Below are 57,671 nucleotides of genomic sequence, written 5' to 3' on the forward strand. Positions count from 1 at the left end.
CGGCGCGGTTGGCGGAATACGTTCGTGCGCACGGTGATCTGGATGTCGCGGACATCGGGTGGTCGCTGGCGGGCCGGGCGACGTTCGAGCACCGGGCCGTCGTCGTCGGTGGCGACCGCGACGGGCTGCTGGCCGGGCTGGACGAGCTCGCCGGCCACGACCTGGGCGGCTCGGTCGTTCGCGGCACCGCGGCGCCCGCGGGCAAGACCGTGTTCGTCTTCCCCGGCCAGGGATCCCAGATCCTGGGCATGGGAATGGGATTGCACGCCGGCTATCCCGTCTTCGCCGAGGCGTTCAACACCGTGGTGGCCGAACTCGATCGGCACCTGCTGCGGCCTCTGCGCGAGGTGATGTGGGGGCACGACGAAAACCTGTTGAACAGCACCGAATTCGCGCAACCCGCGCTGTTCGCGGTGGAAGTAGCGCTGTTCCGGCTTCTCGAGTCCTGGGGCGTGCGGCCCGATTTCGTGATGGGCCACTCGATCGGGGAGCTGACGGCCGCGCACGTCGCCGGCGTGCTGTCGCTGGAGAACGCCGCGGTGCTGGTGGCGGCGCGGGGCCGATTCATGCAGGCGCTGCCGGAGGGCGGCGCGATGGTCGCGGTGGCGGCCGCGGAGGACGAGGTGCGGTCGCTGCTGGTGGCCCGCGAACGGGCCGACGTGGACATCGCCGCGGTCAACGGGCCCACCTCGGTGGTGATTTCGGGCGCCCGGGACGCCGTGGCCGCGCTGGCCGATCAGCTTCGCGCCGACGGCCACCGGGTGCATCAGCTCACCGTGTCGCACGCCTTCCACTCCCCGTTGATGGATCCGATGATCGACGAATTCGGCACCGTGGCAGCCGGATTGGCCGTCGGCAAACCCACCGTTCCCATCGTGTCCAACCTGACCGGGCAGGTGGCTGGAGACGACTTCGGGACCGCGGCTTACTGGAAGCGGCACGTCCGCGAAGCGGTGCGATTCGCCGACAGCGTGCGCTTCGCGCACGCGGCGGGTGGCAGCCGATTCCTCGAGGTCGGGCCCAGCGGTGGCCTGACGGCGCCGATCGAAGAAGTACTGGCCGACGCGCCCGTGGTGACGATGTCCGCGTTGCGCAAGGACCGCCCGGAGCCGGTCACCCTGACCGACGCCGTCGCACGAGGGTTCGTCGCCGGGATGGACGCGGACTGGCGCGGTGTGCTGGGAGCGGCGAACTTCGTCGAGCTGCCGACGTATGCCTTCGACCGGCGCCGCTTTTGGCTCGCTCCCGACGGCGCCCCGGCGGACGCGGTGGGCCTGGGCCTGGCGGCCGGCGAGCACGCCCTGCTGGGCGCGGTGGTGGACCTGCCGGCCTCGGGCGGCGTGGTGCTGACCGGCCGGCTGTCGCCCGGCACGCAGGGCTGGCTGGCCGACCATGCCGTCGGCGGTGTGGTGCTGTTCCCCGGCGCGGGATTTGTCGAGCTGGCGATCCGCGCCGGCGACGAGGTGGGCTGCGGAGTGGTCGACGAGCTGAATCTGGCCGCGCCACTGGTGTTGCCGGCCGGTGGGTCGGTCGCCGTTCAGGTGGTGGTCGGCGGACCGGATGATTCGGGTGCCCGCGCGGTGTCGGTGTTTTCGCGGGCCGAAGCCGGTTCCGGCTGGGCGCTGCATGCCGAGGGTCTGCTGCGGTCCGGGTCGGTGCAGCCGGGCGCGGACCTGTCGGCGTGGCCGCCGGTGGGGGCGGTCCCGGTGGATGTCGGCGACGGGTACGAGCGACTGGCCGAGCGCGGTTACGGCTACGGCCCCGCGTTCCGCGGCCTGACGTCGATGTGGCGCCGCGGCGACGAAGTCTTCGCCGAGGTGACGCTGCCCACCGACGCCGGGGTGTCGCCGGCCGGGTTCGGCGTGCATCCGGCGATGCTCGATGCGGCACTGCACGCGGTCATGCTGGCCTCCGACAGCGACGAAGTGCCCGAAGGTTCGATGCTGGTCCCGTTCTTCTGGCAGCGGGTGTCGCTGCACGCCGCGGGGGCGGGCGCGGTGCGCGCACGGATCGTGCCGATCAGCGCATCGGCGGTGTCGATCGAATTGGCCGACGGGCTGGGGCTGCCGGTGCTGTCGGTGGCGTCGATGGTCGCGCGCCCGGTCACCGACAAGCAACTGCTGGCCGCGGTGTCGCATTCGGGACCGGACCGGCTCTTCGAGGTCATCTGGTCGGCGCAGCCGTCGGCGGCGGTACAGCCGGTATCGCTATCCGGCTGGGGTGCACCGCAATTGGACGCCGGTGAGGGCGAGCGCGCGGCGGTGCTGTTCGAATCGCAGCCGGTGTCCGGCGACGTCATCGCCGAGGTGTACGCGGCGACACGGGTGGTGCTGTCCGTGCTGCAGTCGTGGTTGTCCCGCGACGGCGCCGGCACCCTGGTGGTCGGGACCCGCGGCGCGATGACGCTGCCGGGGGAGGACGTCACCGATCTGGCCGGCGCCGCGGTGTGGGGGCTGGTGCGATCCGCGCAGACCGAGCATCCCGGACGCATCGTGCTCGTCGACACCGACGCGCCCCTGAATTCCGAGGCGGTGGCGGCAGTGCTGGCGCTGAGCGAGCCGCAGGCGATACTGCGCCACGGCACCGTCTACACCGCGCGGGTGCTCGGCAGCCGCGCCGTCGGCGGCCTCCTGCTGCCACCCGGCGAGGGACCGTGGCGACTCGGAATGAGCAGCTACGGCACGATCGAGAATCTGCGCATAGAGCGCATTCCCGACGCCGACGCCCCGTTGGGGCCCGGTCAGGTGCGGGTCGCGCTGTCGGCCATCGCGGCCAACTTCCGTGACGTGATGATCGCGCTGGGCCTCTATCCCGACCCCGACGCCACCATGGGCATCGAGGCCTCCGGCGTGGTCGTGCAGACCGGGCCGGAAACCGCTCGTTTCGCCGTCGGCGACCCCGTGATGGGACTGTTCCCGGACGGCACCGGAACCGTTGCCAAGACCGACCAGCGCCTGCTCGTCAAAGTGCCGGCCGGATGGTCACACACCGCCGCCGCGACGGGCTCGGTGGTATTCGCCACCGCGAACTACGCTCTGGCGGACCTGGCCGGCGCCAAGGCCGGTCAGCGGGTGCTGGTGCACGCCGCGGCCGGTGGGGTCGGGATGGCCGCGGTCCAGCTGGCCCGCCACCTGGGCCTGGAGGTGTTCGCGACCGCCAGCCGGGGCAAGTGGGACACCCTGCGGGACTTGGGTTTTGACGACGATCACATCGCCGATTCGCGCAGCCTGGAGTTCGAGGACAAGTTCCGCGCGGTCACCGGCAGGGCTGGCATGGATATCGTGCTGGACTCCCTGTCCGGTGAATTCGTCGATGCGTCCCTGCGTCTTACGGCCCCCGGCGGTGTCTTCCTGGAGATGGGCAAGACCGACATCCGCGACCCCGAGGTGGTCGCCCGGGAGCACCAGGGCGTGCGCTACCGCGCCTTCGACTTGTTCGAAGCCGGGCCGGACCGCATCGCGCAGATGCTCGACGAGCTGGCCGTCATGTTCGGTGAGGACGTGTTGCGGCCGTTGCCGGTCACCAGGTTCGACGTGCGACGCGCACCCGCCGCGCTGCGTTATCTGAGTCAGGCGCGCCACGTCGGCAAGGTCGTGATGACCATGCCCGACGCGTGGACGGCCGGGACGGTGCTGATCACCGGCGCTACCGGCATGGCCGGATCGGCGGTCGCGCGCCACGTCGTATCCCGGCACGGCGCAAGGCATCTGGTGCTGCTCAGCCGCCGGGGCCTGGATGCGCCGGGTGCCGCGGAGCTGGTTGCCGAACTGACCGCGGCCGGCGCGCACGTGGAGGCGGTGGCCTGTGACGCCGCCGATCGCGAGGCCCTGGCCAAGGTGATCGCCGAAATCCCGATGCAGACGCCGCTCACCGGGGTGATCCACGCCGCCGGGGTCTTGCAGGACGCGGTGGTGACGTCGCTGACACCCGACCGCATCGAATCCGTGTTGCGGTCCAAGGTCGACGCGGCCTGGAACCTGCACGAACTGACCCGTGAACTGGATGTGGCGGCGTTCGTGATGTTTTCGTCGATCGCCGGGCTCGCGGGCGCGTCCGGTCAGGCGAACTACGCGGCCGGCAACTCGTTCCTGGACGGGCTGGCGGCGCATCGACGGGCGCACGGGCTGCCGGCGATCTCGCTGGGCTGGGGGTTGTGGGATCAGGCCAGCGCCATGACCGGCGGGCTGGGCGCCGCCGACCGGGCCCGGTTCGGCCGGGACGGGATCGTCGCCATGTCGTCGCAGCAGGCGCTGGAGCTGATGGACACCGCGCTGATCGTCGACGAGCCGTTCATGCTGCCCGCGCACATCGACCTCGCGGCGTTGCGGGTCAAGTTCGACGGGGGCACGCTGCCGCCGATGTTCGTCGACCTGATCAACGCGCCGACGCGGCGCCAGGTCGACGACTCGCTGGCCGCCGCAAAGTCGAAATCGGCTCTGCTGCAACGCCTCGAGGGGCTGCCCGAGGACGAGCAGCGGGCGGTCCTGCTCGACTTGGTGCGGGCCAACATCGCCACAGTGCTGGGCAATTCCAGCCCCGAGTCCATCGATCCGGATAGGGCGTTCCAGGAGCTGGGCTTCGACTCGCTGACCGCCGTCGAGATGCGCAACCGGCTCAAAGCCGCGACCGGGCTGGCGCTGTCGCCGACGCTCATCTTCGACTACCCGAACTCCGCCGCGCTGGCCGGCTACATGTATTCCGAGCTCGTCGGAGCGTCGGAGCAGCACGCCCCGGCCGTCGCGCCGGGCGAAGCCGAGATCCAGCGGGTCGTCGGGTCGATCCCGGTCAAGCGGCTGCGCCAGGCCGGTGTGTTGGAGCTGTTGCTCGCGCTGGCCAGCGAGGCCGAGGGCGCCGCGCAGCCGGGAGCCGCCGCGACGACCACCGAAAAGGACATCGCCGACATGGACCTCGACGCGCTGCTCAACGCGGCGTCGATGAACGACGACGACGAGTAGGCATGAAGTGAGAATCGCGGTCACCGGGGCCAGCGGCGTGCTCGGCCGCGGCCTCGCCGCCCGGCTGCTCAGCCAGGGCCACGATGTCGCGGGCATCGCGCGCCACAGGCCCGAAAGTTGGCCGAGTGCAGCCGATTTCGTCGCGGCGGACATTCGCGATGCCGCCGCGGTCACCCGCGTCGTGGCCGGCGCCGACGTCGTCGCGCACTGTGCGTGGGCGAGAAGTCCCGGTCCGGACGACCGCATCAGCGCGCAGGTCAACATCGGCGGTACCCGCAACGTCCTCGACGCGATGACCAAGACCGGTGCCAGGCGAGTCGTTTTCGCGTCGTCGGCCCATGTTTACGGCGGGGGTGGCGTCGCAAGAGACGAGTGTGACGCGTTGGCGCCGGTCAGCCCCGACGGTCAATACAAGGCCGAGGTCGAAGGGCTGCTGGAGGAGTCGGGGCTGCAATGGGTCGCGATCCGTTCCGCGCTCATCCTCGGCCGGGGCGTGGACAACTGGGTGCGCCGGCTGTTCGCTTTGCCGGCGTTGCCCACTCGGTCGGCCGAGGCCCGCATCCAGGTCGTCCACCTCGACGACGCGCTGCGGCTCTTCAACCGGGCGATCGTCGATACCGAATTGGGTAGCGGCCCAGTCAATCTCGCCGCCGCGGGCGACCCGACGTTCGCGCAGATCGCCAGGGCGGTCAAGCGCCCGGTGGTGCCGTTGGGCGTTGCGCCCGCCGAGCTGCGGTTCCTGCAGAGCGCTCCTCTGATCGACACCACGCGGTTGCGCGACGAATGGGGATTCCGGCCGGCGTGGGAGTCCGACGATTGCGTCGAAGATTTCGCGCTGGCGGTCCGCGGTCGGGTCACCCTGGGCACGCGGGTGGTAGCGCTGCCGTGGCGACTGGCCAACATACAGGACCTGCCTTCGGTCGACGCCCCGAGTGACGACGGGGTAAAGCCGAATTGGGCTGGCACGGCAGGGGATAACGGCGAGTTCGACACGCCGATAGACCCGCGCTTTCCCACGTTTTTGGCCACGAATTTGTCCGAGGCGCTGCCCGGCCCGTTTTCGCCGTCGTCGGCGTCGGCGACGGTTCGCGGACTGCGGGCCAGCGCCGTGTGCGTCGCCGAGCGGCTGCGTCCCGGCGGGATGATCCAGCGCGAGATCGCGATGCGCATGGTTGCGGTGTTCGCCCACCGGCTGTACGGCGCCATCACGACCGCGCATTTCATGGCCGAAACGGTGCCCTTCGTGAAGCCGTCCACGGTGGTGAGCAACAGCGGGTTCTTCGGCCCGAGCATGGCGTCGCTGCCGGTCTTCGGTGAGGAGCGGCCACGCCCCGATACCGGGCGCATCCGAACGCAGGCGCGGACCGTGCGCAATATCGGGGTCTTCGGCGTCAACCTGATCGGCCTGTCCGCCGGTGCGCCGCGGGACACCCGCGAATTCGTGGCCGACGTCGACCGCCTCGAGCGCCTGGCCGGCGGCGATCTCACCCGCCTGGATGATCACCGGCTGCTGAGCCTGATCTCGCTGGCGCGAGACGAGGTGGTGCACGGCTGGGTGCTGGCGGCGGGCTCATTCCTGTTGTGTGCGGCGTTCAACGTGTTGCTGCGCGGGTTGTGCGGGCGAGACACCGCCGCGCCGGCCGGGCCGGAACTGGTCAGCGCCCGTTCGGTCGAGGCGATGCAGCGGTTGGTGGTTGCCGCACAGCGTGATTCGAGGGTGACGGCGCTGCTGGCGGAGCCCGGGGACCGGCTGGACAAGCTGGCCGTCGAGGCACCGGAGTTCCACGCCGCACTGCTGGCCGAGCTGGCGCTGATCGGACACCGCGGTCCGGCCGAGCTGGAGATGCTGTCGACCAGCTACGCCGACGATCCCGAGTTGCTGGTCCGAATGGTGACCCGGGCCATGAGCGCGCCGCCCGTGCCGCAACCGCAACCTCCCCGGATCCCGTTGCGGGCCAAGCCTATTGCGGCGCTGGCCACTCAGCAGCTGCGTGACCGTGAGGTCCGTCGCGACAAGGTGGTGCGGGCCAACTGGGTGCTGCGCACGTTGCTGCGCGAGTGCGGCCGCAGGTTGGTCGATGCCGGGACCTTCGGCGCCGCCGACGACGTCTTCTACCTGCTCGTCGACGAGCTTGATGCCCTCCCCGCGGATGTCGCCGGGCTGGTGGCGCGGCGCCGGGCCGAACAATGCCGGCTGGTCGCGGTGGCTCCGCCGACGGTGTTCAGCGGCACCTGGCAGCCGACCGTGACCTCGTCGCCGGCTCTGACCAGTGGCGACACCCTGCGCGGTGTCGGCGTGTGCGGGGGCCGGGTGCGTGGCCGGGTGCGGATCGTGCGGCCCGAAACCATCGACGACCTGCAACCCGGCGAGATCCTCGTCGCGGAGGTCACCGACGTCGGGTACACCACGGCGTTCTGTTACGCCGCCGCCGTCGTGACCGAACTCGGCGGCCCGATGTCGCACGCCGCGGTGGTGGCCCGTGAATTCGGCTTCCCCTGTGTGGTGGACGTGCAGGGCGCCACGCGGGTGTTGCCGCCTGGCGCCCTCGTCGAGGTCGACGGCACGAGCGGCGAGATTCAGGTGCTGGAACTGGCTTCCGGGGACCGGCCGTCGTCTCCGGCCGACGGTCGCAGCGCTTAGGGCTGTGCGACCGCCGCAGTATCGAACTCGAGAATGAGACTGGTGGGCCCACTCATGCCGAGCCGTGGTGCCGGATGCGAACCGGTTCGTCGACGTCGGCGAACATCGTGTCGTAGACCAGGCGGTCGTGCTGGCGGAAGCGGGCGCCACGGTGGTCGGTACGGCGCGCACCGAGGCGGATATTGTTGGCACGATTGAGAATATCGAGGCGGCGGTTCTTGGACGTCACCGACGAGGATTTCCGGCACACCTTCGACTGGTGCGTGACGTCGGCTTTCATCATGAGCCAACTCTCGGCCCCGCACATGCTCAGCGCGGGACACGGCTCCATCATCAACATCTCGTCCGGTTCGGCCAGGTTCGGCATCCGGGCGTTGACGGCGTACTGCGTGGCCAAGGGCGGCCTGGAGTCGCTCACCCGCGCCATGGCGCAGGAACTCGCGCCCAAGATCCGCGTCAACGCCATCGCCCTGGGATCACTCGCCACCGACGGGCTCAAGGGCAGCCTGGATTTGATGCGGGGTCGCTGGAAAAGATGCAGGAGGCCACGCCCCTGCACCGGCTGGGCGACGTCGAGGACCTTGGCCGGCTCGCGGTGTATCTCAGCACACGCGATTGCTATGCGACCAACGCGATCTTCCATGTCGACGGTGGCATCGACTCGAACGACTCGCCGCTGCCGATACCGGATTACTGACCCTGCGCCGCGCCCGAACGCGTCATGATGGGTCGTCACCCACCGCCGGAAGGACGGGTTAGCCGTGCGCAGAGTCATCCAATTCTCCACCGGCAATGTCGGCCGCCATGCGTTGCGCGCGATCATCGGAAGACCGGATCTCGAACTGGTCGGCGTGCACGCCTCCGCCGGCGACAAGGTCGGTCGCGACGCGGCCCAGCTGTGCGGGCTGGACGATCCGACGGGCATCGTCGCCACCGACGACATCGACGCTCTGGTGGCCCTCGGGGCCGACTGCGTCGTCTACACATCGCAGGGTGAGACGCGGCCGATGGAAGCTATCGAGCAGATGTCGCGGTTTCTCTCCGCGGGCACCAACGTGGTCGGCACGTCGATGGTCTGGCTGGTCACGCCCCGCCATGCGGACGCCTGGCTGCGGGAGCCTCTACAGCGTGCGTGCGAGGCGGGCAACGCCTCGCTCTACGTCAACGGCATCGACCCGGGGTTCTCCGGCGATACGCTGGTGCACGCGGCGGTCAGCCTGACCACCCGCGTCTCGTCGATCACCGTGCAGGAGATCTTCGACTACGGGAACTACGATGACGCCGAGTTCACCGGTGCCGCAATGGGGTTCGGGACCGCACCGGACGACGACTCGCCGATGATGTTCCTTCCCGGCGTCATCGTGGCGATGTGGGGCGGTCAGGTCCGCAGCCTGGCGGACAATCTGGGCATCGAACTCGACGACGTGCGCCAGCGCATCGAACGCTGGTTCACGCCGGAGCGCATCGACTGCACCATGATGACGGTGGAGCCGGGGCGGATGGCCGCGGTCCGGTTCGCCACCGAGGGTGTCCGCGACGGGCAACCGGTGATCACCCTCGAGCACGTCACCAGGCTCACGCAGGCTGCGGCGCCGGACTGGGAATTCCCACCCGCGGGCCATATCGGGGTGCACCGCGTCGTCGTGCAGGGTGAACCGGGGGTGGAAATCAATACCCACGTCTCCCACCCCGTGTTCGATTCGACTGATGCGGGCTGTATTTCGACGGCCGGCCGTGTCGTCAACGCGATCGACTGGGTGTGCCGCGCGCCCCGGGGGCTCATCGGTGTCGAGGACATTGCGCTCTCGGCGACCATGCGCGGCGTGATGTGGAAAGAGCGCTAGCGACCCTTACCGAGATCGCATCAAGCCCATAGGCTGGTCCGGGATGAACCTTCGTTCGGCTGACTCCAGGAGATTCTCGATGAATACGGTGCGGACGTCCGCGCTCGGTGTGACGGCTGCCGCGGTGTTGATCGCCACGACCGTGGCGGGCTGTGGCCGGGGAGAGAACTCCACCGCACCCTCGGGCCCGGCCCCGTCGTCGGCGACCGCGTCGGGCCCGCAAACCAGCGCGACGCCGGCGGGCTACAGCAATCTCTTGATCAAGCCCGGCGACGTCGGCCCCAATGCCACCGCGGACGGGCCACCGACCCAGAATCCCAGCGGCATCACCGGCGTGGGACAGGTGTTCAAGAACCCCGACGGCAAGCGCACCATCATCGACACGATCGCGGTGTTTCCCGACGCGGCCACGGCCACCCGGACCGCGGCCAACATGCGCGACGCCGTCGGCAAGAAGGTCAACGGGCCGCAGCAGCCCATCGACGTCGGGGCCGACGGCTTCCTGGTGATCGGCCAGGGGACCGACCCGGCCAATCCGATGGAGATCTCCGAGGCGGTGTTCGTCGAGGGCAGGGCCATGGTCGACCTGGAATCCGACTGTGTCATAGGCAATCCCACGCCGGCCGACGTCATGCTCGATCTCGCCCGTAAGCAGCACGCCGCCGTCAAAGCGGGGTTACCGGCCGGCTGAGTGGCGGCCTGTCACAGGGGCCAGCTGTCCGGCACCTCATAGCGCAGGGCGGCGGCCGGAGGCAGCGGCCGGCGGTCCCCGACCGAGATCGCGTCGACGATCAGGGCGACGTAGCGCCGCCAGCCGTCGCTGCCGGCATCCATGGTGGACAGCACACCGAAGAGCATCGCGATCAGGCGCGGCAGGTCGTCGGCGACCAGGTCGGCGCGGACGCGGCCGGCCCGCTGGCCCGCGCGGACGAGCTCGCCCAGCGCGGCGTTGAGCGACGCCGAGATGTCGGACGTCAGCGACCCGGCCCGGCGCGCGGCGGCAAGCAGGCTGTGCTCCCGCGCACCCAGCCCTATCGCCGCTTCGATGAGCCGGGTCAGACCGCGCAGCGGATCCTTGGCGCGGCGGGCGCTGTCGATCACCGGGGTGAGGTCCTCGGCGATGCTCTGATCCAGGGCGGCGCGCACCAGGTCGCCTTTCGCCGGAAACCTGCGGTAGAGGGTCCGCTCGCCGACGCCCGCCCGGCGCGCGACGGCCTCGAGCGGGGCGTCGGGCCCCAGCTCGCTGTAGACCTCGCGCGCCGCGCGCAGGATGCGCTCGACGTTGCGCGCGGCGTCGGCCCGCAACGGCCGGTCCTCCACCGCGGTCATCGTGACAGCGTAACTGACCGTTGACTGCCGACGCCGGCCGCTTTACGCTCTGTAACTGGCAGGCATATGACAGTTAGTGGGAAACTCGGTTTATGGCAACAGCTTCCACATCTTTCGGAACCTCTGACTCGTGCCCGGATGCCGACCTTCCGGTATTGCCCGTGCCGCGACCCGCCCGCTGCCCACTCGTGCCCCCGCCCGAGTTCGAGGACTGGCGCGATCAGCCCGGGCTCCGCAAGGCGACGTTCCAGGGCAACCAGGTCTGGGTGGTCAGCCGCTACCGGGACATCAGGGCGGCGCTGGTCGATCCTCGCCTGTCCGCGAAGACCATTCCGGACTCGATCATGCCGAAGGACGACGACGACAAGGTCCCGGTGATGTTCGCGCGGACCGATGATCCCGAACATCACCGATTGCGGCGCATGATGACCAGCAACTTCACCTTCAGGCGCTGCGAGTCGATGCGGCCGCAGATCCAGGACATGGTCGACCACTATCTCGCCCAGATGATCGAGCACGGCGCGCCGGCCGACCTGGTGCGCGAATTCGCCCTGCCGGTGCCGTCGATGGTGATCGCCCTGCTGCTGGGCGTGCCGCCCGAAGACCTGCCACTCTTCCAGCGCAACACCAGCAAGGGGCTCGACCAGAAATCCAGCGACGAGGAAAAGGGGCAGGCGTTCGGGGCGATGTACGCCTACATCGAGGAGCTGGTGGAACGCAAGGCGCGCGAACCCGGCGACGACCTGATCAGCCGCCTGGTCACCGAATACGTGGCCACGGGCCAACTCACCCATGCCACCACGGCCATGAACGGCGTGATCATGATGCAGGCCGGGCACGAGACCACGGCCAACATGATCTCGCTGGGAACGGTTGCGCTGCTGGAACATCCCGACGTGTTCGAGCGACTCGGACGAACCGACGACCCCGCCGTCGTCGCGAACATCGTCGAAGAGCTGATGCGCTACCTCACCATCGTGCACAGTCAGGTCGATCGCATCGCGACCGAAGATCTGACAATCGGTGGCCAGCTGATCCGCGCGGGGGAGTACGTCATGATGAGCCTGCTCGCCGGGAACTGGGACGCCGACTTCGTCGACAATCCCGACCGCTTCGATGCCGACCGAAACACCCGCGGCCACTTGGGCTTCGGCTACGGAGTGCACCAGTGCATCGGGGCGAACCTGGCCCGGGTCGAGATGCAGGTCGCATTCGCCACCTTGGCACGGCGCCTCCCCGGGCTCAGGCTGGCGGTGCCGCCCGGGCAGCTGAGGTTCAAAGACGCCAATATCTATGGCATGAAAGAACTTCCGGTGAGCTGGTGACGACCGAGCTGAGGTTCGATGACCAGGTCGCCGTCATCACCGGAGCGGGCGGCGGCTTGGGGCGGCACTACGCGTTGCTGCTCGCCTCACGCGGCGCGCGCGTCGTCGTCAACGACATCGGCGGCTCGGTGACCGGGGACGGATCCGACGCCGCGGCGGCGGCCGCCGTCGTCGAGGAGATCCGCGGATCGGGCGGTGCGGCCGTCGCCGACACCCACAGCGTCGTCACTCCCGAAGGCGGGCAGGCGGTGGTCGACACCGCACTGACCGCCTGGGGCCGCGTCGACATCGTGATCAACAACGCCGGCATCGTGCGCGATGCGCCGTTCGAGGACATGACCGCCGACCGGTTCGAGCCCCTGCTGGACGTGCATCTCAGGGGCGCCTTCCACGCCACCAGGCCGGCCTGGAAAGTGATGTGCGAGCGGGGATATGGCCGCATCCTCAACACCTGTTCGGCGGCCGGGATCCTGGGGGCCCCGGGCATGAGCAACTACGGTTCGGCCAAGACCGGGCTGATCGGGCTGACCCGTGTTTTGGCCGCGGAGACCGCGGGCCGCGACATCAAGGTCAACGCCATCGCCCCGATCGCCTACACGCGGATGCTGGCGCACTCGGTCGACACCGCCGCGCAGCCGGATGGTCCCGCCGCCCGGGCGGTGCTGGACGACCTGGTGGGGCAATACCTTCAGAGGCTCGACCCGGCGTCGGTGGCCCCCGTGGCGGCCTTCCTGACGCACCGCGACTGTCCGGTGTCGGGGGAGATCTATACCGTTGGGGCAGGCCATGTTTCGCGCTTCTTCATCGGACGGACGAAAGGCTTTTACAGTCCGGAGCTGACGGTCGAAGGGGTGCGCGATCACCTGGACGAGATTCGCGACGAAGCCGGCTACACGGTGCCGGGCGGCCCCGGCGACGAGATGACCGAGCTTTTCGCGACGATCACGGCGGACCTGCGCAGCTGAAGGCCGTGCCGACGCCATCCGGCGGCGGCGCCGGCTTCAGGCATCCGAACGGCTCGATGCCGGCGGGGGTGAATCCGGCCGCCGACTGGTGCGCATAGTTCACGCAGTACAGGCCGGATGGGTCGGCGCGGCACCGGTACTCACCCAACGACAGCGACTCCCCGTTCGCCAGCTCCGGCCCATTGCCGTTGACGAACGGGCCTGGATCGGCCCGGGCGGACCCCACCTGCAGGTTCACCCCGTCGAAGCTGATCCAGCCGCCCTGCCAGGTGCCGTAGGCCGTCGCCGGCGCCGGCGGTGGGTTGGTCAGCGTCACCAGGCAGGTCAGCGCGCCACCGGTGTGTTTGGCATCCGTCATGCAGGAGACCTTGCCCGTCGCCGCCGTCAGCGCGATGTCGTCGCCCAGTGGCGTGGTCGCCCCGTCGCGGGTGGCGGTGTGGAAGCGGCCCGGATCGGCGGGATGAGCTGCCTCGATCCACGCGATGACGTCGGAGATCGCCGCACCCGCGGCCGGTGCGGCGGCCGATCCCGGCGCCTTGCTACCCGGGGCGCCGGCGGGCGGCGGGGTGGTGCCTCCGGTGGGCTCCGAATGGCCGCCCGTGGCGTGTGAGCACCCGGCGATCACTAATGATGCGGCGACCACCGCAGCTAAACGCATCCAGTCAGGCTAACCGCCGCGCCGGCAATTAAGGCGCTGCGCGCGCGTTACCGCCATCATGTCGGTTACCGTCGGGTTATGCATGACCGCACTATCCGCGCACGCACGGCCACCGGCACCGTCGAGGGCTTCACCCGCGACGGCGTCACTCGGTGGCGGTCGATCCCGTATGCCCGTCCACCGGTGGGTGCCCTGCGCTTCCGGGCGCCGCAACCGGCCCAGCCGTGGTCGGGTGTGCGGCACTGCCATGGCTACGGCAATTGCGCTCCCCAGCAGCGCCGCTACACCCTGCTCGGCATGTCCGGTTTGGGGGGCCGCTACCAGCCGATGAGCGAGGACTGCCTCACCCTCAACGTCGTGGCGCCCGAGGGCGCGGCCGAAGAGCCGCTGCCCGTCATGGTGTTCATCCACGGCGGCGGTTATTTCCTGGGCAGCTCGGCGACTCCGCTGTACGACGGTGCCCCCCTGGCACGGCGGGGATGCGTCTACGTCTCGGTGAACTACCGGCTCGGGGCGCTGGGATGCGTGGATTTGTCGTCGCTGTCGACCGCGGAGATCACCATCGACAGCAACCTGTACCTGCGCGACCTGGTGCTGGCGCTGCAGTGGGTGCGCGACAACATCGCGGGATTCGGCGGCGACCCGGACAACGTCACCATCTTCGGCGAGAGCGCGGGCGCATGCATCACCGCCTCGCTGCTCGCGGTGCCCGCCGCCAAAGACTTGTTCGCCCGGGCGATCTCGGAAAGCCCGGCGGCGGGGCTGGTGCGGTCGAAGGAGGTTGCGGCCGAGTTCGCGAACCGGTTTGCCAACCTGCTCGGCGTGCGCAGGCAGGACGCCGCCAGCGCACTGATGCAGGCGTCCGCGGCCCAACTGGTCAAGACCCAGCACCAACTGATCGACGAGGGCATGCAGAACCGGCTGGGCGCCTTCCCGATCGGCCCCGTCTTCGGCGACGACATATTGCCTGCCGATCCGGTCGAGGCGATGCGGCGCGGCGAGGCCCACCGAGTCCCCCTCATCGTGGGCACTAACGCCGAAGAGGGACGGTTGTTCACCCGGTTCCTGGCGATGCTGCCGACCAACGAGACGATGGTCGAAGAGCTGCTCGCCGACGCGGAACCCGCTATTCGCGAACGCATTACCGCCGCATATCCCGACTATCCCGGGCGGTCGGCGTGCATCCAGCTCGGCGGTGACTTCGCGTTCGCATCGGCGGCCTGGCAGATCGCCGAGGCCCACGCCGCGTACGCGCCGACATATCTCTACCGGTACGACTACGCGCCGCGCACCCTGCGGTGGTCCGGTTTCGGGGCCACCCACGCCACCGAGTTGCTCGCGGTGTTCGACGTCTACCGCACCCGATTCGGCGCGCTGTTGACCGCTGCGGCGGACCAGCGGGCCGCGCTGCGGGTGAGCAACGAGGTGCAGCGGCGCTGGCGGGCGTTCAGCCGCGCCGGGGTGCCGGGGGAGGACTGGCCCCTCTACACCGCCGACGACCGCGCCGTGATGGTCTTCGACCGCAAGTCGCGGGTCGAGTTCGATCCGCACCCGCATCGCCGAATGGCATGGGACGGCTTCTCACTGGCGCGTTGAGCTGGCACTCTAACCCTCATGCACGCCGAGACCGAGCAAGTCATCGAACGACCCGCTGATCTCACCGCCTCCTGGCTGGCCGCGGTCATCGGCACCGGACCCATCGCGGACTTCGCGGTGGAGCGCATCGGCACCGGGCAGATGAGCGAGTGCTACCGCGTTCGGCTCAATTACGCCGAGGACGCCGCGAGGGGGCCCGAGGCGGTGGTGCTGAAGGTCGCGGCTACCGACCCGGTCAGCCGGCAGACGGGGCTGGCGCTGGGGCTCTACGAGCGGGAGGTGCGGTTCTACGGTGACATCGCGCCGCGCCTGGACGGGCCCATCGCGCCCTGCTACCACGCGGCGGTCGACGCTGCGACGGGCGTGTTCGACCTGCTGCTCGGCGATGCGGGGCCGGCCGTCGTCGGCGATGAAATCGCCGGCGCCACAGCCGAACAGGCCCTCCTCGGGGTGGTCGAACTGGCACGCCTGCACGGGCCGCTGCTCGGCGACGCCGCGCTGGCCGACGCGCCGTGGCTCAATCGTGACGCTCCGCTGAACCAGGCCATGATCACCCCGCTGTATGCCGGTTTCGTCGACCGCTACGGCGACCAGATCGCGCCTGAGCATCGCGTGGTGTGCGAACGCTTGGTGGCGGCGTTCGACGGCTACCTCGCGTCGGAAAGCGACGTGTCCGGGCCGGGCCGCGTGCAGGGGCTGGTGCACGGCGACTACCGGTTGGACAACATGCTGTTCGGTATCGAAGGCGCGGATCGCCCACTGACGGTGGTCGATTGGCAGACCGTGTCCTGGGGTCCGGCCCTGACCGATCTGGCCTACTTCCTCGGTTGCGCCTTGCCCACCGAGGACCGCGGGCGGCACTACGACGCGCTGCTGCGCGCCTACCACGAGGCGCTGGGCCCCCAGGCGCCGCTGAGCCTCGACGACGTCGTGGACGGCGTGCGCCGGCAGAGCTTCTTCGGGGTGATGATGGCGATCGTCTCGTCAATGTTGGTCGAGCGCACCGACCGCGGCGATCGGATGTTCATGACGATGCTGCAACGGCACTGCGACCATGTGCTCGACACCGACGCGCTGTCGACGCTGCCCGACGCGGTGGCCGCCGAGCCGCTGCGGCCGGCGGCCGAAGACGAACTCGCCCACGATCCCACGGCCGAACCGCTCTGGAGCGAGAGCTGGTATGCCGACTTCGCCGACGCGGCACAGGGATTGGGCGGCTGGTTCCGGCTCGGCCGGGTGGCCAACGAGCAGGCTGCCTGGGTGCACGTGCTGGTGTGCGGCCCCGATATGCCGACCCTCGCCGTCGACGCGCAAGTGCCGCTGCCGTCGGACCCGTGGACCCTGCGCACCGGTGACGTGGAACTCGACCATTGCGCCGACGCGCCTCTGCAGAGCTACCGCGTCGACATCCGGGCGCGGGCCCAGGCCTACGACGACCCGTCGGCGTTGTTGCGCGGGCAGCCCGGCGTCCCGGCACAGATGACCATGAACCTGGTGTGGGCGACCGACGGCACGCCGTACAAGTACGGGGTGGCGACGCGGTATGAAATCCCGTGCACCGTCTCGGGCAGCGTCACGATCGACGGCCGCAGCTACGCTCTGGAATCGGTTCCCGGCCAGCGTGATCACTCGTGGGGCGTGCGCGATTGGTGGGGCATGGATTGGATATGGAGCGCGCTGCACCTGGACGACGGCACTCACCTGCACGGGGTGAACATCCGGATTCCGGGGGCGCCCGCGTTCAGCATCGGCTACGCACAGGGCGCCGACGGCAACGTCACCGAGTTGCAGGCCGTCGACTCACGGGAGTCCTTCGCCGACAACGGGTTACCGCTCGACGCGACGTTGGCGCTGGAGCCGGCGGGGATCACCGCGGACGTGCACGTGCGTGGTCAGGCCCCGGTCCGGCTCGTCGCGGCGGACGGGCGGGTCAGTCAGTTCCCCCGGGTCTGGGCCACGATCGGCACGGCCGACGGGCGGAGCGGGGTTGGTTGGCTGGAATGGAACCGCAACCTCGGCGAACAAACCGGCGAACAAACCTAATGGGCGGATCGGGACCCGTCGTCGTGATGGGCGTTTCCGGATCGGGCAAGTCGACGGTGGGGGCGGCGCTCGCGCAACGCCTGCGGGTCCCGTTCGTCGACGCCGACACCCTGCACCCGGCCGCCAACATCGCCAAGATGGCGGCAGGCGAACCGCTCGGCGACGACGACCGCTATCCCTGGTTGGACCGAGTCGGCGAATGGCTGGCCGGCCACCGCTACGGCGCTGTCGCGAGTTGCTCGGCGCTGAAAAGGAAATACCGGGATCAGTTGCGCGCGCGCTGCCCGGGCGTGCGGTTCGTGCACCTGCATGGGTCCGCGGACCTCATCGGCAGCCGGCTGGCCACCCGCACCGACCACTTCATGCCTGCCGTGCTGCTGCGCTCGCAACTGGACACCCTGCAGCCGCTCGGCCCCGACGAGGCCGGCGTGACGGTCGATATCGACCAAGACCTCGGCGCGATCGTCGACGCCGCCGTCGGCGCGCTGGATCATCCCCGAGATTGATCGAAGTTCCCGTAGCTGCGGGTGATGTCGAAGTCGAACGCGAAGAACTCATCCGTGTGGACGCGTTCGCCATGTCGATCAGCTCGCGACCGCCCGGTCTACGACAACAGCCGGTTGCGCGGTCCGCGCATCGTCGCACGGCTCAGCGGCGGGCCGGTGGTCGGCGCACGCGAGTGGCCCGCCTGGGCGCGGGAGGCCTTGCGGGGGTCGCCGGCGCGTCTAGCTCCAGGGCAGCTTGCGGCGGCCTGTATCGATCTGGCTGCCGACCCGCTCGCGCGCGGTGTCGGCCAGGTCGCTGCCCCGCTGACGTGCGGTTTCGGCGAACTCCTCGCCGCGCGCCCGCGCCGTATCGGCCAGCTTCTCGCTGCGCTTGCGTGCCTTCTTGGCCAGCTTCTCGCTGCGTTTGCGTGCCTTCTTGGCCAGCGGCGCGGCGCGGTCGGCAGCCTCGTCGGCAAGCTCTTCGCTGCGCTTGCGCGCTTTATCGGCCAGATAGGCGGCGCGGTCGGCGGCCTCGTCGGCCCATTCCTCCCCGCGCTTGCGGGCCTTCTTCGCCAGCGGCTTGCTCCGCTCGGCCGCGGTGCTGGCGAGTTCGCGGCCGCGTTCGAGGGCGGCTTCGGCATAGGGTGCGCCGCGGTCGGCCGCGATGCCGGCGAGCTCGCGGCCCCGCTCGGCGCCGACCTGCAAGCCGTGGGCGATCCGGTCACCCAGCTCGGAGAGGTCGGCATCGAAGGCCGAGTCGTCGGAACCGGGCCACGCCGACGACACCCGATCCGAGAGCCGTTCCGCCGCGCGGCGGCCACGCCACCCGAGTGAGGGCTTGCCGGCGGTGTCGGCCGACGCGATCAGCAGCCCGCCCAGCAGGCTGAGGTCGGTGAGGAACTGCTGGCGTTTCTGCGCTTTGGCCGCCGGGTCATTCTCGTTCCAGAAGGAATGTGCCCCGAGGTTTGCCGGCAACACCGTCACCGCCAGGGCCGCCGACGCGATCCGGGGGAGTTTGCCGGTGGCAAGCAGCAGGCCCCCACCGATCTGCACGGCCGCGGTGATCTGCGCGACCGTCTCGGGGTCGCTGGGAATGCTGCCGCTCACCGAATCCGGCAGCGCCTGAAGCCCGTCCACGGCCGGTGCGGCGGCCTGCGCCGCGGACTTGGGGTTGAGCAGTGAATTGACTCCCTGTCCGATGAATGCCACTGACAGCAGGGGTCGCGCGATTCTCCTGAGCACCATGGCCCGTGTATTACCCGGCTGCCTGTCGAGCAAACCCGGCGCCGATATGACCAGCTCGACCCGCATAGACATCAGGGCGCGCGCCGATAGGGTGGAGCGGGTGCGAGCGTTGATCATCGTCGACGTGCAAAACGATTTCTGTGCGGGCGGCTCCGTGCCGACGGCCCGCGGCGCCGCGGTGGCGGCCGCGGTCAACGCCTATCTGTCCGGTGACCCGGGCTACCGCTACATCGTGGCGACCCAGGACTTCCACATCGATCCCGGTGATCATTTCTCCGACCGGCCGGACTATTCGACCTCGTGGCCGGTGCACTGCGTCGCCGGAAGCGCGGGTGCGAATCTTCGCCCCGACCTTGACACCCGGCGCATCGATGCGGTCTTTCGTAAGGGCGCCTACGCCGCGGCATACAGCGGCTTCGAGGGCGTCGACGAGGGCGGGACGACGCTACTTGGCTGGTTGCGGCAACGCGGGGTCGACGAGGTCGACGTGGTGGGCATCGCGACCGACTTCTGCGTGCGCCGGACCGCCGAGGACGCCGTGGCGGCAGGCCTGGCGACGCGGGTGCTGGTGGACCTGACCGCCGCGGCCGCCGAGGACTCGGCCGTCGGCGCGCTGGCGGAGATGCGTTCCGCCGGCATCGAGTTGGTCGGGGGAGCCTGATGGTGGTGCCGTTGGATCGCGAACATCTGCTCGCCGCCGTGGAGCGCTCGCCGCAGGCGGCCGCCGCGCACGACCGCGCCGGGTGGGTTGGGCTGTTCACCGGTGACGGCCGGGTCGAGGACCCGGTGGGCTCGCGACCGCACGTGGGGCGCGAGCAGATCGGCCGCTTCTACGACACATTCATCGGTCCGCGTGACATCAAGTTCCATCGCGATCTCGACATCGTCATCGGCACGGCGGTGCTGCGCGATCTCGAGCTCGAGGTGGCGATGGGCCCGGCCGTGACGATGTACATTCCCGCCTTCCTGCGCTACGACCTTCGAGAAGCCCACGGCGAGTGGAAGATTGGTGAGCTCCAGGCCTACTGGGAGCTTCCCGCCATGATCTTGCAGTTCCTGCGCGCCGGCCCGGGGGCGGTGCGGCCCGCGTTGAACCTGTCCAAGGGGCTGTTGCGCAATCAAGGCTGGCGAGGGGCCGCGGGCTTCATGACCGGATTCCGGCGGGTGGGGGCGCGCCACCAGCGGCTGGTGACGGCGTTCCTCGATGCCGTCGCGCGCAAAGACGAGTCCGGTGCGGCGCGACTGCTGTCAGCAGGTGCGGCAATGACGCTGGGTGACCGGGACCCGCTCGACCTGACCGAGTTCGTCGAGCAGCTGGACGGGGCCGCCATCACCAAGACGATCGGCGCGGGACCCACCGTCGCGCTGTCGCTCAACTCGGGTCACGGGCGCGCCATCGTGTTCGCCGAGGTGGCGCGGCGCGGCGACGCGATCACCCGGGTCACATACTTCCCCGGCTGATCGGTCGCTCTCGCGCCCGTCTCACCGGGCCACCATCAGCGCCAGCGACGCCCCGGACAGGCACAGGTAAGCGCCGGGAAACGCGATGTTGTAGAGGACGTGCGCCCTGAGGTGCGTCATCACCGCACCGACGAAGAACAAGACGAGCCCGACGGCGGCCGCGATGCCCAGTTCCGGCCGGCCCAACAGGCCGAGAACGATCCCGGCGGCGCCGGCCAGCTTCACCGCGCCCAGTGCCGGTAACCAGGATCGCGGCACCCCGACCTGGGCAGAGTTCGCCAAAACGAAGCGCGCCGGGACGAAGTCCGCAATGGCGATCGCGCCGGTGACGGCGGCGGTGGTCAGCGTGACCACGACAAGTGCGGTGTTCATCTGGATCAACCCCTTGCCGCGCAGCGATTTCCGCTGCGGCGAGTCGAGTGCGCGCGCCGCACGCCGCGGCGCACAATCGGTGAGGTCATGGTGTTTGTCTCCTTTGTCATCGGAAGTCCGTTGGACGCGGTCATTTTCTTGACGACCCCCGGGCGGGAAAGGTGACCCATGAACGCGGCAGACGATGTGACGGATCTGGCGGCGCGTTTCGACGCCGACCGGCAACACCTGAGGGCGGTCGCGTTCCAGCTGCTGGGCACGGTGGCCGACGCCGAGGACGCCGTCCAGTCGGCGTGGCTCAAGGCCAGTAATGCGGACTTCGGCGTCGTCGACAACCTGTCCGGCTGGTTCACCACGATCACCGCGCGCGAGGCGTTCGACCAGCTTCGGGCGCGCAAGCGCCGCGCCGAACAACCGCTGGCCGGGGTCGGCGAACTGGACCGGTTGGCGCAGGCGGCGTCGCCGCCGGCCGACGAGGACGCGCTGCTGGCGGAATCGGTGAGCAGCGCGCTGCTGGTGGTGCTCGACCGGCTCTCTCCGGCGCAGCGCGTCGCGTTCGTCTTACACGACGTGTTCGCCATGCCGTTCGAGCAGATCGGCCACGTGATGCGGCGGTCACCGGACGCGACCAAGAAGCTGGCCAGCAGGGCGCGGGCGCGGCTGAGCGCGGGCCCGGCCGCCCCGCCGCGCCGCACGCGCGAGCACCTGAAGGTGGTGGAGGCGTTTCTGACGGCCTCGCGCGGCGGTGACATCGTCGGGCTGCTCGAACTGCTGGCTCCCGAGGTGGTGCGCAGGGTCGATCCGGCCCTGGTCCCGGCCGACGTACCCACCATGATGCGCGGCGCCCGCGAGGTCGCCGAGGAGACTCGCCGGTTCGCGCAACGGGCGCGCGCCGGCGCGGTCATGCTCATCGACGGGGCGCCGGGCATCGTGCTCGCTCCCCACGGGCGCGCCGAAGTTCTGCTGGTGATCGGCATCGGGGCCGACGGTCGCATCCACACGATCGACATCACCGGCGATGCCGGGCGAGTCCACCGGGCCGGGCTCGCGCTGCCCCGGTGGCCGATTCAGGAACATCACACGTTCATCGGGTACCAAGGACGTCAGACACGGTCGGCCGGAGAGCCGGTCACGGGGCAAGGCCGGGAGAGTCATGCTCGATAAGCCGTTCGGACGGCGCAACCTGCTGCGGGGCGCCGGCGCGCTGTCCGCGGCCGCGCTGGCGCCGTGGTCGGCCGGGTGCGCGCGCGACGACGACGCCCTCACGTTCTTTTTCGCGGCCAACCCGGACGAGCGTGACGCCAGGATGCGTATCGTCGACGAGTTCGTGCGCCGGCATCCCGATATCAAGGTCCGGCCGGTGCTGTCCGGTCCGGGTGTCATGCAACAGCTTTCGACGTTTTGTGTCGGCGGCAAATGCCCCGACGTGCTGATGGCCTGGGAACTGACCTACGCCGAACTCGCCGACCGTGGTGTATTGCTGGACATGAACACGCTGTTGGCCCGCGACAAGGCGTTTGCCGACCAGCTCAAAGCCGACAGCGTGCCGGCGCTGTACGAAACCTTCACCTACAACCAGAAGCAGTACGCGCTGCCCGAACAATGGTCGGGCAACTACATGTTCTACAACAAACGGCTCTTCGCGGAAGCGGGGGTGCCCGCACCGCCCGCCACATGGGAACGGCCCTGGGACTTCGCCGAATTCTTGGATACGGCAAAGGCTTTGACCAAGCGGGACGCATCCGGACGGGCCGCCCAATACGGCTTTGTCAATACCTGGGGTTCCTACTACTCGGCAGGCCTGTTCGCGATGAACAACGGCATCGCCTGGTCGGACCCGCGGCGCAATCCGGTCCACTTCAACTTCGACAAGCCGGCCTTCCAGGAAGCGGTGCAGTTCTACGCCGATCTGTCCAACACCTACCGGGTTGCGCCCAACGCGTCGGAGACGCAGTCGATGTCGACACCCAATCTCTTCGCGGTGGGACGGGCCGCGACGGCACTCGGCGGGCATTGGCGCTACCAGACCTACATCCGCGCCGAGGATCTGGATTTCGATGTGGCGCCGTTGCCGGTGGGCCCGGCGCTGGGAAAGGGACACGCGGCGTGCTCGGATATCGGCGCCACCGGACTGGCCATCTCGGCGAGCAGCCCCCGCAAGGAGCAGGCGTGGGAGTTCGTCAAATTCGCGACCGGCCCCGTCGGGCAGGCGTTGATCGGTGAATCCTGTCTGTTCGTCCCGGTGCTGCGCTCCGCGCTGCGGTCGGACGGATTCGCCACGGCCCATCGACGGCTCGAGAATCTGAGTGTGCTCACCGAAGGGCCGGCCTTTTCACAAGGCTTGCCGATCACGCCGGCGTGGGAGAAGGTCAATGCCTTGATGGAGCGTAACTTTGGCCCGGTCCTGCGGGGCCGACTGCCTGCGACATCGTTGAGCGGGTTGTCCCGCTCCGTCGACCAGGTGCTGCGCAGCCCATGACGTCGATCAGCGCGCCTGGCCCGGCCGTCCCGGCGGGGCGGGCCACGAAGGATCCCAGCCCGTGGCGACGACACGCGTGGGCGGGTCGGTTGTTCGTCGCACCCAACATGGCGGCGGTCGCCGTGTTCATGCTATTTCCGCTCGGCTTCTCGCTGTACATGAGCGTGCAGCGGTGGGATGTGTTCACCCCGCCGAAATTCGTGGGGCTGAGGAACTTCGGAGAGCTGTTCACCTCCGATCCGCTCTTCCTGATCGCGATCCGCAACACGGTGATCTTCACCCTCGGAACGGTCGTCCCCACGGTCCTGGTCAGCCTGGCCGTCGCCGGGATGCTGAACCAGAAGGTCAGGGGCATCGGCTTCTTCAGAACGATTGTCTTTCTGCCGCTGGCCATCTCATCGGTCGTGATGGCGGTGGTGTGGCAGTTCGTCTTCAACACCGACAACGGCCTGCTCAACATCATGCTCGGGTGGGTCGGGCTCGGCCCGGTCCCGTGGTTGGTGGATCCCCATTGGGCCATGGCCTCACTGTGTATCGTCAGCGTCTGGCGCGGCGTGCCCTTCGCCACCGTGGTTCTGCTGGCCGCGATGCAGGGTGTCCCGGGAACGGTCTACGAGGCCGCCAAGATCGACGGTGCAAGCGAGATAAGACAATTCGTCTCCATCACCGTTCCGTTGATCCGGGGATCCATCTCGTTCGTGGTGATCATCTCGGTCATCCACGCCTTCCAGGCGTTTGACATGGTCTATGTCCTCAACGGCCCCAGCGGCGGTCCGGAATCGGCGACCTACGTGTTGGGCATCATGCTGTTCCAGCATGCGTTCTCGTTCCTGGAGTTCGGATACGCCTCCGCGTTGGCGTGGGTGATGTTCGCGGTCCTGCTGGTGCTGACCGTGGTGCAGTTGCGGATCAGCCATCGACGATCCTTGGAGACTTCGCGTGGGCTCAAGTGAGGGTGTCATCGGGCGCACCGTGGTGCGCGCCGCCATGGTCTACGGCGGATTGCTCGCCGTCGCGTGGTGTGCGCTGTTCCCGATCGCATGGGCGGTGTCGGGTTCGCTGAAGACGGAAGGCGAGGTCAGCGAGCCCACCCTACTGCCGGCGCACCCGCGATGGTCCAACTACGCCGAGGTGTTCGCGCTGATGCCGTTCGGCCGGATGTTTCTCAACACCGTCGTGTACGCGGGGTGCGTCACCGCCGGGCATGTCTTCTTCTGCTCACTGGCCGGATATGCCTTCGCGCGACTGGATTTCCGCGGCCGCGATGCGCTGTTCGTCGTCTACCTCGGCACGTTGATGGTGCCCCTGACGGTGACCGTGATCCCGCAATTCCTGGTGATGCGGACCCTGGGCTGGGTCGACACGCCATGGGCGATGATCGTGCCCGGATTCTTCGGCAGCGCATTCGGCACCTACCTGATGCGGCAGTTCTTCCGCACCCTGCCCACCGATCTGGAGGAGGCCGCGATCCTCGACGGTTGTTCGCCGTGGCAGGTGTATTGGCGCATTCTGCTGCCCCATGCACGACCGGCGGTGATGGTGCTCGCGGTGCTCACCTGGGTCAACGTGTGGAACGATTTCCTGTGGCCGCTGTTGATGATTCAGCGCAACAGCCTGGCCACCCTGACCCTGGGCCTGGTGCGGATGAGGGGCGAATACGTTGCCCGCTGGCCGGTTCTGATGGCAACCTCGATGGTTATCATGCTGCCCCTGGTCGTCATCTACGCGATCGCGCAACGCTCGTTCGTCCGTGGGATCGCGGTCACCGGGATGGGCGGCTAGCCATGGCCTCGCTGACATTCGAGCAAGCGACCCGGCGCTACCCGGGGGCGGACCGTCCGGCACTGGACAGCCTGGATCTGGTCGTCGACGACGGCGAATTCGTTGTCCTGGTGGGGCCGTCGGGGTGCGGCAAGACCACGTCACTGCGGATGGTGGCCGGGCTGGAGGTCGTGGACTACGGGCGCATCCGGATCGGCGAGCGAGACGTCACCAACGTCGACCCCAAGGACCGTGACGTCGCGATGGTCTTTCAGAACTATGCCCTCTACCCGCACATGACCGTGGCCCAGAACATGGGCTTTGCCATGAAGATCGCCAAGACGCCGAAGGACCAAATTCGGGAGCGGGTGCTGGATGCGGCGAAACTGCTCGACCTGCAACCGTATCTCGATCGCAAGCCGAAAGACTTGTCCGGCGGGCAACGTCAGCGCGTGGCGATGGGCCGCGCGATCGTGCGCCGGCCGCACGTGTTCCTGATGGACGAACCCCTGTCCAACCTCGACGCGAAACTTCGGGTGCAGACGCGCAACCAGATCGCCGCTCTGCAACGGCGGCTGGGCACCACCACCGTCTACGTCACCCATGACCAGGTCGAGGCCATGACCATGGGTGACCGCGTGGCCGTCCTGCGCGACGGCGTGCTGCAGCAGTTCGCGCCGCCGCGCGAGCTCTACCGAAACCCGGGCAACCTCTTCGTGGCCGGCTTCATCGGCTCACCGGCGATGAATTTGTTCACCCTCCCGGTGGTGGATGGCGCTGTGTCGCTGGGTGATTGGCCCATAGCATTACCCCGGGAGGTCGCCGGGAGCGCGGGCGAGGTGGTGGTCGGGGTCCGTCCCGAACATTTCGCGCTGGGTGGCCTCGGTGTCGAGATGGAGGTCGACGTGGTGGAGGAGCTGGGGGCGGACGCCTATTTGTACGGGCGGATCACCGGCTCCGGCAAGGTGATCGATGCGCCTATCGTCGCGCGGGCCGACGGGCGTGACCCGCCGCAGAAGGGCGGCAGGGTGCGTCTGCACCCGGAACCCGGGCACCTGCACTTCTTTGGTGTGGATGGCCGCCGAATCGGTTGATCATGCCGCCGCGACGGAAATGAGCGTGGCGTTCGGCGGTGACCGATTCGGCGCTGCCTAGCCGCGCGCGCAGCGCAGCGCGCGAACGCGACGCTGGACGCGCGCGACGTCGTGGGGCGAGGGCAGCTGGTTGGTGACTCGGGTGATGGCCACACCGACGTCGATGGAACCGAGCGGCCAGAGCCGACGCGCGATGAGATCCCTTGCGATGGCAGTGATGTCGTCGTCGCAGAGCTGTCTGCGCGTCAACGCGGCCGCCGACACGTAGCCGGTCGCCGGCATGCCGGCGGGATAGCCGGCCCGCACGAATGCCACGATGCTCGTTACCCAGTGCGACAGGTCCATATGTCCACCTCGCTAACCGCCGCAAGTTGTGCGTGAGCGCAGTGCTTGCCGTAGCTAGCAACGTACCATCGGCGATCCCATCAGCTGAGTAACGCCACACAGTTAAAGCACATTTTTTCTCGTCGGCCATGCCGGGTCGCCGGGGGTGACTTCGCTGACGATTCGCGCGACGTGGCGTGCCGCAACACTGTTTGGCCGCAAGGCTTTCTAGGATGGCCGGGTGGTAGATCGCTATGGACCCGACGTCCTGGCCGCGGGGAGGCGCAAGCCCCGCTCGACCGAGCAGCCGGCCGAAGTGGGCCTGGTGGTCGAGGACGTCGAGACGGGATACGTAGGCGCGGTGGTGCGCGTCGAATACGGTCGGGTCGCACTGGAAGACCGACGCGGTCACGTGCGTGGATTCCCTTTGGGCCCTGGCTATTTGCTCGAGGGGCGTCCGGTCATCCTCACCGCGCCGCGCCAGCCGGCGCCGGCCACTTCGGGCAGGACCGCATCGGGTTCGGTCGCCGTGTCCGGTGTTCGCGCCCGCGTCGCCCGGGCCGGCCGCATCTACGTCGAGGGCCGCCATGATGCCGAGCTCATCGCGCAGGTGTGGGGGGAGGACTTGCGCATCGAAGGGGTCGTCGTCGAGCACCTCGGCGGCGTTGACGACCTGGTGGACATCGTGGCCGAGTTCGCGCCAGGTCCGGGCCGCCGGCTGGGGGTGCTCGTCGACCACCTCGTGGCGGGTTCCAAGGAGGCGCGGATCGCCGAGGCGGTGCGGCGCGGCCCCGGCGGCACCGACACCCTGGTGGTGGGTCATCCCTACGTCGACATCTGGCAGGCGGTGAAACCACAGCGGCTCGGGCTGGACGCGTGGCCGAGGGTGCCCCGGCAGGTGGAGTGGAAGCACGGCGTGTGCGAGGCGCTCGGTTTGCCCCACAACGATCAGGCGGACATCGCGCGGGCCTGGCGGCATATCCGGTCGCGGGTGCGCGACTGGAACGACCTCGAGCCGGCGCTGATCGGTCGGGTCGAAGAACTCATCGACTTCGTGACGGCCCCGGTCTGCTGACACGGCAGCCGGTACGCTGAGCCGAAAGTTCCGACCGGCGGGACAGAAATCGGGCGTATGCAGGGCGTATTCGGGATCTTTGTCGGCACGTTCCTCATCGGGCTCCGCGAAGGCCTGGAGGCGTCGCTCATCGTGAGCATCGTCGCCGCCTTCCTGAAACGAAACGGCTCGACGGTCCGCCCGATGTGGGTCGGTGTCGCACTGGCCGTGCTGCTCAGCATCGGTGTTGGCGTCGGGCTCGACCTGCTCGCCGCCGGCCTGCCGCAGGCGCGCCAAGAGATGATGGAGACCGTCATCAACGCCGTCGCGGTGGCGTTCGTGACGTCGATGATCATCTGGATGAACCGCAACGCCGCGCACCTCAAGGGCGAACTCGAGCGCGAAGCCCGTCGGGCGGTCAACCGCGGTGGCGCGTTCGCCATGGCCGCCATGGCATTTCTCGCCGTTCTCAAGGAGGGCTTCGAGACCTCGGTGTTCCTGCTGGCCGCCGCCCAGACGTCGCACGGCGGCCGGTGGTTCGCCGTGCTGGGCGGCGCCGTCGGCATCGCGACGGCGGTCGGCCTCGGCGCGGGCCTGTACTACGGCGGCCTGCGGATCAACCTCGGCCGGTTCTTCCGGGTCACCGGGGTATTTCTGGTGTTGATCGCGGCAGGGCTGGTGCTGGGTGCGCTGCGCACCGCGCACGAGGCCGGTTGGGTGAGTATCGGGCAGCGGCAGGTGCTCGACCTGTCCGGCTGGTTGCCTCCCAACTCGGTACTGGGCGCGGTGACGGCGGGGGTGTTCGGCATCCCCGCTGACCCCCGCCTCATCGAGGTGATGGGCTGGCTGCTGTATGCCGTGCCGGTGCTGGTCGTTTTTCTCTGGCCCGACCGGCTCGCCGCATCGCCGCGAGCCCGCGCCCGGCTGCTGGCGGCGGCGTCGGCGATGCTGCTCATCGCCGGGGCGGGGTCGGCGATCGCGACGCCCACCGGACCGTCGCCGAATTTGCGTGCGCGCACGGTCACCGACGCCTCCGGTCGCACCGCCACGGTGTCGATGACGGTAGGGCCGCACGGACGCGAGCTGACCGTCGTCGCTGGGGGCGGCCGGCCTGTCCGCAGCGTCCTGCTGGTCCCGGCGGACGACCAAACGGTGGACGGCGTGCCCGTACAGGTTTGGCAGGCGTCCGAGGCCGCCGGGGCCGACGGCGCGCCGGAAGTCACCCTGGATCAGTTGCTGCGCATGACGGGGGGCCGGCTGCCGGTCGGATTGGCGGCAGGCCGCACGCCGGGGCCGTTTCAGGGTCAGTGGTCGACGACCACCGTGTATACCGTTCTCGCACGGGGTGATTGGGTGATCAGCGCGCAGGCGACGAGCAACCGCACCGCGCTCTTGACCGGCGGCGGGCTGACGGGGGCCAAAACCGTCAGTCTCGGCGGCCTGGCGACGGACTGGTCCACCTCCGGTGCCCAAGACCACTCGACCGCGGTCGAGATCGTCGCGCGCGAACACAATCGCGGCGAGCGGCAGCTCTGGAACGTCTGGCTTCCCCTGGTAATGGCGGGTTTTGCGCTGGCGTGCGCGCTGGCGGCGATAGCCTCGGTGCGCGGGGACCGCAGGCGCGATGAGGAGAGGAAATCGATCGATGATGAGTCGCATCGCCCGGGCAACGTCCCGGTCGCGTGAATTTTGCTCGACCGCAATCGTTGTTCTCGCGGCGACGGTGTTGCCGGTGACGGCTTGTAGCCACTCGAACGACCAGGCCGGTCCCGCCAGGTCCGGGCACGCCGGCGCGACGAACGCGGTCAGGATCACCCTGGCCAACAACGGCGGTGCGGACGGCTGCGCGCTGGACACGGCCAGTGTGCCCGCGGGGCCGGTGACCTTTACGGTGGCCAATACGAATGCGCCCGGGATCAGCGAGGTCGAATTGCTCAGGGACCAAAGGATTGTGGGGGAGAAGGAGAACCTCGCTCCCGGCCTGGACCCGGTGTCGTTCACGGTGTCGCTGGACGGCGGCGCCTACCAGCTCTACTGCCCGGGGGCGAGCACCGAATACCAGACCCTGACGGTGACGGGGCAGGCGCCGGCCGCGCGGACGGGCACCGTGGCCGGCATCCTCAGCCAGGGGACCAAGGACTATGCGGCCTACATCGTCAACCAGATCGGTCAGCTCAGCGATGGCGTGAAGGCACTCGATGCCGCCGTGCAGTCGGGCAACGTCGACGCGGCGAAGGCCGCCTACGCCAAGGCCCGGCCGTTCTGGGAGCGTTCCGAATCCACCGTGGAGGGCTTCGTGCTGCCGGGCTTCGCGGTCGGCGACAACGCCGGCAGCCTGGACTATCTGATCGACATGCGTGAGTCGACACCGGTCGACGCGAAGGTCGGCTGGAAGGGCTTCCATGCCATCGAGCGCGACCTGTGGCAGGGTAACGCGATCGCGCCGGCGACGAAGGCGTTCAGCACCGAATTGGTAAGCAACGTCGGCACATTGAAGGGCATCGTCGCGACCCTGCAGTACAAGCCCGAGGATTTGGCCAACGGTGCCAGCGACCTGATCGAAGAGATCCAGAACACCAAGATAACCGGGGAGGAAGAGGCCTTCAGTCACATTGACCTGGTGGACTTTTCGGGAAATGTCGAAGGCGCGCAGCAGGCGTACGCCGCGCTGCGCCCGGGCCTGGAAAGGATCGACGGCAATCTGGTGGGGCAGATCGATCAGCAGTTCCGCAGCGTGCTCGCCACGCTGAACGGGTACCGCGACCCGGCGGCGCTCGGTGGCTTCCGGACCTACACTGCGGCGCTCAAGGCCTCCGACGCGCCGAAGCTGACCGCGGTGATCCAGCCACTGCACCAGAGCCTGTCGACCGTCGCGCAAAAAGTCGTTGCGGGCGGCTGATCGTGGCCGACGACATCACCGAACCCGCCGACGGCGACCTGACCGACGCCGGCCCCCCGGCGGATTCCACCGTGGTGCCGCGCCGCCGCGCGCTCGGGGGTGCCGTGCTGGCCGGGCTCGGCGGTGCCGCGCTCGGCGCCATCGGAGGCGGCTTCGCCGGGCACGCCATGGCGGCCGGACAACGGGGCGCCGACGACGACACCGTCGATCTGCGCCGCAGCTACCCCTTCTACGGCCAGCCCCACCAAGGCGGAATCGACACGCCGCCACAGCGTTACGCCATGTTCATGTCGTTCTCGGTGGCCGACGGGGCCGCCCGCACCCAGTTGCAGACGCTGCTGGCGCGCTGGTCGGCCGCCGCGGCGATCCTGCAGCAGGGAAAGCCGGTCGGGACGGTGCAGCCACAGCTCGACGTGCAACCGCCCACCGATACAGGGGAGGCCTACGGGCTGAGCCCCGCCGGCCTCACCGTCACCGTCGGGTTGGGCCCGTCGCTGTTCGGCGATCGGTTCGGGCTGGCCGCCCGGCGCCCCGCGGTGTTCGCCGACCTGCCACCGTTGGATGGCGACAACCTGGATCCCCGCCTGCACGGCGGCGACCTGTCCGTGCAGGCATGCGCCGATGACCCCCAGGTCTGCTACCACGCGGTGCGCAACGTGGCCCGGCTCGGTCGCGACATCGTCTCGCCGTATTGGGCGGTGTTGGGTTTCGGCCGAGCCTCCGCGGGCCCCGGCCAGCACACGCCACGAAACCTGCTCGGATTCAAGGACGGTACCCGCAACATCGCCACCGAGGCCGAGTACGCCAAATTCGTTTGGGTCCACGACGGCGACCAGCCGTGGATGAACGGGGGGACCTACCAAGTCGTCCGCAAGATCCGGATGCTGATGGAGACCTGGGATGTCGACCGAATCGGCAACCAGCAGAGGATCTTCGGGCGCACCAAAGCGGAGGGGGCGCCGTTGAGCGGCAAGAACGAATTCGACACACCGGATTTCGCCGCCAAGGGCGCCGACGGCAACCCGCTCATCGATCCGATGTCTCATGTCGGCCTCGCCGCCCGGGAGAACAACGACGGCATCATGATCCGCCGACGGTCCTACAACTACACCGACGGTCTCGACGCCAACGGTCAGCTCAACGCCGGGCTGCTGTTCATTTCGTATCAGAACGATCCCCGCAACTTCATCCGCCTGCAGAACCGCCTGGGGGCCCACGACCTGCTCAACGAATACATTCGCCATATCGGCTCGGCGATTTTCGCGGTGCCGCCGGCGCCCGCCGAAGGCCACTACATCGGGCAAAGCCTGTTCAGCTGACGGGCTCTGATCGTGGGCGAGGCGACCTCTGGCCCGCCGGTTGAGGACTAAAGCCTCACGTTCGGTGCGCACTTTCTCCGCTAGCGTCGTTCCAGACGGAGGGAGAACGTGATGTCCGCACCCGCTGAGGAACTCGGTATCGTCGTCGCGGTCGACGGCTCGCCGGCGTCAACCGTCGCCGCGGGCTGGGCAGCCCAGGAAGCGGCGATGAGAAACGTCCCGCTGACTGTTGTGCACGCGGTGTCCACTCCCACCGCGACGTTCCCGCCGGTTCCCTACCCCGAGTCCCTCGTCACGAACCTGGAAGACGAAGGCAAGAAGGCGATCATGTACGCGACGAAGGTCGCCGACGACGCGATGCCGGCCGGCCGCGCGGTGCGCATCGACCGGAAACTGGTGTATTCGGCCCCGGCGCCGGCCCTGCTGAAAATGTCCGACACGGCCGAGCTGATCGTCATGGGCAGCGCCGGGCGCGGTTTGCTGGCGCGTGGTCTGGTGGGGTCGGTGAGCTCGACCGTGGTGCGGCACGCGAATTGTCCGGTCGCGGTGGTGCGGGACGAACAGCTGCCGGATTTGCGGCATGCCCCCGTCCTGCTGGGCACCGATGGCTCACCGGCATCCGAACTGGCGACCGAGATCGCGTTCGACGAGGCGTCGCGTCGCGGTGTCGATCTGGTGGCCCTGCACGCCTGGAGCGACGCCGCGGTGATGGAGGTCTTCGAAATCGATTGGCCGGCGGTCGAGGGCGAGGCGGAACGCAGCCTCGCGGAGAGCTTGGCGGGCTGGCAGGAACGCTATCCCGACGTCACCGTCCACCGGCTCATCGCCCAGGACCGGGCGGCGCGGCACCTCATCGACAAGTCCGAAACCGCGCAGCTCGTGGTCGTCGGCAGTCATGGCCGGGGCGGTCTGAGCGGGCTGCTGCTGGGTTCGGTCAGCAACGCGGTCCTGCATTCGGTGCGGGTACCGGTCATCGTCGCCCGACCGCGCTCTGCCGCATAACCTTTCACGACCGTTCCCCCAGGAGTTCGCTCGCCCATCCGCACAACGCCGCGACATCACGACCCGCGCGTGCGACGGTGCGGTCGGGCACCACCGCGGCGTTGACGTGCCCGCGGCGCAGCCACGCCGTCAACGCATCGCCGTGCTCGGCGATCACGATGACGACGCCTCGGCGCCCGGCGGTGCCGTGGTTCACGCGAATCGGATTGTGGCGCGCTGTGTTCCAAGGTCGATGGCGCCGTCGTCGGTGGCGATCGATGCCTCCACGACGTCTCCGCCGCGCAGGTAGTTCGTGTTGTCGGCCTGGCGGGAAAAGAAGACTTTCCATTTGAGGTTGGGCGGCAACAGGTTTCCGATGATCTGTAGCGGCTTAGGCGGCGCGCTCAACGCGGTGCCCGCGGGGGTTCCGGTCAGCACCAGGTCGCCGGGCGCGAGCTCCTGGAACTGGGTGAGCGATTGCAACGCCTGCAGCGGGCGGTAGAGCATGTCGGGATCGACCAGCGCGTTCTGGCGCTCGGCGCCGTTGACGCTCAGCCGAAGCCGAAGATCGCCGAACCGCTTGAGTTCGTCCGCGCTCAGCAGCACCAGCTCCGGCCCCACCGGGGTGAACGTCGGGTAGGACTTGGCCTCGTAGAACTGGGTCTGCGGCAGCTGCACATCACGCGCCGATACGTCGTTGGTGACCACCAGCCCGGCGATGAAGTCGGCGAGGTTCGCATCGGAGATGCTGCTGGCGACCGGGATTGGGCGCCCGATCACCAGCCCGATCTCCACCTCGTAGTCGAGCAACTGGACGTGTTGAGGTTTGACGATGTCGTCGAACGGACCGTTGATCGAGGCCGACGCCTTGCGGAAGAAGGTCAGCGGAACCGACGACGGATCCATGCCGGCGTCTTTGACGTGCGACTCGAAGTTGGTCATCTGCGCTATCACCCGGCACGGCCTGGTCACCGGTGACACCAACGTCAGGTCCTCGACGGCGACGGTGTCGGCGCCGTGGGCGGCCGCCTCGATCGCGCGCCGGTCGACCAGCAGGCCCGCGGTGCTGGTGGCGGCGGTGTCGATCTTCGTGGCGCCGCCCGCGGTTTTCAGCCACCAGGCGTCGGCGGTGTGCAGCACAGAAACGGTCATGAAGCAGGCACTTTCAGTAGTCCGGGCAGCGCGCCCTGCGGGCTGTGCGCCTCCAACGGCGCGCTGCCGGCCAGTCTCATCGGCGCTCTCCCACGTTAACTGACGAAATCGTCACATACGAGACTATGCTCGGTCAAGGTTTCTGACGGAATCCTCACAACTGATGCATACTGCTGGCAATGAGCGCGATGCCCGACACCCCACCGCCGAACCGCCTGGCGCGACGCAAACAGCGCACCCGAGCGGCGCTGGTCAGGGCCGCGCAGCGGCTGATCGCCGAGGGCAAGGTCAACGTCCCCGTTCTGGAGATCACCCAGGCCGCCGACGTCGGGATGGGCTCCTTCTACAACCACTTCGACAGCAAGGAGCAGCTGTTCGACGCCGCGGTCGCCGACGTGCTCGACGCCTACGGGGCGATGCTGGACCGGCTCACCGAATCGACCGAGGACCCGGCCGAGACGTTCGCCACGAGTTTCCGCCTGACCGGCCGGCTCTTCCGCCGGCGTCCGCAGGAGAGCCGGATTCTGTTGGCCAACGGACTGGCGCTGCTGTCGTCGCCCCACGGCCTCGCGCCGCGTGCGCTGCGCGACATCACGGCCGGCGTGCAGGCCGGCAGGTTCACCGTGGACGATCCCGAGCTCGCCCTCGCCATGGCCGGGGGCGCGTTGCTGGGGCTGGGCAACCTGTTACGGGATCACCCGGATCGCGATGACGCGTCGGCGGCCGACACGGTCACCGAGCATGTGCTGCGGCTGTTGGGGCTCAGCGCCGCGGAGGCGCGCGCGTTATGTCGGCGTCCGTTGCCGGACAACACTTTTGACGAACGCTAACCGGTCCCCGCGCCCGCCTGATGCCGCGCGGGGCGCACCGCCGCCAGCAGCGCTCCGGCGGTGAAGATCGCCGCGGTCAGCCACGGGAAGTGCCCGTCGGGAGCGAAGCCCGCGGCGGCAACCAGGGACAGCGAATATGCCGCCATCGCGACGCCGGCCAGCATCACCGGCTCCGCCCAGCGCTCCGTCAGCGGGAAACCGAGCAGGGGCAGGGGAGCCGCGAAAAACCTTCGCGCCCAAAACAACAGCACCAGCTCGATCGCCATCACGACACCGAGGATGACCACCCATTCCAGCCGGGCCAGCCACCAGTGGCCGCTGCCCTCCGGCGGCTGCGGCAACAGCCCGGCCGGATAGCCCACGATCGCCACGATCACGACGGGAATCATGTGCCACAGGTACAGCGCCATGATGTTGTTGTTGGCGATGGACAGCGCGCGCTCGGCGCGCAGGGCGCGCAGGGCGCGATTGAGCGCGGGAGCGGCCGCCATCGCGATCCCCGTTTGGGCGCACCCGAACGCCAGTAGCGCCACCGTCGGCGGTGTCGTGTTGTCGATGGTCTGCCCGGGAACTCCGATCATGCTGACCGGATAGACCTTCAGCCAAACCAGCAGCGCGAGCGCCACCGAGGAAACCCCCGCCAGCAGCCAGGGCCTGCGGCCGGCCAATGACCCGCCGTGCCAGGCGATTCCAAGCTGGTACAGGGTGCCCCAGCCCAGCAGGTAATTCACCCAGTTGAGGTACGGCACGTGGCCGGCGAGGCGGGCGACATCCACTGCCGCGACAGCCAGCGCGAGCACGGTGGGCGCCAGCAGACCCCAACGGCGTTGTGCGGCAATCGCAATCGGTGTCAGCGACACAACCACCAGATACACGGCCAAAAACCACAGGTGCATCGCCACCGCCCAGCCGGCGTACTCGAGCACCGAGCCGGCCACCCCGCAGGCGCCCAGGACCACGACGACCACCGACACCAGCGCGATGTACACCGCCGTTGGCCCGAGCACCCGCGCCGACCGGCGTTGCACCCAGGTCCGGCGCGAAACACCGCCGGTGTCGTGGCGGTGCGTCCAGGACACGGCGGCGGCGTAGCCGGCGACCAGAAAAAACGCCGGAACCGCCTGGAAGGGCCAGGTCAGCCACTGGGTCCGCGGCAGGTCGACGAGCGGGTTCTGTCTGCCGAATTGCCCGGCGTGGTAAGTCACCGATCCGGCCAGCCAGTGCCCCAGCACGATCAGCACCACACCCGATACGCGGTAGTAGTCGACCGCCAGATTGCGCTCCGGCCGCGGGGTGTTTGCGCCGTCCATCAGATCGGGGCAAGCTCGACGCGGTACACAGCGCCACGCTACCGTCCGGCACTCGCCGGGGTGTCGCGCAACGCGGAGGACGGGAGACATCCATGAAGCAGGCTCAACTCGGCGACCTACGGGTCGGTCGCCTCGGGCTGGGTGCGATGGGAATGTCGGTGGCCTACGCCGGCGCGGGCAGTGACGATGCCGAATCGATCCGCACGGTGCACCGTGCGATCGACCTCGGTGTCACCCTGATCGACACCGCGGAGGTCTACGGGCCGTATGTCAACGAAGAACTTTTGGCCCGCGCGCTGCACGGCCGACGCGATCGAGTAGTCCTGGCAACCAAATTCGGCCTGATTTCGCACACCGGCCGCGACGGCCTGGACAGTAGCCCCGCCAACATCCGTATCGCCGTGGATGGTTCGCTGCGACGGTTGGCGACCGATCGCATCGATCTGTACTACCAGCACCGCCTCGACCGCCAGACCCCGATCGAAGACACGATCGGGGCGTTGGCCGAGCTGGTCGCGGCGGGGAAGCTCCGGTACATCGGCCTATCCGAAGTCGGCGTGGACACCATTCGCCGCGCGCACGCGGTGCACCCCGTCACGGCCGTCCAATCCGAGTACTCGCTGTGGACGCGCGACCAGGAAGACGAGATCTTGCCGGCGCTGCGCGAGTTGGGCATCGGGTTTGTCGCCTACTCGCCGCTGGGCCGTGGCTTTCTCACCGGCGCCGTCCGCTCTACGCGGGAGCTTCCCGACACCGACTACCGCAAGACGAACCCGCGGTTCTTTGACGACAACTTCGCCCACAACCTGCGGTGCGCGGACGAGGTGCGCGATATCAGCGCCGACGTCGGCGCGACGCCGGCTCAGGTCGCCCTGGCCTGGCTACTGGCGAAAGGCCCTGACGTCGTGCCGATTCCGGGGACTAAGCGTGTCGCGCGCCTGGAAGAGAACGTGGGCGCCGACGCGGTTGAGCTGACCGCCGACCAATTGACTCGACTCGACCGACTCACCCAGCCCATCGGGGGGCATCACGCGGAGGCGCAAATGGCATGGATCGACCGCTAGCGTGTCGCGTTGATCGCGCTAGTCGACGCTCGCCAAAGCGTCTGTGCCGTACCTTTTTTCGATCATCGACCACGGGTCGGCGTAGGGTCCGCGTCCCTCGAGCCGGCGCTGGACGGCCAAGATAGCGCGCAGCAGCGGCCGCAGCAGGGGGCCGAGCAGCCTTAGCACGAGGCGCGCGGGGCCCTGAGATTCCGCGATCCATGCCAGCGTCTGGCTCCAGTCGTGCTCCTGAAAGTCCAGTAGCCGCTGCGCCTCGGCGGTGTCGTACCAGCCTGTGAAACTCCAGCCGCGGTCGTCGTCCGGATCGCCGGGCAGGCCCGCCGAGGGGCCGAGCGCGCCCAGGCCGGCGGCGCTCATCACGTCGTCCTGCAGGCCATGCTGTAGCAGCACGTATGTTTCGTTGCCGCCGATGAGCAGGACTTTGCCGGAGATGCATGCCTCCCGGTCGACGCCGTTGGCGAAGGCCAGCGCCACGTCCCGCGCGTCCACCGCGTGAATCCGGTTGTCGCTCGGCATCGAACGCATCAGTGCAAGGTGGTCACCGTTGATGCCGGCCTGGGTATCCGGTGAGATGACACCCGCGAGCCGAAAGAGCGCAAACGGCAGGCCACTACCGCGGATCGCCGCCTCGGCGAGCACCTTGTCCTGGCCGTACTGATCGATAGGATTCACCGGGGTGTCCGGGGTGATCCGCTCAGGCTGGCGGTAGGGGTTGCGCGACCCGTAGACCGCGGCGCTGGAAGCCATGAGGAACAGCGGCGGGTGCGAAAGTGCCGAGCAGGCCGCCAGGAGATTCTGTGTGCCACCGACATTGACGCGCCGGGCCAGTCCGGGATTGCGATACGACGTCGGGGAAACGACGGCGGCCAGGTGGACGATCGCTCCAGGGGAGTGCGTCGCGACGAGCGCGTTCACCGCCTCGACTTCCAGCAGATCGGTGTAGGCGGCAATCAGCATCCCGGGGTGGCCGCCGGCTGCGAGTTCCTTTTCGGCGGCGACGGTGTCGTCGTTGCGCAAATCCATCGCGATGACGGTGCGTCCTCGGTCCAGCAGGATTTGTGTACAGCGCTTCCCGACCTGACCGAATGCGCCGGTGACCAAAACGGTGTCGACGGTCATGGCCGTGTCACCGGTCCATCAGCCGGCCGGCGATCTTGCCGATGACCGTGCGGACGCGCGGAGAGATGTAGATCGAGAAGAGGGGAGTCACGATGTCCTCGCGGAGCCGGGTTAGCTTGGAGCTCTTGATAAGCCACGCGCCGTCGAGGTTCTCATAGGTTTCGTGGTAGTGGCCGTAGCCGACCAAGGTCACCCCGGGTCCGAACCGGACCACGTCTTGCAACGCCCAGACTCCCCGCGCCGTCGTCGCCGACGTCAGCTCGATTTCGGGTGTGTGCACCTGGTGGGCGGTGGGCTGGTTCGGGCGGTCGAGGGCACGGCGGGTGAACGCCACGAAGTCGTCGGCGCCGTCGATCACCGTGCCGCCGGCTTCCGACGTGTCGCTGACGAAGTCGTCGGCGAAAATCGATCGCCACGCCGCCCAGTCCTTGGTGTCCAGGTAGCGGCAGTAGCGGGCCTTGAGTTGCTTGAGCGATTCGATGGCCGGCAGCGAATCGGCGACCAGCATCTCCGCGCGGTCTGTCATTGCGGCTCGATTCTTTCGGTCAGCATCCCGACGTGACGTCTCACTGGCGAAGTGTAAACCCATCAGCCTTTGAAGTAGACGATCTGATGTGTAGTGGCCAGCAGTCCGGCGTCGCGCGTCCACACCTTTGCGCTCTGGTCGAAATAGCCACGGGAAAAGCGGTTCGCGTGGGCGGTGACCAGCACGAAGTCGTTACCCAGGGCGTCGAGCTGAGCCTGGTCAGCGTGGAAATACGTGGTCAGTGAGATGGTCCCGGCCGGGATGATGGCGCCGCGGCGCAGGAACACCCGCGGGTAGAAGACGTCACACAGCGCGGCTAGCGCCGGATAGTCCACCGTGCGCCCCGCTTTGTCGCGGACCCACAGCGTGGAGGTCGACGACGGGCTCGGGTCTGCGCCTTTGCCGGGCATCACGCCCTCGACGTAGCGCATGTCGAAAAGGCCCGTCCATCGGACGAGGCCCGGATCGACCGCGGGCACCTCCTCGGGCGCCGGCGCTTCCGGCGGGCGGCCCTCGGAGTCGGCCCAGCTCTCGCGCCGGACTGCAAAGATCGCGGTCGCCGTCGTCTTCACCACGTCGTCCTGGCTCAGCTCGACGACCCAGTGCTGATTGGTGCGGTTGGTGCGCGCGGCCCGCAGCGTGATGTCGAAGTCGCCGTCGGCGATCGGGGCGGCGTAGTTGACGGTCAGGGCCAGCGGTTGCCCGATGCGGTCGGGGTGGCCTTCGACGGCCCGCAGCATGACGGCGGCGGTGATCCCGCCGAAGGGTCCGACCATGTTGGCCCATTCCGGGTGGGTGCGGCCGCGGCGGGCACCGGCGCCGGTCGCGTCGAGGCCGATGGCCTCGTCGAAGGGGTGTGTGTCGGTCATGTCGGTTCCTTGATCGCCGGAGCGTCGAACGCCGGCGGCCAAGCCGGGCAATCGCCGCACGCCTCGGCAGATTACTTGCGGAGGGCATCGCCGCCGAACACCGGGTCTTGGTAGGCCCTGGCGCTCCTGTACACCCGCGGGGTGGTGCTGTACAGTCGCCCAGCACAGGGTCGACGCTCGAACGAGAGGCCATCCGGTGACGTCCGAATCGGTCGGGGAATTCCGGAGCCGGGCCAGGGCCTGGCTGGCCGAGACCATGCCGCGACTCGATCCGGCCAAGGCGGCACAGCTGGAGCGCGACCAGCCGCCGGCGTGGCACCGGGCCCGGGAACTGCAAAAGCTGTTGTGGCAAGGCGGATTCGCCGGGATCTGTTTTCCGCGCGAGTACGGCGGGCTCGGGCTGAGCTACGAATACAAGAAGGCGTTCGACATCGAGTCCCAGGCCTACGAGGCTCCGCTGCTGCTGAATGTTCCCTCGTTCGCCATCTGCTGCGCAACGATTCTCGACATGGGCAGCGAAGAGCAGAAGCGCACGCACATCCCGGCCGCGCTGCGCGGTGACGAGGTGCTGGTGCAGCTGCTGTCCGAGCCCAACGGGGGATCGGATCTGGCGGGCGTCATCACCCGCGCGGAGCGCCGGGACGGGCGGTGGATCATCAACGGCGCCAAGACCTGGAGCACGTGGGCGTTCGCCGCCGACTACGGCCTGTGCCTGGCCCGGACCAACTGGGACGTCCCCAAACACGACGGCCTGACGATGTTCCTGGTACCGCTGCAACATCCCGGTGTGACCATCAACCGCATCAAGCAGGTCAACGGCTCCATCGAGTTCTGCGAAGAATTCTTCGACGACGTCGACGTGGGCGACGACGCCGTCGTCGGAGAACCGGGCAAGGGATGGGATGTCGCGTCGCGCCAGCTCTACCACGAGCGGCGCACGATGGGGGACGGCTCGGAATACACCAGTGGGCCCGGAATCGCTGAGGCCCATGATGTTTCGGTGGACCTGGTGTCGCTGATCGAACAGACGAACCGGGCCGGCAACCGGCGACTGCAGGAAATGGTCGGCCGTGCGCTGGTGCACCGCGCCGTGCAGGGCCAACTCAGCGAGCATGTCTTCCACGCCGTGGCCGGCGGATCCCTGCCGCCGGCCGCGGGATCGATCATCCGGCTGTACATGGCCGAGGTGCACGACGTCGAGACCGACACCGCGCTGGCCGTCGCGGGCCCGGCGGCCGTGGTGGACGACGACGCCGGACTGCTCGACATCGGGACGCGCTATCTGGGCCGTCAGACCGCAGGGATCGGCGGCGGTACCACCGAGATGGCCCGCAACGTGATCGGCGAGCGAGTGCTGAACTTCCCGCGCGAGCGCGCCGACGACCGCGGCGTGCCGTTCAACCAGGTGCGCCGCGGCAAACGCTAAGGAGGCGAACGGAATTGAGCGGTCAGCTTCGTGACATCCGGGAGTTGATGGGTGACTCCGACGCCTATCGTGACGAACTGTACCGGCGCTGGACCGGCCTGCTGAGCTACCGCTACATCGGTCGCAAACATTCGTCGATGGATCTCGGCGAGGCCGACGACACCGTCACCATCCGCAGCGACATGCGCAACGACGCGGGTGGAATCATGGTGGCACCGTTGGCCATTTCCTCTCCGGAGGGCTGCCAGACCGACATGGTGGCCGTGCCGAATCCGGTCATCGCGTCGGTGCAGATCGTCGATCCCGGCTATGACGTCAACAGGATCGAGATCATCGGGTCGGGGATCGTGCACCAGGGCCGCACCATGGGATACGGCCGCTGCACCATCGTCGACGCCGACAACCCGAGCCGGGTCATCGCCTTCAACGAGGGGCAGGGCGCGATCATCGGCATCCCGCCGGAAGGCCTGGAACGCATGGACGTTTCGGGCACCGAGCTGGTGGTCGAGGACTCTCCCGATCTGCCGCCGCTGTGGCGGGTCTTCGGTGCCGCCCGGCGCGACGACGGCCACTGGATACTGCCCGAGCTCAGTACGGAACTCGCGTCGCCGGATGCCGCGCTGCACATCGGACCCCAGCACGTCATACTGGAGACCGCGGCGATCGACCTCGCCGCCGCGCTCGCCGGGACCACCAAGCTACAGGTCGTCAGCTGGCATGTGATGTTCATGTCGCGCGGCAAGGTGGGGCCCTTCCGGGTGGAGGGTACCGCGCATACGGGTGGGCCCAAGCACGTCGGAGTGCGAATGCTGTTGCACGACGAGGGCAACAACGACAAGGCGGTCACCTCCGCCGCGGCGGTCTTCGACATCGTCGGCTGACGCGCGGGCGGCTCAGCGCAGCTGGCTCAGCGCACCACGAGCACCGAACATCCGGCGTAGCCGATCCGGGGCGTCGGCGGGCCGACCAGTTGCGCGACCCTGTCGGCATACCTACTGTCCACCACCGCCAGCTGCACGGGTTCGTGTGCGCCGCTGAGATATTCGACAGCTCCGCGTCTGGCCGCGGCGGGGCGCACATGCACCTCGGGATACCGAGTCACCCAGCGGTGAAGTCGACGGTCCAGCTGACGGTAGGGGATTTCCCCGAGGCCCCACCGCCAAACACCCATCGCCAGGATCGGCGCCTCGCGAAGCCGCGCTTCCCTGAAACCGTGGTCGAGCACGGCATCGTTGTGTGGCGAGTCGTCGACCACCACGGCAACCGATCCCGAATGTGGCTCGCAGGCATCGCGTTTGGCGCGCACGACCGCGACCGGGCAAAGCGCTTTCTGCGCGACGGTTTGGGCGGTCGAGCCGATGACCAATCGGGCGATCGGCCCGATGCCCACCGACCCTGCGCACACCATGGCCGCGTGGCGCGATTGCCCGACGAGAACGTCTGCCGCCGAACCTCTCACGAGATCGGTTTCGATTTTGACCTCCGCGGTCACGGCATGCAGCGCGGCATAGGCGGTGCGCAGGGCGGCCTCCCCGCATTCCACATCGAGGAGGGAAGCATCGGGGATGGCGTACACCAGACGCAGCGGGAGGTCCCGGCTCGTGGCCTCGGCGACCGCCCACCGCGCGGCGCTGATCGCTGCCTCAGAGCCGTCGATACCCACGACTATCCACTGTGCTGAGTGCGGATCGTTCACCGCTTTTCTCCGATCGAGGCGCTGGACGAGCGGGAGAACCCCATGGTCAATCCGGGACGTTATCGGGCCTATTCGGTAGACGGCAGGGCCGTTCGGCCCTCGTGTCGCCGCAATGGTCATCTGTGTTGGCCGTCATCGGATCACAGGCCGGGCCACGCTCACGCCCGAGCGCCCGATGAGGGTCTCTCGTCCATGCGGTTGGGGACGAAAGTCCCCTGACTGGCGCTCGTTCGAGCAATAGCGTTCTGGATGATCGAGGAGACCGAAATGACTGCATCCATCAAGCGCCACGGCATCGTCGTCGGGGTGGACGGATCGCCTGCGTCGAATTACGCCGTCTGCTGGGCCGCGCGCGACGCGGCGATGCGCAATGTTTCGTTGAGTCTGGTCCACATGGTGAACGCCACGACGACGCGGCCACAGGTGTCGATGGCGGCCGAGGCGCTGGCATGGCAGGAGGACGACGGGCGCCGGGTCCTGCAGGAGGCAGTCAAGATCGCTGAAGACGCCACCAGAACAAGCCGCAAAATCGACATCGCGAGCGCGCTGTGGCATGCACCCCCGGCGCCGACGCTGGCCCGAATGTCCGAAGAGGCGGAAATGGTCGTCGTCGGATCCTACGGGCGCGGAGCCGTCGGCCGGGCCTTGCTCGGTTCGGTCAGTTCCGGCGTTGCGCGACGCGCCCGCTGCCCGGTTGCCGTCATCCACGACGAAGACCCGTTGATGCCGCACCCGCAGCAGGCGCCCGTCCTGGTCGGCATCGATGGCTCGCCGGCCTCCGAACTCGCCACGGCCATCGCCTTCGACGAAGCTTCCCGGCGCGGCGTCACGCTCACTGCGCTCCATGCCTGGAGCGACGCCCAGATCGTCGAGCTTCCCGGAGTGGACTGGTCGGCGGTGAGGTCCGAAGCCGAACGGAGCCTGGCCGAACGTCTGGCGGGCTGGCAAGAACGCTATCCCGATGTCACTGTGCGTCGAGTCGTCGTCTGTGACCGGCCGGCCCCTCAGCTGATCGAGCAGTCGGAGGCCGCGCAGCTGACCGTCGTGGGTAGCCACGGTCGCGGTGGCTTGACCGGTGCACTGCTGGGCTCGGTGAGCAACGCCGTCATCCACTCGATTCGCATGCCGGTGATCGTGGCCCGGCCCTCCTGAGTTACTTCGGGATCGCATATCTCAACGATCCCGCCGGCGGGCCCCCGAACCGGTCGTCGTCATGCGGCGCTACTTCGATGCGGACCGCTTGTCATTCAGAGTGGGAGGGGCCCCGACGAATCCATCTACCGCCAAGCTCTCGATGTGAACGGCCCTGCTGGACAATGTGATCCACGGGCGGCTTGAAATCCACTGAACCGAGCCTGCCGTGGGGCCGGGCAGCGTGAGGTCCGCCTTCCGGTTCACCACGCGTGACCGTAGAGTCGAACGACGACACCCTGCGGCCCCGCAAGGTGACGCAAAGGAGCGTGTTGGTCATGCAGGTCAGTATGTTCGGGCAACTCAGCGGATCGGGCAGCCAATCGCCCATCGATGCGACGATCACCAACCTCGCGATGCTGCGCGATGAGGGCTTCAAACGGGTGTGGATGAGCCAATTACCCTACGAGCCCGACCTTCTCATGATCCTGGCGATCGCGCTGCGCGAGGTCGATGAGATCGAGGTGGCCAGCGGTGTGGTGCCCATCCAAAATCAGCATCCGATGCAGATGGCGCAGCGGGCCCTCACACTGAGCCTGGCCTCGGGTGGCCGGTTCACGCTCGGGCTCGGTATGACGCATCAGGCGGTCACCGAGGGGATGTGGGGCATCCCGTGGGACAAGCCCGTGCGCAGGCTGAACGAATATCTCGACGGACTCCTGCCCCTGCTGGCCGGTGAACGCGCCAACGCCGAGGGGCAGACGGTGACCACCCGCGGTGCGTTGCTGATCGCGGGGGCGCCGCGGCCCGACGTCTACATCGCGGCGCTGGGCCCGCAAATGCTCAAGCTCGCGGGGCGTCGCACCTCGGGCACCTGCACCTGGATGACCGGACCCAAGACGCTGGCCGAGCACGTCGCACCGACGCTGCGGCAGGCTGCCGCCGATGCCGGGCGCGGGGAGACGGTGCGCGTCGCCGCGTCGCTACCGGTCAACGTCACCGACGACGTCGACGCCGCCCGAAAGCAGGCGGCCGAACAGTTCGCCATCTACGGCCAGCTGCCGTCGTACCGCGCGATGCTCGACCGCGAGGGCTACGCGGGCCCCGAGGACGCCGCCGTCATCGGCGACGAGGACACCGTGCGCGGCCGGCTCGACGAACTGCGCGCCGCGGGGGTCGATGAGTACGTCGCCGCGGCGTTCGACCCGACGCCGGAGGGCCGGGCACGCACGCGGGCGCTGTTGCGGGCGTACGACTCCTGACCCGGGGGATCGTCGCGCCCCTCAAGATATGGCCGTACATTGCCTCGGGTACGTATGGTGCAATGACGAATCCACACGACAGGAGAAGTGCAGTGGCAGAACGGTTGGCGGGCAAAGTTGCCCTGATCAGCGGTGGCGCGCGGGGGATGGGTGCATCGCACGTGCGGTCCCTGGTCGCCGAGGGCGCCAAGGTGGTCTTCGGCGACATCCTCGACGACGAGGGCAAGGCGGTGGCGGCCGAGGTCGGTGACGCGGCCCGGTACCTGCACCTCGACGTCACCAAGCCCGACGACTGGGACGCGGCGGTGGCGACCGCCCTGGGGGAGTTCGGCCGCATCGACGTTCTGGTCAATAACGCCGGCATCATCAACGTCGGCACCCTGGAGGATTACGCCCTCTCGGAATGGCAGCGCATCCTCGACATCAATTTGACCGGCGTGTTTCTCGGCATCCGCGCGGTGGTCAACCCGATGAAGGAAGCGGGCCGGGGATCGATCATCAACATCTCCTCGATCGAGGGCATGGCCGGCACCATCGCCTGCCACGGCTACACCGCCACCAAATTCGCCGTGCGGGGACTGACCAAGTCGGCCGCGCTCGAACTCGGCCCAAGCGGGATCCGGGTCAACTCAATCCATCCCGGACTCATCAAGACGCCGATGACCGACTGGGTTCCCGACGACCTCTTTCAGACGGCGTTGGGCCGGGCGGCCCAACCGGTGGAGGTCTCCAACCTGGTGGTCTACCTCGCCAGCGACGAGTCCAGCTACTCCACCGGCTCGGAGTTCGTCGTCGACGGCGGTACCACCGCCGGCCTGGGACACAAAGACTTCTCCAACGTCGAGACCGACGCCCAGCCGGACTGGGTTACGTAGCGGCAGTAACCGTTTCGGCGTGCGTTGCCGGCTTGGGCCACGGCGACGGAACCGGGCGCTGACGCACCCGCTGCGGCCACCAGAACCACTTGCCCAGCAGCGCGGCGATCGACGGTGTCATCAGCGACCGCACGATCAGGGTGTCGAAGAGCAGACCCAATCCGATCGTGGTGCCGACCTGGCCGATCACCGTCAGCTCGCTGACCGCCATCGTCATCATCGTGAAGGCGAACACCAGCCCCGCCGAGGTCACCACCGAGCCGGTGCCACCCATCGACCGGATGATGCCGGTGTTCAGGCCGGCGTGGATCTCCTCCTTGAACCGGGCCACCAGCAGCAGGTTGTAGTCGGCGCCGACGGCCAGCAGGATGATGACCGACATCGCGAGCACCATCCAGTGCAGCTCGATGCCGATCAGGTGCTGCCAGATCAGGACCGAAAGCCCGAAGGATGCGCCCAGTGAGAGCAACACCGTTCCCACGATGACCGCCGACGCCACCACCCCGCGCGTGATGATCAACATGATGATGAAAATCAGGCACAGCGAGGCTATCCCGGCGATCAACAGGTCGTAGGCGTTGCCGTCGCTGAGGTCCTTATAGATCGACGCGGTACCCGCGAGATAGATCTTCGAGCCCTCCAGCGGTGTGCCCTTCAGCGCCTCGTAGGCGGCCTTCTTGATGGCGGCGATGTGCGAAATGCCTTCCTGCGTCATCGGATCGCCGTCGTGGCTGATGATGAAGCGCACGGCGTGGCCGTCCGGGGAGATGAAGTTCTTCATGCCCTTCTTGAACTCGGCATTGTTGAACGTCTCGGGGGGCAGGTAGAACGAATCGTCGTTCTTGGAAGCGTCGAACGCCTTACCCATGGCGCTGGAGTTCTTCTGCGCCTCCTTCTGCTGATCCTGCAGACCCTTCTGGGTCGAGTACATGGTCAGCATCGTCGTTTTCATGGCCTTCATGTTTTCGATCATGGAGGGCATCAGCGCCACCATCTGGGGCATCAGGGTGTCCAGGTGATCCATGATGGGCAGCAGGCTCTCGATGTCGTCGGTCATCGTGTCGATGCCGTCGAGGCCGTCGAACACCGAGCGAAGCGACCAGCATACCGGGATGTCATAGCAGTGCTTTTCCCAGTAGAGGTAGCTGCGGATCGGGCGGAAGAAGTCTTCGAAATCCGCCATGTGGTCGCGTAATTCGTTGATGTCGATGGTCATGTCATGCATCTTTTTGACCATCTGATGCATGTCGTTGGACATCTGCGTGGTGATGCTGGACATCTTTTCCATGCTGTCGATGGTCGTCTGCATCATGTCGGCCTGGTGCAGCATGTCGGCCATCTGATCTTCTTGGTACTTCTGATTCATCTGCTGGCTGACGCCCTGCATGCTGATCTGGAACGGAATCGACGTGTGTTCGATCGGCGTCCCCTGCGGGCGGGTGATGGCCTGCACGCGGCCGATTCCGGGCACCCGGAAAACCGTCTTGGCGATCTTGTCGATCACCAGGAAGTCCGCCGAGTTACGTAGGTCGTGATCGCTTTCGATCATCAGCACTTCGGGGTTCATCCGCGCCTGCGAGAAGTGCCGGTCGGCGGCCGCGTAGCCCTCGTTCGCGGGGAGGTCGGTGGGCAGGTAGTTGCGGTCGTTGTAATTGGTGCGGTAGCCCGGCAGGGTCAGCAGGCCGACCAGGGCCACTCCGATGGTCACCACCAGGATCGGCCCGGGCCAGCGGACGACGAGCGCGCCGATCTTGCGCCACCCGCGAATCCGTTGCGTCCGTTTCGGTTCGAGCGTCTTACCGAACCGCGTGGCCACCGCGATGACGGCCGCACCGAGCGTCAGCGCGGCTGCGACTACGACCACCATGCCGATGGCCAGCGGAATACCCAGCGTCTGGAAGTACGGCAGGTTGGTGAAGTGCAGGCAGAAGGTCGCGCCGGCGATGGTCAGACCCGACCCGAGCACCACGTGGGCGGTGCCCTTATACATGGTGTAGTACGCCTCTTCGCGGGTCTCACCGATAGCCCGGGCTTCTTGATATCGGCCTATCAAGAAGATCGCGTAGTCGGTGGCGGCCGCGATTCCTAACGTGACCAACAAGTTCGTGGCGAAAGTCGAAAGCCCAATGAGGTTGAAATAGCCGAGGAAAGCGACCATGCCCCGCGCGGCCGACAGCTCGAGCACCACCATCACCAGTGTCAGCAACACGGTGACGATGGACCGATAGACCATCAGCAGCATGCCTATGATCACCGTGAACGTGGCCAATGTGATGAGCTGTAGGCTGCGGTCGCCGGCCTCGTGCTGGTCCGCCGACAACGCCGCGGGGCCGGTGACGTAGGCCTTCACCCCCTTGGGCGTCGGCACACTCTTGACGATCTTCTGGACGGATTCCACCGACTCGTTGGCCAATGCTTCACCCTGGTTGCCGGCGAGGTAAACCTGGACGTAGGCGGCCTTGCCGTCGTTGCTCTGCGCGCCTGCACCGGTCAGTGGATCGCTCCACATATCCTGAACGTGCTCAACGTGTTTGGTGTCGGCGTCGAGCTTTCGGACGATCTGGTCGTAGTAGGTGTGAGCGTCGGCGCCGAGGGGACTCTGGCCCTCGAGGACGATCATCACCGAGCTGTTGGATTTGTACTCGTTGAATATCGCGCCCATCCGCTTGGTCGCGACCACCGATTGCGCATCGTTGGGTGCCATCGACACCGAACGCATCTTGCCGACCTCGTCCAGCTGGGGGACGGCGACGTTGAGCACCGCGATGATCGCGATCCAGCCCAGGATGATGGGCACGGCAAGCTTGCGGATGATCCGGGGGATCTTGTCGTGCACGGGTTCTTTGGCGACGGGGATGGCGTCGGTGCGGGTGTCGTCGACTGTTGTGCTCATGCGGATTTCACCAAGCAGAAGGTCAGGGCGTGCACGCCGTGGGTCATGTTTTCGGCCTTGACTTCGTCATCGATGGTGATGCGGCAGCCCAGCGAATTGCCGTCGCTTTGTGCCGAAAGGTTCGGGAAGACCGAGGGGGCGGTGGTGCTCAGAACCAGCGTCCACGGCAGCGGTGCGCCGTCGATGCGCCTCGGGTCGGCGGACAGGTCCAGGTAGTTCACATTGGCCCGGTCGGCCGAGCCGAAAACCTCGTACTTGACCACCTTGGGCTTGAACGGCTTCGAGTCGTCGAGCCGCGGGCTGCTCATGACGCCGGTGTCGTGGGCACCGAAGAACGACTTGACCCTGACGACCGCGAAGCCGCCGACCACCACGACCGCCACGATCAACAGCGGCAGCCAGGCGTTGCGCACCAGTCTCGATATCTGCACCTAAGGGATCCCTTCCCCGTCACGTGGTCGTGACGCGGATCAGCGGTTGCGCGACCAGAGGTCGTGGGCGGGTGAGCGCCCACAGGTCGCATTGCTCAACAACGAGTTACTACGATTGCCGCGGTTCGCGTGCTGAGCGTCAAGCGCGGTGAATGCTGCCCACCCACACCGGCCGACGCCCACGGCACCGACACCCGGCTCGTCTCGTTGCTGAAGCCTTGACGGGTACCGCCACCAGCGCATAGTACATGATGTGCATATCGTGCAGTGTATGCAACATTTGCTACCGGTGTTTCAGCTCACTTTGTAAAGATGCTGTTCACCAGCGCCGCGGCACGCTCAACATAGGGCATTGGCGTGTCGGCGGTCGCATCTGCCTCGCCGCCGGCCCACTTTTCGATGCCGGACCGCACCGCAGTGAGTGCCAGGGCAGAGATCAGCGCCGCCATCTCGTCGTCCGGCTGCATCGCCTGGCGACGCACGATGATGTCAGTCAGCTGCTTTTGAAACCGCTCCAAGTCGGCGAGAAATGCCGCGAGGACGGCGGGGGAGGTTTTGGCGAGTTCCAGCATGTTGGCGGCATGGTCACGTTGCGGGGGAACATCGCGCAGGTGATGCGCGGCCAAGGTGATCAGCTCCGCCAGCACTACCGAGTAGGGTGCGGGCCCGGCGGCGACGAAATCCTCCACCAGCTCGGGGGGGATGTCCGAGGGGCCGTAGGCGATCGCGGATTCCTTGTTGGGGAAGTAGTTGAAAAACGTGCGGGTGGCGATACCGGCTTCGGCGCAGATCTCGTCGACGGTGACCTTGTCGAATCCGCGTTCCAGCGTCAGGCGCACCGCGGCGTCGCGGATGTCGGCGCTCGTCTGGCGGCGCCGGCGCTCTCGTAGCCCGGGGGGATTGCCCATCCCCCCATAGTTGCACGTTGTGCACACTTTGCAGTCAAAAGGTGCCGCGTCCAGGGTTCGGCAGTGCCCTGCGCCGTGCCCGGTCGCAACGATGGTCCGCCTGGGCCGGCAACCCGAAGGCGTGCGCGGAACGCAACCCTGCTGCCGAAAAGCTTTTCGCCACAACACGATTGCGCTGCCCGCGGCGATCGGCTGCGCCGCAGGACGGCGGTCAGCTACTGGGCGTCAGCGCGGCCCGCAGATATTCGCATTGGCTCTCGAAGAACTGTGCCGATATCTGCGCTTTTTCCGCGATCTGGTCGAATGCATGAAACGCGCCCAAAACGATTTCCTCGTGCACCGGCACACCGGCCTCGCGCAGCCGGCGCGCGTAGTCCAGGCTCTCCTGACAGAAGAGGTCCAGCGACCCCACCCCGATCCAGGCCGGTGGCAAGCCCGACAGATCGTTGCGGCGAGCGGGCGCGGCCTCTTCGGGGTCGGCCCCGTTGAGGTACCAGTGCCAGGCCAGTTGGTTGTCGGATTCGCTCCACATGATGCGCCTGGGGCCATCACACTTCGCGCCCGTGCGATCGTCGAGCATCGGATAGACCAGCATTTGGAAGGCGATTCTGACGTCGTCGCGGTCGTGCACCCGTTGTGCGACCGCGGCAGCGAAATTCCCACCCGCGCTGGCCCCGCCGATGGCGATTCGATCCGGGTCGACCCAGTGCTGTCGGGCCAGCCACATCAGGGCGGCGTAGCAATCCTCGACGGGTATCGGGTAGGGGTGTTCGGGAGCCAACCGGTGCTCCACCGCGGCGATCGCAAACCCCGTGCGGCCGGACAGCTTTCGCAGGTACTTATCGTCCTGGGCCGCGTGCCCCATGATGGTTCCACCGCCGTGGATCCACAGCAGCGCGGGCGCACGGTCGGGAAGGCCGGCCGGGCGATGCAGGCGGACCTTGACGTGCTCGTTGACGGCGGCGACGGGCACCGAGCGCAGCCGGCCCGCGTTGCCCATCAGGTTCATGACGGCACGCTGAAACTTCAGGCCGCGGTGCAGGGCGTATCCACGTGGCACGAACCGCGCCACCTTGCGAAGGCCGGGGTCCAAAGCCAGCGACGACGTGAAGTCGTTGTCGGGGAGCCTCTTTGCCATCCAAAGCCCTCTGTTTCCTCGCCGGCTGACAGCGTTGACCATACAGGAGCGGGCGTGGTGTCCACGCGAAGTGATTGCCTGAGTGCGGGATGGTCGCAGTGGCGTGTTGGCCGATCAGCCCGAAGCGGGGGGCCAGTTGCCGGGCATCATGGGCATGCGTGGTGCTCCGCCGAACGCGTCGTCGGATAACGTATGCAGTCCTTTCGCCCGCGGCTTGTCGACAGTAGTTACCGCGGTGGCGAGCCCCGAAGCACCCGCACCTTGGTTGGACGCCATCACGGGATTCGCCTGTCCGGTCTCGTTCGACGCGGCAGCGTATCCCAAATCGGTGTCTAAGTCCGGGAATTCGTAGCGGTAGCCCCGGTCGATGCGCGTAGGTGCTTTGCCCCGACGCCGGCGACCCAGCTGCTCGGCCGTCGCCGTCGCCGCCGTGGCCGCGGCGACGCCGGCGTCTTCCGGTGCCGACTTGCGGGCTTTGTCGGCCAGTCTCGAATCCGTCGCTCCGCTGAGTACGCCCAGCAGGTAGGGGGAGACGAAGTTCTGTGCGGCCATGGCGCTCTCGGGGCCCAGCGGCGTCGGGGGTGGCGCGGGGGGAGCGTTCGGCGTGGCCACAGTTGCCGGAGCCGGGGCCGGAGGCGCGACATGCGGCGGCGCTGAGATCGTGGTGGGTGCGGCGCCGGCGGCGGGGATCGGGGGCGCCTCGGTGACGGGAATTGTGGTTGGCGGCAACGGAACTGACGTGACCGCGGGGACCGGTGTCGCCGCGGCCAGGGATGCCAGCCCCGCCACGCCGCCTGCCGCTCCCGCCGGAATCGCCACCATCGGCGTGGCCAGCCCCAGGGTGTAAATCGGATTGCTGACGAAGAAACTCAGCAGGCCCGCCGGGTTGTACAGAAGGAGATTGATGAACACGAGTGTTCGGTGGATGACGAATTGGAGTCCGAGCATCACTATCACCTCGAGCAGTTGCCCGGGGTTGTTCGCGTACATCGGGATCAGTGTCTCCGCGCGTGACAGGAACATCGACAGGCTCGGGTGCATCGACCAGCCCTCCGGGGAGAGCGGGTTGAACGGAAACAGCGCTTCCATCCACTCCTGGAGGTTTTGGGGCAATGCAGTGCCCATGATGTACGGGTTTCCGCCGCTCATTCCCGATCCGCCGCTCATGCCGGACCCGCCGCTCATCCCCGAGCCGGAATTCATCCCCGAACCGGAATTCATGTCCGATTTCATGATCTGCGGAGCCGGCGTCGTCCGCGGGGTGGTCGCAACAGCGGTCGTCGAGACAGCCTGATAGGTGGTCATGATGGTGGCGGCCTGAACCCACATGCGCGCGTAGTCGGCCTCGTTCAGCGCAATGGGAATGGTGTTGATGCCGAAGAAGTTGGTTGACACCAGTACCGCGTGCACTGCGTGGTTGGCGGCCAGCTCGCCCAACGTGGGCATCGCGGCCAGGGCGGTCGTATATGCAGTTGCAGTGGTCTCCTGTGCGGTCGCCGTGGCGGCGCTGTCGGCGCTGGCCTGCAACAACCATGCGAGATACGGCGCGTGGGCGGCCACATATTGCGCGGCGGTGGGCCCTTCCCATGCGCCGGCTTGGACCTCACCCAGAAGTTCGGTGAGTTGGCTTGCTGTTGAGGCATATTCGGCGCTCAATGAGCTCCAGGCGCTCGCCGCGGTGAGCAGTGGCCCGGGTCCCGGGCCGCTGGACAGCAGGGCCGAGTGGATTTCCGGCGGAAAAGCCATCCACACCGGCGCGGTCATCGCCGGCCAATCCGGTCGACCCGGCGTCGCTCCCATATCGTGCTCACAATGAGGGTCACCGCTGGCTCCTTTCGGCTGCAGCCCACCCGCATCGCCGAAGCTGCATGCCGACGGCGGACGGGAGGCTGAAGGGTGGGCTGCCGGTCCGAGCTTACGGGCCGAACCGTCCGTATATGCGGATAAAACACTGATAATTTCCTGTATATACGGTACTACGAGGCGATAGTCGGCGCAGCGACGCGTTATTGCGCCGCAAGCTCTGGCGACTGCCGGTCTGGCTTGCGCGTGCGCCATCAGGCACGTCGTTCCCGCTGCGACATCATGGGCGACACTTTGTGCAAGCCGCGGCCGTTAGCATCGGATGTCCGGATGTCGACGCGGGGGTGGTGCTTTGGCTGCGATACCCGTCATCGCGCTCACCGGCCATCTCGGAGCCGGCAAGACGACGTTGCTCAACCACCTGCTGCAATATCCTGGCACCCGAATAGGTGTGGTGGTCAACGACTTCGGCGACATCAACGTCGACGCCGGCCTGGTGGCCGGTCAGGTCGACGAGCCGGCCTCCATCGCCGGAGGATGCATCTGTTGCCTGCCCGACGGTGGTGGGCTCGACGAGGCGCTCCTCAAGCTCGCCGACCCGTCCCGGCGGCTCGATGCAATCCTCGTCGAGGCCAGCGGGCTGGCGGACCCGGCGGCGATCGCGCGGATCATCGGCTTCAGTGAGGTCCGCGGGGTCCGGGCGGGCGGAATCGTCGACGTCGTTGACGCCGTGAACCATTTCGACACCGTCGACCGTGGCGCATTGCCGCCGGTGCGCTACGGCGCGACGTCGCTGATTGTGGTCAACAAGCTTGACCAGGTGCCGGAGGGGGAGAGGTCGACGGTGGTGCAACGGGTCGCGCAGCGGGCGGCCCTACGCAACCCGTGCGTACACGTCATGGGGGCAACGGGTGGCCGGATAGACCCTGGGCTGCTCTTCGACGCATCCGCCACGTCCGAACGGATTGGGCAACTCTCGTTTTTGGACCTGACGCCCGAGCACGATCATGACCATGACCACGTCCATGCCGATGCTGATGCCGTCACCGTTAGTAGCACCGGTTGCGCCGACCCGGATGCCCTGTTCGACCTTCTCGAAGACCCACCGCCGCGGGTGTACCGGATGAAAGGCGTAGTGGCCGTGTGCCACCGCGCGACCGCCCAGAACTATGTCGTCAACCTGGTGGGCAGCGCGATCCACATCGGGAAGGCGCCGCCGGGGGCCAGGGCCAATTCTCGGGCCAATTGTCTGGTGGCGATCGGGATGCATCTCGATATCCACGCCGTGCGCACGCGACTGGACGGGGCGGTGCGGCCGGTATCGGGACCGGCGTCGGCACAGGCAGTACGGCGGCTGCGGAGGTACCAGCGCGGCAGCGCGTGACGTGCGATCCGGCAAGATACGTTGTGATGTCATCTTCGCTTGGCGACGTGCTCGCCACCTTGGAGCTCGATCGGCTCGACCGGTGGCGCTTCGTCGGGCAGCAACTGCCTGCGCCCGCCAACCATATTCTGGGCGGCCATATCTCGGCTCAGGCGTTGTTGGCGGCCAGCCACACCGCGCCCGGCCGCGCACCGCACAGCGTCCACACGTACTTTGTGCGGCCCGGCGATTCGCGTCGCCCGGTGGACTTCGACGTGGTCGACCTGCAGGAGGGCCGGACGTTTTCGGCGCGTCGGGTCACCGCGCGCCAGGACGGCACGATTCTGATGGAGGCGATGTCTTCGTTCAAAGTCACCGATTTCGCACCCGCGCAGGCTGTTTACCAACCATCCGTGCCGCCGGCTCCCAGCCCCGAGTCCCTGCCGCGGGTTGCGCCGCACCTGGCGGAGTCCAATGCGAGCACCCGGGGACGGTGGGCGAGCCTGCGCTGGTTCGAGCGCCGCGTCGTCGACACCGAGGACGCGCCGCCCGCACGCTCGCCGATGTGGTGGCGACCCGACGGCGAGGTCCCCGACGATCCGGTGCTCTCAGCCAGCCTGGTGGCCTATCTGTCGGCGGTGACGTTGACCGAGCCGGCATATGCCGCGCGCGGTGGCGCCGGCGCGTCGGCACAGCGTGATCATTCGGTGTGGTTTCACGCAGCGGCGACGTTGTCCGATTGGCTTCTTTACGACCGGTCATCGCCGAGTAGTGCCGGTTCGCTGGCGCTGGCGAGCGGCACCATGTTCAACCGCAGCGGCGAACTCGTGTGCACGGTCAAACAGGAGATGTACTTCCCGCCGCACTCCGGCTGACCTTTTGTCACTGCTGCGCGTGCGTGCTCAGTGTGACGAACGTCAACCGTTCATGGTGACGCAGGTCATAGCACGGCCGACGTTAATTAGGTCATCCTAACCATTCGTTTGTGTACCTAATGGCTGGGAGCGCGATGGCCGACCTCGATTTTGCCTATGACCTGACCCTCGACGAGGCGCGTCGGCGCAGCGCAATGGTTGAAGCGATGGGTGACGACTGGGACCCCATCGCCGTGCTCAGCGAGGAAGAGCGCGCCTACGACATGCTGTACTCGAATTTGGACGAGGAGCAGCAGCGGGTTTACGACCAGTTGGTCCGCGCCGGCGTGCTGCCCGATCGGACGACGGCGCGTGCTACCGATTGATCCGACCGCCGATCGTGGCCGGCGTGCATGGTTGCCCTGCCCGCGTTGCGATCACCGCGCCAAATGTGGTGATTGCCGCAGCAGTCGCAATTGCGCTACGCACTGGCAGTATCTGCTGAGCAACAGGGGCACGCTGGTTCACCTGCAATGCGCGGATTGCGGCCATCTCTGGTCTACCGACACACATCGCCGGACGCGGGCCAGGCATTGGGGGCACAGCCCGAAGTAACGCCGGCAATCCTCAAAGGCCCAGTGCCGCAATGATATTCGTCACAGTGACGTATTGGCGGTGGTCCAGCCCCGTACCCGGGAGGCGGAGGGGACGGGTGCGCGGGGGCGTCCCACTTGCGATAGAGGACCCCGTTGTGCCCCTCAGCCATCACCTAGCTATTGGCGATATTGGCGGGCTCATCGAAGAGGCATCGGATTTGATCACCACCGGCGTGTTTGGCCTCATACATGGCTGTGTCAGCAGCGAGAAGTAGTTTGTCGATGAACTGCCGGGTTGATTCGCTCTGCGCGCGAGTGGTTGGGGGAAGGAAAGTGGTAATAGCTCCCAGGCTTGCCGAAATGTCAGGCGGGGCGTCCGCGATCGCTGCGCGTAATCGTTCGGCGTGTTGTTCGCATCGAGGGCTATCAATGACTTGAGCGATGGCGAATTCCTCGCCACCGAGACGCCCGATCACCGCCGTCGAAGGGCTATTTGCGCGCAGCGTATTCGCGATCGTGGCCAGGGCTTGATCACCCGCGGCGTGGCCGGCGGTATCGTTCAGCTGCTTGAAGCGGTCCAGGTCGATGACGATGACCATCAGATAGCGCTCACCGCCGTAAATGCTCAAGAGTTCTTGGGTTTTGCGATAGAACGCGCGCCGGTTGAGCAACAACGTCAACGGGTCGATGTCGGATCTGGCAATGTCGACGCCTAACACCTGAAACATCGCTTGGCAGGTGATGGGGACTGCGATGACGACCGCTGCCACTAGCAGCGCTTTGGTAATCGAGAGCACTTCGTCGTGTGCCGCCAGCCGTACCGCCAACACCGTTGCAGTACCGAAGGCCGTTAAGGCATTGAGTACCATCCAGCGTGCAGAATGAAAGAACGCGATATAACCGCCAATGGCACCGAAAGTCGTGCATCCCATCAGCCCGGCCAGCGGGTCGGTGTCGATCAGGCAGGCCGCGCTGATGCAGCCAATGCTGACAGCGACGAACACCAGGGACTGGCGGCGCGTCGGCCATCGCCCGCGGCACCACAGGGCGGCCATCACGACGCAGCATCCGGCGACGCTAAATGCTGAGATCCGCCCAAACAAGCCCCGAGGACCCGAGGGTGTGCCTAATGCCAACGCCGGAATTGCCCCCAGCGTTAATACGGTGACTGTCATCACCAGCCGTGAGACTGCCTGTCCGCCTATCGCTGTCAGGTATGCGGTCAGCCAGACATAGTGGTCGCGGTGTCTCCACCACCTACCGATCATTCGCATTGGTCCTCGAGAGTCCTTCCGCACCGCCAACAATCGGCGTTTGCCGGCCTAGTCTAAATTGCTGTCGGTGTCTGCTGGCTGGAATCGCAATCGTGACAACCTCATCCACGTCGCTCAGACCTGCGCACGCAAATCAGCGACCGAGGACGGGTCGGCCCGTCGCCGATAGGCCGCGATCACGTCCACCCTTCCCGCCTGAATCGCCCATCAGGGGCAGGGTCGACAACTCGTCGAAATTGATTGGCGACTCGTCAGCCATGTCAACGGCTTCGGGAGCCGTTGGCTATCTACCGGGCACGACGTTTCAATAGCGAGCTCTGC

49 protein-coding genes and 2 pseudogenes are annotated in these 57,671 nt (G+C 67.7%); 33 read left to right on the forward strand and 18 right to left on the reverse strand.

Features of this window, described 5'->3' with window-relative positions:
- The 5 genes and pseudogenes from OQ789_RS24540 to OQ789_RS24560 all read left to right on the forward strand — a co-directional run.
- Positions 1-4,955: type I polyketide synthase (locus OQ789_RS24540; protein WP_324688840.1), on the forward strand; the 4,955-nt coding region annotated here is incomplete at its 5' end.
- A gap of 7 nt (positions 4,956-4,962) precedes the next feature.
- Positions 4,963-7,596 carry a sugar epimerase family protein gene (locus tag OQ789_RS24545; RefSeq protein WP_324688842.1) on the forward strand — a complete coding sequence of 878 codons (2,634 nt, stop codon included), beginning with the start codon at positions 4,963-4,965 and terminating at the stop codon, positions 7,594-7,596.
- A gap of 64 nt (positions 7,597-7,660) precedes the next feature.
- Positions 7,661-8,293: pseudogene (locus tag OQ789_RS24550) on the forward strand (SDR family NAD(P)-dependent oxidoreductase).
- 64 nt (positions 8,294-8,357) lie between these two features.
- Positions 8,358-9,440, forward strand: a complete 1,083-nt coding sequence (locus tag OQ789_RS24555) for a dihydrodipicolinate reductase (protein ID WP_324688844.1) — start codon at positions 8,358-8,360, stop codon at positions 9,438-9,440.
- Between the two features lie 79 nt (positions 9,441-9,519).
- Positions 9,520-10,131: a hypothetical protein gene (locus tag OQ789_RS24560; protein ID WP_324688846.1), complete on the forward strand. Its 612-nt coding sequence runs from the start codon at positions 9,520-9,522 to the stop codon at positions 10,129-10,131.
- Between the two features lie 11 nt (positions 10,132-10,142).
- Here OQ789_RS24560 and OQ789_RS24565 read toward each other — a convergent pair whose 3' ends face one another.
- The gene (locus OQ789_RS24565; protein WP_324688847.1) at positions 10,143-10,769 is read right to left on the reverse strand and encodes a helix-turn-helix domain-containing protein; all 627 of its coding nucleotides are present in this window, start codon (positions 10,767-10,769) and stop codon (positions 10,143-10,145) included.
- Positions 10,770-10,861: 92 nt separating this feature from the next.
- Between OQ789_RS24565 and OQ789_RS24570 the strand changes: the two genes are divergently transcribed.
- Together OQ789_RS24570 and OQ789_RS24575 are read left to right on the forward strand one after the other, a co-directional pair.
- Positions 10,862-12,094 carry a cytochrome P450 gene (locus OQ789_RS24570; RefSeq protein ID WP_324688848.1) on the forward strand — a complete coding sequence of 411 codons (1,233 nt, stop codon included), beginning with the start codon at positions 10,862-10,864 and terminating at the stop codon, positions 12,092-12,094.
- Positions 12,091-13,059, forward strand: a complete 969-nt coding sequence (locus tag OQ789_RS24575; RefSeq protein WP_324688849.1) for an SDR family NAD(P)-dependent oxidoreductase — start codon at positions 12,091-12,093, stop codon at positions 13,057-13,059. The genes OQ789_RS24570 and OQ789_RS24575 overlap by 4 nt, the downstream gene beginning before the upstream one ends.
- On the opposite strand, the gene OQ789_RS24580 is transcribed toward OQ789_RS24575, so the two are convergent.
- Positions 13,037-13,717: a hypothetical protein gene (locus tag OQ789_RS24580; protein ID WP_324688850.1), complete on the reverse strand. Its 681-nt coding sequence runs from the start codon at positions 13,715-13,717 to the stop codon at positions 13,037-13,039. The genes OQ789_RS24575 and OQ789_RS24580 overlap by 23 nt on opposite strands.
- A 78-nt stretch (positions 13,718-13,795) precedes the next feature.
- Between OQ789_RS24580 and OQ789_RS24585 the strand changes: the two genes are divergently transcribed.
- The 4 genes and pseudogenes from OQ789_RS24585 to OQ789_RS24600 form a co-directional block, all read left to right on the forward strand.
- Entirely contained in the window at positions 13,796-15,313 is a 1,518-nt protein-coding gene (locus OQ789_RS24585) for a carboxylesterase/lipase family protein (protein WP_324688852.1), read from the forward strand.
- 18 nt (positions 15,314-15,331) lie between these two features.
- A complete protein-coding gene (locus OQ789_RS24590; RefSeq protein WP_324688853.1) occupies positions 15,332-17,356 on the forward strand; it encodes a DUF7065 domain-containing protein in 2,025 nt (674 codons plus the stop codon).
- Positions 17,356-17,862: a gluconokinase gene (locus OQ789_RS24595; protein ID WP_324688855.1), complete on the forward strand. Its 507-nt coding sequence runs from the start codon at positions 17,356-17,358 to the stop codon at positions 17,860-17,862. Before OQ789_RS24590 ends, OQ789_RS24595 begins: the two co-directional genes overlap by 1 nt.
- A gap of 99 nt (positions 17,863-17,961) precedes the next feature.
- Positions 17,962-18,066 (forward strand): annotated as a pseudogene (locus OQ789_RS24600) (ATPase); the annotation flags it as partial.
- Between the two features lie 15 nt (positions 18,067-18,081).
- Here OQ789_RS24600 and OQ789_RS24605 read toward each other — a convergent pair.
- The gene (locus OQ789_RS24605) at positions 18,082-19,086 is read right to left on the reverse strand and encodes a DoxX family protein (RefSeq protein WP_324688857.1); all 1,005 of its coding nucleotides are present in this window, start codon (positions 19,084-19,086) and stop codon (positions 18,082-18,084) included.
- Between the two features lie 100 nt (positions 19,087-19,186).
- Between OQ789_RS24605 and pncA the strand changes: the two genes are divergently transcribed.
- Complete coding sequence (gene pncA / locus OQ789_RS24610) at positions 19,187-19,747, forward strand: pyrazinamidase PncA (RefSeq protein WP_324688934.1); 561 nt, start codon at positions 19,187-19,189, stop codon at positions 19,745-19,747.
- On the forward strand, positions 19,747-20,547 hold the full coding sequence (locus OQ789_RS24615) for a ketosteroid isomerase family protein (protein ID WP_324688859.1): 801 nt from the start codon (positions 19,747-19,749) through the stop codon (positions 20,545-20,547). The genes pncA and OQ789_RS24615 overlap by 1 nt, the downstream gene beginning before the upstream one ends.
- A 21-nt stretch (positions 20,548-20,568) precedes the next feature.
- Here OQ789_RS24615 and OQ789_RS24620 read toward each other — a convergent pair whose 3' ends face one another.
- The gene (locus OQ789_RS24620) at positions 20,569-20,919 is read right to left on the reverse strand and encodes a DoxX family protein (protein ID WP_324688860.1); all 351 of its coding nucleotides are present in this window, start codon (positions 20,917-20,919) and stop codon (positions 20,569-20,571) included.
- Positions 20,920-21,087: 168 nt separating this feature from the next.
- Here OQ789_RS24620 and OQ789_RS24625 point away from each other — a divergent pair, with 168 nt between their 5' ends.
- The 5 genes from OQ789_RS24625 (at position 21,088) to OQ789_RS24645 (ending at position 26,253) form a co-directional block, all read left to right on the forward strand.
- On the forward strand, positions 21,088-22,083 hold the full coding sequence (locus tag OQ789_RS24625) for a sigma-70 family RNA polymerase sigma factor (protein ID WP_324688862.1): 996 nt from the start codon (positions 21,088-21,090) through the stop codon (positions 22,081-22,083).
- Positions 22,073-23,398, forward strand: a complete 1,326-nt coding sequence (locus OQ789_RS24630; protein WP_324688864.1) for a sugar ABC transporter substrate-binding protein — start codon at positions 22,073-22,075, stop codon at positions 23,396-23,398. Before OQ789_RS24625 ends, OQ789_RS24630 begins: the two co-directional genes overlap by 11 nt.
- 107 nt (positions 23,399-23,505) lie before the next feature.
- Entirely contained in the window at positions 23,506-24,351 is an 846-nt protein-coding gene (locus OQ789_RS24635; RefSeq protein ID WP_324688936.1) for a sugar ABC transporter permease, read from the forward strand.
- A 34-nt stretch (positions 24,352-24,385) separates the two neighbouring features.
- Positions 24,386-25,180, forward strand: coding sequence for a carbohydrate ABC transporter permease (locus OQ789_RS24640; protein WP_420716200.1), 795 nt, complete (start codon positions 24,386-24,388; stop codon positions 25,178-25,180).
- Between the two features lie 2 nt (positions 25,181-25,182).
- The gene (locus OQ789_RS24645) at positions 25,183-26,253 is read left to right on the forward strand and encodes a sn-glycerol-3-phosphate ABC transporter ATP-binding protein UgpC (protein ID WP_324688867.1); all 1,071 of its coding nucleotides are present in this window, start codon (positions 25,183-25,185) and stop codon (positions 26,251-26,253) included.
- A gap of 57 nt (positions 26,254-26,310) precedes the next feature.
- Here the strand turns inward: OQ789_RS24645 and OQ789_RS24650 are convergent, their stop codons facing one another.
- Positions 26,311-26,598, reverse strand: coding sequence for a DUF3349 domain-containing protein (locus OQ789_RS24650; RefSeq protein ID WP_324688869.1), 288 nt, complete (start codon positions 26,596-26,598; stop codon positions 26,311-26,313).
- Positions 26,599-26,818: 220 nt separating this feature from the next.
- Between OQ789_RS24650 and OQ789_RS24655 the strand changes: the two genes are divergently transcribed.
- From OQ789_RS24655 to OQ789_RS24675, 5 genes are all read left to right on the forward strand, one after another.
- Positions 26,819-27,652 carry a DUF3097 domain-containing protein gene (locus OQ789_RS24655; protein ID WP_324688871.1) on the forward strand — a complete coding sequence of 278 codons (834 nt, stop codon included), beginning with the start codon at positions 26,819-26,821 and terminating at the stop codon, positions 27,650-27,652.
- A gap of 57 nt (positions 27,653-27,709) precedes the next feature.
- A complete protein-coding gene (gene efeU / locus OQ789_RS24660) occupies positions 27,710-29,317 on the forward strand; it encodes an iron uptake transporter permease EfeU (RefSeq protein ID WP_324688872.1) in 1,608 nt (535 codons plus the stop codon).
- A 37-nt stretch (positions 29,318-29,354) separates the two neighbouring features.
- Positions 29,355-30,530: an iron uptake system protein EfeO gene (gene efeO / locus OQ789_RS24665; protein ID WP_324688938.1), complete on the forward strand. Its 1,176-nt coding sequence runs from the start codon at positions 29,355-29,357 to the stop codon at positions 30,528-30,530.
- Positions 30,531-30,532: 2 nt separating this feature from the next.
- Positions 30,533-31,849 (forward strand): iron uptake transporter deferrochelatase/peroxidase subunit, encoded by a 1,317-nt coding sequence (gene efeB, locus OQ789_RS24670; RefSeq protein ID WP_420716199.1) that lies wholly within the window; start codon positions 30,533-30,535, stop codon positions 31,847-31,849.
- Between the two features lie 111 nt (positions 31,850-31,960).
- Positions 31,961-32,851 (forward strand): universal stress protein, encoded by an 891-nt coding sequence (locus tag OQ789_RS24675; protein ID WP_324688873.1) that lies wholly within the window; start codon positions 31,961-31,963, stop codon positions 32,849-32,851.
- 4 nt (positions 32,852-32,855) lie between these two features.
- Here the strand turns inward: OQ789_RS24675 and OQ789_RS24680 are convergent, their stop codons facing one another.
- Both OQ789_RS24680 and OQ789_RS24685 read right to left on the reverse strand, forming a co-directional pair.
- Complete coding sequence (locus OQ789_RS24680; RefSeq protein WP_324688874.1) at positions 32,856-33,047, reverse strand: hypothetical protein; 192 nt, start codon at positions 33,045-33,047, stop codon at positions 32,856-32,858.
- Positions 33,044-33,982, reverse strand: a complete 939-nt coding sequence (locus tag OQ789_RS24685; protein ID WP_324688876.1) for a fumarylacetoacetate hydrolase family protein — start codon at positions 33,980-33,982, stop codon at positions 33,044-33,046. The genes OQ789_RS24680 and OQ789_RS24685 overlap by 4 nt, the downstream gene beginning before the upstream one ends.
- Before the next feature lie 179 nt (positions 33,983-34,161).
- On the opposite strand from OQ789_RS24685, the gene OQ789_RS24690 reads away from it, so the two are divergent.
- Entirely contained in the window at positions 34,162-34,812 is a 651-nt protein-coding gene (locus tag OQ789_RS24690; RefSeq protein ID WP_324688878.1) for a TetR/AcrR family transcriptional regulator, read from the forward strand.
- Here OQ789_RS24690 and OQ789_RS24695 read toward each other — a convergent pair.
- Positions 34,809-36,122 carry an acyltransferase gene (locus tag OQ789_RS24695; protein WP_324688879.1) on the reverse strand — a complete coding sequence of 438 codons (1,314 nt, stop codon included), beginning with the start codon at positions 36,120-36,122 and terminating at the stop codon, positions 34,809-34,811. The genes OQ789_RS24690 and OQ789_RS24695 overlap by 4 nt on opposite strands.
- Before the next feature lie 92 nt (positions 36,123-36,214).
- Between OQ789_RS24695 and OQ789_RS24700 the strand changes: the two genes are divergently transcribed.
- Entirely contained in the window at positions 36,215-37,186 is a 972-nt protein-coding gene (locus tag OQ789_RS24700) for an aldo/keto reductase (protein ID WP_324688881.1), read from the forward strand.
- A gap of 18 nt (positions 37,187-37,204) precedes the next feature.
- On the opposite strand, the gene OQ789_RS24705 is transcribed toward OQ789_RS24700, so the two are convergent.
- From OQ789_RS24705 to OQ789_RS24715, 3 genes are all read right to left on the reverse strand, one after another.
- Entirely contained in the window at positions 37,205-38,305 is a 1,101-nt protein-coding gene (locus OQ789_RS24705) for an NAD(P)-dependent oxidoreductase (RefSeq protein WP_324688883.1), read from the reverse strand.
- 7 nt (positions 38,306-38,312) lie between these two features.
- Positions 38,313-38,831 (reverse strand): nuclear transport factor 2 family protein, encoded by a 519-nt coding sequence (locus OQ789_RS24710; RefSeq protein ID WP_324688885.1) that lies wholly within the window; start codon positions 38,829-38,831, stop codon positions 38,313-38,315.
- Between the two features lie 62 nt (positions 38,832-38,893).
- On the reverse strand, positions 38,894-39,700 hold the full coding sequence (locus OQ789_RS24715; protein ID WP_324688887.1) for a thioesterase family protein: 807 nt from the start codon (positions 39,698-39,700) through the stop codon (positions 38,894-38,896).
- A gap of 196 nt (positions 39,701-39,896) precedes the next feature.
- Here OQ789_RS24715 and OQ789_RS24720 point away from each other — a divergent pair, with 196 nt between their 5' ends.
- Both OQ789_RS24720 and OQ789_RS24725 read left to right on the forward strand, forming a co-directional pair.
- Positions 39,897-41,126 (forward strand): acyl-CoA dehydrogenase family protein, encoded by a 1,230-nt coding sequence (locus OQ789_RS24720; RefSeq protein ID WP_324688889.1) that lies wholly within the window; start codon positions 39,897-39,899, stop codon positions 41,124-41,126.
- 14 nt (positions 41,127-41,140) lie between these two features.
- The gene (locus OQ789_RS24725; protein WP_324688891.1) at positions 41,141-42,007 is read left to right on the forward strand and encodes a hypothetical protein; all 867 of its coding nucleotides are present in this window, start codon (positions 41,141-41,143) and stop codon (positions 42,005-42,007) included.
- Positions 42,008-42,033: 26 nt separating this feature from the next.
- Here OQ789_RS24725 and OQ789_RS24730 read toward each other — a convergent pair whose 3' ends face one another.
- Positions 42,034-42,822, reverse strand: a complete 789-nt coding sequence (locus OQ789_RS24730) for a universal stress protein (protein ID WP_324688893.1) — start codon at positions 42,820-42,822, stop codon at positions 42,034-42,036.
- A 267-nt stretch (positions 42,823-43,089) separates the two neighbouring features.
- Here OQ789_RS24730 and OQ789_RS24735 point away from each other — a divergent pair, with 267 nt between their 5' ends.
- The 3 genes from OQ789_RS24735 (at position 43,090) to OQ789_RS24745 (ending at position 46,090) form a co-directional block, all read left to right on the forward strand.
- Complete coding sequence (locus tag OQ789_RS24735) at positions 43,090-43,974, forward strand: universal stress protein (RefSeq protein WP_324688894.1); 885 nt, start codon at positions 43,090-43,092, stop codon at positions 43,972-43,974.
- Between the two features lie 317 nt (positions 43,975-44,291).
- A complete protein-coding gene (locus OQ789_RS24740; protein ID WP_324688896.1) occupies positions 44,292-45,215 on the forward strand; it encodes a TIGR03564 family F420-dependent LLM class oxidoreductase in 924 nt (307 codons plus the stop codon).
- Between the two features lie 92 nt (positions 45,216-45,307).
- Complete coding sequence (locus OQ789_RS24745; protein WP_324688898.1) at positions 45,308-46,090, forward strand: SDR family oxidoreductase; 783 nt, start codon at positions 45,308-45,310, stop codon at positions 46,088-46,090.
- On the opposite strand, the gene OQ789_RS24750 is transcribed toward OQ789_RS24745, so the two are convergent.
- From OQ789_RS24750 to OQ789_RS24770, 5 genes are all read right to left on the reverse strand, one after another.
- Complete coding sequence (locus OQ789_RS24750) at positions 46,083-48,983, reverse strand: MMPL family transporter (protein ID WP_324688900.1); 2,901 nt, start codon at positions 48,981-48,983, stop codon at positions 46,083-46,085. The two genes, OQ789_RS24745 and OQ789_RS24750, sit on opposite strands and share 8 nt — an antisense overlap.
- A complete protein-coding gene (locus OQ789_RS24755) occupies positions 48,980-49,414 on the reverse strand; it encodes an MmpS family transport accessory protein (protein WP_324688902.1) in 435 nt (144 codons plus the stop codon). The genes OQ789_RS24750 and OQ789_RS24755 overlap by 4 nt, the downstream gene beginning before the upstream one ends.
- 299 nt (positions 49,415-49,713) lie before the next feature.
- Complete coding sequence (locus OQ789_RS24760) at positions 49,714-50,322, reverse strand: TetR family transcriptional regulator (RefSeq protein WP_324688905.1); 609 nt, start codon at positions 50,320-50,322, stop codon at positions 49,714-49,716.
- A gap of 211 nt (positions 50,323-50,533) precedes the next feature.
- Complete coding sequence (locus tag OQ789_RS24765; protein ID WP_324688910.1) at positions 50,534-51,460, reverse strand: alpha/beta hydrolase; 927 nt, start codon at positions 51,458-51,460, stop codon at positions 50,534-50,536.
- Positions 51,461-51,574: 114 nt separating this feature from the next.
- Complete coding sequence (locus tag OQ789_RS24770; RefSeq protein ID WP_324688912.1) at positions 51,575-53,224, reverse strand: PPE family protein; 1,650 nt, start codon at positions 53,222-53,224, stop codon at positions 51,575-51,577.
- Positions 53,225-53,615: 391 nt separating this feature from the next.
- Between OQ789_RS24770 and OQ789_RS24775 the strand changes: the two genes are divergently transcribed.
- From OQ789_RS24775 to OQ789_RS24785, 3 genes are all read left to right on the forward strand, one after another.
- Positions 53,616-54,647: a CobW family GTP-binding protein gene (locus OQ789_RS24775; RefSeq protein WP_324688914.1), complete on the forward strand. Its 1,032-nt coding sequence runs from the start codon at positions 53,616-53,618 to the stop codon at positions 54,645-54,647.
- A 26-nt stretch (positions 54,648-54,673) separates the two neighbouring features.
- On the forward strand, positions 54,674-55,501 hold the full coding sequence (locus OQ789_RS24780) for an acyl-CoA thioesterase (protein ID WP_324688917.1): 828 nt from the start codon (positions 54,674-54,676) through the stop codon (positions 55,499-55,501).
- A gap of 134 nt (positions 55,502-55,635) precedes the next feature.
- Entirely contained in the window at positions 55,636-55,866 is a 231-nt protein-coding gene (locus OQ789_RS24785; protein ID WP_324688919.1) for a DUF6400 family protein, read from the forward strand.
- A 383-nt stretch (positions 55,867-56,249) separates the two neighbouring features.
- Here OQ789_RS24785 and OQ789_RS24790 read toward each other — a convergent pair whose 3' ends face one another.
- Positions 56,250-57,131 carry a GGDEF domain-containing protein gene (locus OQ789_RS24790; RefSeq protein ID WP_324688921.1) on the reverse strand — a complete coding sequence of 294 codons (882 nt, stop codon included), beginning with the start codon at positions 57,129-57,131 and terminating at the stop codon, positions 56,250-56,252.
- Between the last annotated feature and the right edge of the window lie 540 nt (positions 57,132-57,671).

The sequence above is a fragment of the Mycobacterium sp. 94-17 genome (assembly GCF_035617725.1).
In the GTDB taxonomy this organism is placed as follows: domain Bacteria; phylum Actinomycetota; class Actinomycetes; order Mycobacteriales; family Mycobacteriaceae; genus Mycobacterium.

What these genes read in the sequence shown, in the direction of transcription:
- OQ789_RS24635 (WP_324688936.1), top strand. Translation starts at nt 23,506, where the DNA reads ATGGCGGCGGTCGCCGTGTTCATGCTATTTCCGCTCGGCTTCTCGCTG.
- OQ789_RS24740 (WP_324688896.1), top strand. Translation starts at nt 44,292, where the DNA reads ATGCAGGTCAGTATGTTCGGGCAACTCAGCGGATCGGGCAGCCAATCG.
- OQ789_RS24645 (WP_324688867.1), top strand. Translation starts at nt 25,183, where the DNA reads ATGGCCTCGCTGACATTCGAGCAAGCGACCCGGCGCTACCCGGGGGCG.
- efeU (WP_324688872.1), top strand. Translation starts at nt 27,710, where the DNA reads ATGCAGGGCGTATTCGGGATCTTTGTCGGCACGTTCCTCATCGGGCTC.
- OQ789_RS24735 (WP_324688894.1), top strand. Translation starts at nt 43,090, where the DNA reads ATGACTGCATCCATCAAGCGCCACGGCATCGTCGTCGGGGTGGACGGA.
- OQ789_RS24650 (WP_324688869.1), bottom strand. Translation starts at nt 26,598, where the DNA reads ATGGACCTGTCGCACTGGGTAACGAGCATCGTGGCATTCGTGCGGGCC.
- OQ789_RS24630 (WP_324688864.1), top strand. Translation starts at nt 22,073, where the DNA reads ATGCTCGATAAGCCGTTCGGACGGCGCAACCTGCTGCGGGGCGCCGGC.
- OQ789_RS24710 (WP_324688885.1), bottom strand. Translation starts at nt 38,831, where the DNA reads ATGACAGACCGCGCGGAGATGCTGGTCGCCGATTCGCTGCCGGCCATC.
- OQ789_RS24590 (WP_324688853.1), top strand. Translation starts at nt 15,332, where the DNA reads ATGCACGCCGAGACCGAGCAAGTCATCGAACGACCCGCTGATCTCACC.
- OQ789_RS24595 (WP_324688855.1), top strand. Translation starts at nt 17,356, where the DNA reads ATGGGCGGATCGGGACCCGTCGTCGTGATGGGCGTTTCCGGATCGGGC.
- OQ789_RS24715 (WP_324688887.1), bottom strand. Translation starts at nt 39,700, where the DNA reads ATGACCGACACACACCCCTTCGACGAGGCCATCGGCCTCGACGCGACC.
- OQ789_RS24675 (WP_324688873.1), top strand. Translation starts at nt 31,961, where the DNA reads ATGTCCGCACCCGCTGAGGAACTCGGTATCGTCGTCGCGGTCGACGGC.
- OQ789_RS24640 (WP_420716200.1), top strand. Translation starts at nt 24,386, where the DNA reads ATGGTCTACGGCGGATTGCTCGCCGTCGCGTGGTGTGCGCTGTTCCCG.
- OQ789_RS24770 (WP_324688912.1), bottom strand. Translation starts at nt 53,224, where the DNA reads ATGACCGCGCCGGTGTGGATGGCTTTTCCGCCGGAAATCCACTCGGCC.
- OQ789_RS24700 (WP_324688881.1), top strand. Translation starts at nt 36,215, where the DNA reads ATGAAGCAGGCTCAACTCGGCGACCTACGGGTCGGTCGCCTCGGGCTG.
- OQ789_RS24695 (WP_324688879.1), bottom strand. Translation starts at nt 36,122, where the DNA reads ATGGACGGCGCAAACACCCCGCGGCCGGAGCGCAATCTGGCGGTCGAC.
- OQ789_RS24760 (WP_324688905.1), bottom strand. Translation starts at nt 50,322, where the DNA reads ATGGGCAATCCCCCCGGGCTACGAGAGCGCCGGCGCCGCCAGACGAGC.
- OQ789_RS24605 (WP_324688857.1), bottom strand. Translation starts at nt 19,086, where the DNA reads ATGGTGCTCAGGAGAATCGCGCGACCCCTGCTGTCAGTGGCATTCATC.
- OQ789_RS24625 (WP_324688862.1), top strand. Translation starts at nt 21,088, where the DNA reads ATGAACGCGGCAGACGATGTGACGGATCTGGCGGCGCGTTTCGACGCC.
- OQ789_RS24585 (WP_324688852.1), top strand. Translation starts at nt 13,796, where the DNA reads ATGCATGACCGCACTATCCGCGCACGCACGGCCACCGGCACCGTCGAG.
- OQ789_RS24570 (WP_324688848.1), top strand. Translation starts at nt 10,862, where the DNA reads ATGGCAACAGCTTCCACATCTTTCGGAACCTCTGACTCGTGCCCGGAT.
- OQ789_RS24685 (WP_324688876.1), bottom strand. Translation starts at nt 33,982, where the DNA reads ATGACCGTTTCTGTGCTGCACACCGCCGACGCCTGGTGGCTGAAAACC.
- OQ789_RS24765 (WP_324688910.1), bottom strand. Translation starts at nt 51,460, where the DNA reads ATGGCAAAGAGGCTCCCCGACAACGACTTCACGTCGTCGCTGGCTTTG.
- OQ789_RS24565 (WP_324688847.1), bottom strand. Translation starts at nt 10,769, where the DNA reads ATGACCGCGGTGGAGGACCGGCCGTTGCGGGCCGACGCCGCGCGCAAC.
- OQ789_RS24560 (WP_324688846.1), top strand. Translation starts at nt 9,520, where the DNA reads ATGAATACGGTGCGGACGTCCGCGCTCGGTGTGACGGCTGCCGCGGTG.
- OQ789_RS24620 (WP_324688860.1), bottom strand. Translation starts at nt 20,919, where the DNA reads ATGAACACCGCACTTGTCGTGGTCACGCTGACCACCGCCGCCGTCACC.
- OQ789_RS24750 (WP_324688900.1), bottom strand. Translation starts at nt 48,983, where the DNA reads ATGAGCACAACAGTCGACGACACCCGCACCGACGCCATCCCCGTCGCC.
- OQ789_RS24615 (WP_324688859.1), top strand. Translation starts at nt 19,747, where the DNA reads ATGGTGGTGCCGTTGGATCGCGAACATCTGCTCGCCGCCGTGGAGCGC.
- OQ789_RS24690 (WP_324688878.1), top strand. Translation starts at nt 34,162, where the DNA reads ATGAGCGCGATGCCCGACACCCCACCGCCGAACCGCCTGGCGCGACGC.
- OQ789_RS24785 (WP_324688919.1), top strand. Translation starts at nt 55,636, where the DNA reads ATGGCCGACCTCGATTTTGCCTATGACCTGACCCTCGACGAGGCGCGT.
- OQ789_RS24780 (WP_324688917.1), top strand. Translation starts at nt 54,674, where the DNA reads ATGTCATCTTCGCTTGGCGACGTGCTCGCCACCTTGGAGCTCGATCGG.
- OQ789_RS24790 (WP_324688921.1), bottom strand. Translation starts at nt 57,131, where the DNA reads ATGGCCGCCCTGTGGTGCCGCGGGCGATGGCCGACGCGCCGCCAGTCC.
- OQ789_RS24705 (WP_324688883.1), bottom strand. Translation starts at nt 38,305, where the DNA reads ATGACCGTCGACACCGTTTTGGTCACCGGCGCATTCGGTCAGGTCGGG.
- OQ789_RS24580 (WP_324688850.1), bottom strand. Translation starts at nt 13,717, where the DNA reads ATGCGTTTAGCTGCGGTGGTCGCCGCATCATTAGTGATCGCCGGGTGC.